Here is a 55,423-nt window from a genome sequence, read left to right as displayed (position 1 = left end):
CAGGGTGAAACCGGTGGACAACCGGCGCGGTTCCCGGGCCATCCGGATGGCGCCCAGCACCGCCACGCCCCAGCCCGCCACCAGCAGAACGACAGAACCCACGTACCGCCTCCTCGCCCGAGTCTCGTGTGCCGGTCCCGGAGTACCCCGCGGTACCCCGGTCATCCCGCCCGCGGCCGGCAACCGGGAAATTCCCGCGCCGGGGGATGTCGAGAACGGCAGGTCCGCTCCGTCCCAGGGGTACGAGCAGCCGAACGGGCGGCGACGACGAAGGAGAGCGCTATGCAACCGAACCGGATCACCACGATCCTGGACCTGCCCAGCAGCCGGGAACTCCTGGCCCGCGACCTGCTGCGGATGGCCTACGTCGCCCCGGACGGCACACCCCGCAACATCCCCATCGGTTTCACCTGGAACGGCTCACAGATCGTCGTCTGCACCTCGACGAACGCGCCGAAGCTTTCCTCCCTGCGCCACCGCACCGAGGTCGCGCTGACCATCGACACCGAGGTCCATCCGCCGAAGATCCTGCTCATCCGGGGCCGGGCGGAGCTGGACCCGGTCGACGGTATCCCGGAGGAGTACCTGCAGATGAACGGCAGCTACGAGATGACCCCCGCGCAGCGGGTCGAGTGGGAAGCCGAGGTCCGCTCGCTCTACGACGGCATGGTCCGGATCGTGATCACCCCGACCTGGGCGAAGCTGATCGACTTCGAGACCACCCTCCCCACCGCGGTCGAGGAACTGATCCGGCAACGGGCCGAACGGCAGCGCGCCTGAATGGTCGGCCCGCCGCCCCGGCCGTGGCGTCCGCGTGCTCAGACCGGACGCCGCGCGTCCACGAGCTCACCGATCCACGGCAGCACCGCGCCGCGCACATCGACCGTGCGTGGGAGCAGGCCGTTGCTGTGCAGGAGGTCGGCGGATCGCTGCTGTTCATCGAGGAATTCGTCGGTGACCGGACCGATCCCGAAGGGCCGCCCCCGGATCGCCGCCTCCCACCGGTCGAGATCGGCGGTACCGCCGCGCCGTTCGGCGTCGGCGGCGAAGAAGCGCGCGGCCTCGCGGGGGTTGGCGACGATCCACTCGTCCGATTCCCGCAGGGCCGTGATGATCGATTCGAGCTCCCGGCGATGGGTCTCGGCGAACTCGCGCCGCACGAACCACAGGGACGGGTGACTGAAGAGACCATCGGTATCGACGAGCGTATGCACCCGCGCGGCGGCCTCGACCTCCGCCAGTGCCGGGTAGGCGCCAACCCACGCATCGATATCGCCCCGCAGCAGCGCGGCACCGCCGTCGTTCACGTCGGTGTCGACGGGCACGATATCGGACCAGGCTTGTCCCTCGCGGTCGAGAGCGAGCAGGGCCAGCGTGGTCTGCCACGAACCGTGGGCGATCCCGACTCGTTTCCCGCGCAGGTCGGCGACGGTGCGGATCCCGGAGCCCTCGAGACTCACCAGTCGCCCGTTCTCGACGCGCGGACCGGAGATCCCGACATACACCAGGTCCCGTCCCTGCCCCAGGCCGGTGATGGGCGGGGTGAATCCGGTGCCGATGAAATCGTATCCGCCGTCGTCGAACAGCCAGTCCGAGTGCAGCGTCGGCAGCCCGGTGCGGGGATCGGCCCGGGGCGGGGCCGGCAGATCACGCAGATCCACCCATTCGACGTCGCCGAGGTGGCGTTCGAGCAGGCCGTTGTGGCGCAGCACGAACAAGGAGTTGTTGTTCGGGAAGTAGCCGATACGAATCGTCATGACAGGTCTCCTTTTCGGCTGTTGCTCAGACCAGGCCGCGGCGGCGGGCCTCGTCGAGCAATCCACTGCGGCCCCACTGCGCCACGAGATTGGTCGGATCGAAGTCGACGGAGCCGCCGACGAGCTCACCGAGCGCCTGGTACTGGGCGCCCTCTTCGAGCAGGACCACGAATTTGGCGAGATCGAGCAGGCCCGACCGGCCGATCACATTGACCCCGCCGTTGGCCTCGAAGATCGCGACGAGGTCCGGATCGTCGACGAGGCGGTCGAGGATGAAATCGCCGGGCGCCCGGCTGCGGTCGATATGCGCGGGGATATCCCGGGACAGGGTCAGGCGCTGTGAGGCCGCGTAGGTGATGCGCAGGGTGCGGTGGGTCTGGGCCCAGCCGCCGAGCCACGGGGTGTGCACGTGCACGATCGAGGTGATCTCGGGGTGCGCGCGGAACACCTTCGCGTACCCGGTGACGAATCCGGCGGGACCGGAACCCGCCAGCACCTCACCGTCGAAGGTCGCGAGGACCGGCTTCACGCTCCGGTCCTCCGCCCATGGACCGGGTTCGTTGAGCGCGACGGCCAGTTCCGCGCCGGGAACCCGTTCGACGAAATTCACGGTGCCGTTGGCGGATACGGTTCCGGTCTCGCGGAACACGCGGAAGGCGGTGTCGGCGGCGCGGCGGGCATCGTCGACGAACGCCTCGACCTCCGGGGTGATGCGCGTTTCGGTGCTGGTCACAATAGTTCTCCTAACGGGTGGACAGGGCTCGAACCGAGGTGGGCGTGGTGCGCCGCAGCAGTGGCAGCACCTCTTCGCCCACGCGGTAGGCCTCTTCGAGGTGGGGATTGCCGGCGAGGATGAAGGCGTCGACGCCGAGGTCGGTCAGTTGGTCGAGGCGTTCGGCGATCTGCTCGTAGCTGCCCACGAGCCCGAATGCCGGCCCGCCGCGGATGAGGGCGAACCCGCACCACATATTGGGCTGGACTTCCAGATCGCGGTAGCCGGTGATGCGCTCCGGCACCCAGCCCGCGATCCGGGCGGCGCCGACGGAGTCACCGCGGGCGGCCCGGTCGGCGGTGGCGCGGTCGACGAACGCCCAGCCCTTCTCGATCTCCGCCCACGCCGCCGCTTCGGTATGCCGGGCCACGATATCGATGCGGACCGCGAATTTCGGTGTACGGCCCGACTTCTCGGAGCGGGCGCGCACACCGTCGAATTTCGCCCGCAGATCCGCGAACGGTTCGAGCCAGGACAGGTAGTAGTCGGAGTGCCGGCCCGCGGCGTCCACGGCGGCGCCCGACGACCCGGAGAAATACACCTCGGGGAACGGCTGCCCCGCCAGCAGCGGTGGCAGCGCGGCGCCCCGGGTGCGGAAGAACCGGCCGGCGTAGTCGAACGGGTCGCCCGCCCAGACGCCACGCAACACATCGAGGAATTCCGAGGTGCGGGCATAGCGGTCGTCGTGGGGCACCTTGTCGCCCCACCAGAGCTGCGGTGCGCCACCGCCGCCGCTGATGATGTTGTAGACCAGACGTCCCCCGGTGGCACGCTGGAGACTCGCCGACATCCGCGCGGCCTGTACCGGATGCAGGAACCCGGGCTGGAACGCCACCATGAAACGGTAGGTATCGCTTTCCCGCGCGAGCGCGGACGCGGTGGCCCACGGGTCCTCGGTGACCGGGAAGGACGGTAACAGCCCACCGACGAATCCGGCGGACTCCGAGGCCTTCACCACCGCCGCCATATGGTCGATATAGCTGTATCCGTCGAGTCTGCCGCCGCGGATCGCGGGTGCGATATTGCCCGGCCCGTGGCCGCCGGCATGCCCGCGGTTGTACCGACGTGGAGTGCGCAACGACGCGTGGTCGCCCTCCATGCCGATGCGCCAGTAGAAGTCCGTGCTCACGCGTGCTCCTGTCCTGCGAGTGTGCGGCCGGCCGGATCGGCGAGGTGCAGCAGATGTTCGCCCGCCCGGTGCAATTCCTCGATATGCGGGTGGCCGGTCAGCTCGAACACCTCGATACCGCGCGCCCGGTAGTCCGAGAGCGCCTGCGCCACCTGCTCATAACTGCCGACCAGGCCGATCGGGCGGCGGTAGCCGATGCGATCGAAGCCCGACCAGCGGACGCCGCCGAGAGCGAGCGCCCGGACCTCGGTCTCGGCCGCCGCGGGATGGACCTCGCGCCACTGCCGCAGCACACGCGCCCACGCCTCGTCCGCGGTCTCCCGCGCGACGACGGGCAGGGCGAGCCCCGCGCGCACGCTGCGCCCTGCCCGGCCGGCCGCATCCCGAAGCGACGCCACCGCGGCATCGAGGCCGTCGGTGGTACGCGTCTCGGTGAACACGTGCACGTCACCGTGTTCGGCCGACAACGCGATCGCCTCGCGCGAATGGCCGGACAGGTGGACCCCGGGAAACGGCAGACCCGACAGGATGCCGCGGAATCCACCGTCGACGACGTCGTAGTACTCACCGGCGAAGTCGAATCCGGTGCCCCCGAACCGCCCCGGCAGCACCTGTTCCTCGTTCCATACGCCACGGGCCACGGTGAGGAATTCGGCGGCCCGGCGGTAACGATCGGCGCCGGCGACGAGGTCACCGCGCGCCGCGGCGTCGGCGGCGTCGGTATCGACGCGTAACCGCCAGTCGAGCCGGCCGTGCGAGAGTCGTTGCAGGGTCGCCGATAGCTTCGCCGCGTACACCGGCGTCCCGAACGCGGGCTGGAATTCGACACCGATCCGCAGATACCGGGTCTGCCGCAGGGCCGAACCGGCGACCACCCACGACTCCTCCCCGTCCGGATCGTAGGGGACCACGACACCGTCGAGCCCGGACAGTTCGGCGGCGAGCACGACCTGATCGAGGACATCGAATCCGCCGCGGCCGCCGGCGGCGGAGCCGACATGGCGCCCGTCCCCGCGAACCGGGAGTTCCCACCGGAAATCGGTCACGACGACGCCTCGCGGTCGGCGGCGAGGCGCGCGCTCGCCGCACGCAGCGGTTCCGGGGCGATCCACGACGCCAGATCGAAATCGGCGGCGAGGAAACCGTGGGTGTAGAGGAACCGCTTCTGCACGTCGAGCAGTTCGATCCGGTCCTCGGACAGTGTCGGATGCAGGCCGCGGTGGAAGGTATCGCCGTATGCGGCCCGGACTCCCGCCCCGCCGGAGAAGGTTTCCCGCGCCAGTACGGCGCGGACCCCGTCGAGATTGCCGGCGGCCCAGTCCGCGGCCCGCAACGTCTGGGTGAGGAACCCGACCACCAGATCGGGGCGTGATTCCAGCAGCTCCGCGTGCACGGTGATCGGACGCGGGGTGCCGTTGTTGACCCGTGCGCGCTTCGAGTCGGTGGCGTCCAGATCGACCGCGGTCCGCAGACCGTGTTCGCGGGCGACCTCCTGGGCGCGGGCGCCCTTGACGTAGATCGCGTCGACGTCACCGGCCAGCAGCGCCTCCACGCCCCAGGTGGTGGTTCCGCGACCCGCGGCGTTCGCACCCCGCACCTGCGGGTCGCGTTCGGCCGCGACCTCGACGGGCCGGATATCGGCGAAGGTGAGCCCACCGAGTGCGAGCGCGCTCGCGAATCCGTGCAGAGCCATCGCCCGGGGGAAGCTGCGGGCCCGGTCCTGTGCCCACGCGGGGATCGCGATTCGCAGCCCGGCCAGATCACCCGGCCCGGCCGCCGCCGAATCCGGCGCCACCAGAATCGCTTGTGCTTCGTCGATCCAGGTCAGGCCGATCAGCCGGGTGGGTGACCCGGCGGCGCGTGCCGCGAGTGCGGGCACATTGCCGCCCTCGCGGATCAGGCCCACCAGCCGGTGGTCGAAATGCCGGGGTGCCAGTTCGGGACCGGCATCCTGCAACACCCCCAGGCCGATGCCCGCCGCGGCGGCGGTCTCGCCCAGCCAGCCCAGACTGTGCGCCACCCCGCTCGCGGTGGGCACCGGGCAGCGTGTGTACCAGAGAGTGTCGAGAGCAGGGTCGGCGGCAGCGGTCATGGCGTACTCCTTCAGGTGGTCGTGGGGGCGGGGGTGCGGCCGACACCCAGCTCGGCCAGAAACGCCGCGCGGTAGCGCAGGGACTCCGGATCGGTCCGGTCCCGGGGGCGGGCGAGGTCGATATCGGTATCGACGGCGAACCGGCCCTCGCTGAGGATCAGCACCCGGTCGGCGAGCCGGACGGCTTCGTCGACATCGTGGGTCACCAGCAACACCGCCGGCCGGTGCCGCGCGACCAGGTCGCCGACGAGATCCTGCATCTGGAGCCGGGTCAGCGCGTCGAGCGCCGCGAACGGCTCGTCGAGCAGCAGGAGTTCCGGTTCGCGTACCAGCGCCCGGGCCAGCGCGACCCGTTGCGCCTCGCCGCCCGACAGCGTCGCGGGCCACTGACGGGCCTTGCCCCCGAGGTTGACCTCGGCCAGCGCGCGGGTGGCGCGCTGCTTGGTCTCGGCGGTGCGGCGCTGCCCGATGGTGACATTGCCGAGAACCCGCTTCGACGGAATCAGCCGTGGTTCCTGATAGACGGTGGTGCGCCGGAACGGTACGAGAATCTCTCCCGCATCCGGTTTCTCGAGACCGGTCAGCAGTCGCAGCAGGGTGGTCTTCCCGGTTCCGGACGGACCGAGCAGGACGACGAACTCACCCCGGCGGATCTCCAGGTCGATCCCGCGGAGCACGGTGTGGTCACCGAATTTCTTGTGCAGCCCGGTGATCGACACCGCCACCGGTTCGCCCGCCCTGCGGGCGGTCGCCGACACGGGGCTCGGGGTACGGGTGGACAACGGCGGCAACGGCGCTTCGGGGCTCATCGCGCGGCCACCTGTCCGCGCCACGGCATCGCGAACCGTTCGATGATCCGGACCACCCCGTCGAAGATCAGGCCCAGCACCGCGTACAGCACGACGCACAGCACCATGTAGTCGGTGCGGTTGTACTCCTGCGCGAGGGTCACCAGGTAACCGATCCCCTCCCGGGTGCCCACCTGCTCGGCCGCGATCAGGCCGGTGATCGCGATGGAAAGGCATATCCGCAGCGCCATCAGCACTCCGGGTAGCGCCGAGGGAAGGATCACCTCGAACACCAGGCGCGGGCCCCTCGATCCGAAGCTCCGTGCCGCCTCGATCATCTTGCGATCGACATTGCGCACGCCGAGATAGGTATAGGCGTACATGGGCCCGACGGTGGCGAACGCGATCAGCAGCACCTTGAACGTCTCGTCGATACCGAACCAGGCGATGAACAGCGGTACCAGCGCAAGGAACGGGACCGCTCGGTTGATCTGCATGGTGGAGTCCACGAGTTCCTCACCGAGACCGGACAACCCGGAGAGGACACCGAGTATCAATCCGGCCACCACCCCGAACAGGACTCCGAGGGCGGCACGATGGAACGAGGCGATCGAATAGTCCACGAGCTGGCCGGTTTCGTACAGCTCCACGAACGCCGTCCACACCTTCGGCGGCCCCGCGAGGATCTCCTCGGGGATGGCACCGGTCGCCGAGCCGGCCCACCACACCGCGACGAGCAGGGCGGGCACGAGAAAACGCAGCGGGATCGAGAGCCACCGGGGCCGGGAACGGCCGCCGCGGAATCGCGGCGTCTCCAGGCCCGGTTCGGCGTGGCCGCTCTGCGCGCGCGGCGTGGTCACGACGGCCATCTCATTTCCCCGCGGCCGGTGCGGGCGGGTTCGCGGCGGCCAGTTTCTCCGCGAGTGGGTAGAAGACGTCCGCCGCGGTGACGGCCCGGGTGATCACACCGTTCTCGTAGAACAGATCCGCGACTCCCTGCAGGTCGGCAGCATCCGCGGCGGTCGGATAGTGCGGTACCGACGCCCGCCGCCCGAGGTCGATCGCACGCTCGAGCCGGTCACCGGACAGCGCACGCGGCCCGGCCTTCTCGAAGACGTTCTCGAAATCCTCGGGGTGGGCCCGCTGGCGCTCGACGAGCTGTTGCAGCGTTTCGAGATACTTCGCGGCGACATCGGGCCGCTTCTCGAGCACCTCGGTGCGGAACGCGACGATCGTATTGTCGGTCGATCCGACAGTGGCCTCGGTGGCGATCTCGACGGCCCCGCGGGCCTTGGCCTCCGCGTACGGATCGTTGAACGATGCCCACGCGTCGACCTGTCCGGTGGAGAAGGCGGAGGCCGCATCCGATATCTGCAGCGGTACCCGCTCCACCCGGTCGGCCGGAATTCCGGCCTGTTCCAGTGCCTTCAGCGTGATGTATTCGCCCTTACCGGCCGGATTCACGGCGATCCGTTTGCCGACGAGATCGCGCACCGCGCGGATACCCGAATCCGGTGCGGCGATGATACCGGCCTGATCCTGATCCACCGGGTCGGCCACGGCGATGATCCGGACGCCGACATCCTTCGACAGTGCGCCGACCACCGGGCTGTAGGCGCCCCCGGAGACGTCGAGCTCGCCGGCGTTGAACAGTTTGAGGTTCGCGCTGAACGAGGGCGGGGCGTTGACCCATTCGATCCGCGCGCCCAGCGGGGCGAGCGCTTCGTCGAGAGTGCCGTCGCGCTTGGCGACCGCCAGCGGTCCGGAGTTGCCTTCGTCGGTGACCTTGAGGACGAAAGTGCCGTCGCCGGCGGCGGTTCCGTCCGTCGCGTCGCCGCCGGAGCCGCACGCGGCGGCGACCAACGCGACGACGGGGAGGATCGCGAGGGCGGCGCGCACTCGAGGTGGTCGGCGGTGGGGACGCATCGGTGTCGGCTCCTGGTCGAGAGAGGGCGGGACGCTTAGGAAACTAGGCGTCGACCCGAGCGATGCCCATCCTTTGTTTTCCATTGACCGGAAAGCTTGACGCCGGAACTGGACGTATGCGTAGTGGGAAACAGCGGAAACCAGCAGCAGAACGGGGCGTAGAAATACGCCTCGCAGAATAGCTACTTTCCACGATACGGAAAGACGATGACCGATCCGGACCCATCCCGTGTTAGCGTCCCCCCGTGGAGCCCTCGCCCTCGGCCGGTGGCCGACTCCAGTCCGTCACACGCGCCCTGTCCGTCCTCTCCTGTTTCCGCGACGGCGACGACCTCGGCGTCTCCGAGATCGCCCGGCGGTTGGAGCTGCCGGTGAGCACTACCCATCGCTTGCTCGCCGCACTGGTCGAGGCAGGTTTTCTCGACCGGGTGGACCCGCCCGGCCGGTACCGGCTGGGGACCGCGCTGGCGGAATACGGCCAGATCGCCTATCGGCAGCACCGCATCCACCTCGCCGAACCGCACCTCGAGGAACTGGCGACGATCACCGGCGCGAAGGCTTCCATCGCGACGCGGCACGGTAACGATGCCGTCCTGCTGGGTACCAGCAGCTGGCGTGAAGCCGAAGGACACGAACTCCAGGGGCTCCGGCTCCCCCTGCATGCGAGCGCGCTCGGCAAAGTGCTCCTGGCCTGGGCACGCACCGGCGAGGACGAATTGACCCGGTTGCCGTACGGCAGCGGCACCGCGCGGTCGGTATCGGGGCCGGTGGAACTCGCACACGAACTCGCCCACACCCGCGAACGCGGTTACGCGTTCAACGACGAGGAACTCGTCCGCGGATTCCGGACCATCGGTGTACCGATCGGTGACGAGCCGGGTCATGTCCGGTTCGCTCTCGGGCTGCGCGGCCCCACCGACCTGATGATCGACGAACGGGTTCCGTTCTTCGTCGACCTCGCGAAAGTCACCGCCCGCAAGATCGCGGACCTGCTCCGCTGACATCCCGGCGTTCGCGACGCCGCGGACCGGAGCATCGATTCATGCGGTTTCCACAGGTAGAGCCCCTACAGCAGGAATGGGAGCAACCGGAGCCACGAACGGCCCGGTCCCGATACCGGCTCTCGTCACACGAAGGAAACAGGTATGCCGTGGGTCATTCGGCCGTCGCGGAGTAACCCCGCGCACAGCCAGGGTGGAGCCACACCGAGGAAACGTTTCGCGAGGCTCTCCATGTATCCACCCCGCCCGGGCAACACCGGCGACACCACCGACACGCTGATGATCCGTAAGTGCGCGCCGTGCGACAGACTGTTCGCGCCGCTGACCGTCGAATGCCCCTCCTGTGCATCCGACCGACTCGACTGGGTGCCGTCGTCCGGCGCCGGTTCGGTCCTGTCGTGGCGGACAGTGGATCGCGCCGTCGCCGGCTTACGCGGCGGCCCGCCGCCGGTCACGATCGCCATCGTCGAACTCGACGAGGGCCCGTGGGTCTACACCTCCCTCGAGGGACAGGTCCCCCTCTCTCCGAGCGGCCCGGTGCGGGTGCGGTTCCAGCCCCGGCCCCACGACGACAGATTCCCGGTGTTCACGGTCGGCTCCGAGCCCGGCACCGCACCGGCACCCGCCGAAACCGGCCGCGATGCCGGTGCGCACTGAAAGGAAACCCATGCCCGTACCCGATCGACAGAACAGCGGGCGCACCGGCGGCGCCTCCTGGGTCCGTACCGCATTGGACGGATGCCGAGCACTGGAAACGATGAGATCGCTGGAACCCAGTGCCGCACCCGTGCTGATCTTCGCGATCCGTTGGGCCCCCTTCGGCGGCGCCACCGCCGAGGAACTGTTCCTGAACTTCGGAGTCACCCGGTCCCGGTTCCTGCGGTTGCTGGCCGACGCGCTGAAGCCGCGGAACTCGGACGACCCGAGAACGCACCGGATGAAGAAGCACCTCATGCTGACCTTGGCCCAGGCCTGGCGAATCGACCCGAGCAGTAGGCTCATCGGGGTGGTCAGCGAACGAGCAGATCTCGGAGGTACTCGGTGATCTCGGTCGGAGCTTCCTCGGCCATGAAATGGCCCGCAGTGGTCGTGTGATGCTGCAGGTCGTCGGTCCAGGCACGCCATCGTGCGGCGGCGTCGTAGCCGAGCGCACTGCCCCAGTCCTGCTGGACGACCGTGACGGGCATGCGCAGGCGGGCGCCGAGGGCACGGTCGGAGGTGTCGTGAGTGAGGTCGGAACCGGCGGAAGCGCGGTAATCGGCGACTATCGAGGGGATGGCCTCGCGGCAGGCAGCCAGGTAGATGTCGCGGATCCGGGCGGGGATCGCGGACGGCCTCTTGATCCACTGGTCCAGGAAGGCACCGAAGAAGGCGTCGGCGTCGGCGGCGATCATCTTTTCGGGGAGACCCGGAGGCTGGGCCATGAGGTAGAGGTGCCATCCGACCGCGGCCGAGACACCGTGCATCACCTCCCACATATCGAGTGTGGGGAGGACGTCGAGGCAGGCCAGGTGGGTGATGCCGGCGGGATGATCGAGGCCGGCGCGGAACGCCACGAGCGCACCGCGGTCGTGACCGGCCAGAGCGAAGCAATCGTGGCCGAGCGCGCCGGCGAGAGTGACGACGTCGGCGGCCATGGTGCGTTTGGAGTAGGTGTCCGGACCTGTCTCGGCGGGCTTGTCGCTGGCGCCGTACCCACGCAGGTCAGGGCAGATGACCGTATGGTCCGCCGCGAGCGCGGCCGCAACATGCCGCCACATGAGATGGGTCTGGGGAAAGCCGTGCAGCAGCACGATCGCCGGGCCGGTCCCGGCGACGGCGGTGTTCAGCGCGACGTCGTCGGCGACGGGGACGCGGTGATAGGTGAAACCGGGAATGCCTTCGGACATGGATTCTCGTCTCCTCTGTTCGATCCGATGAACCAGGCTTACGCACCCGGATGAGCATCCGATCAGCACAGACCCCGGATCGAGGCGCGGAGGTGGGCCCGGCCATCGGAGTTCTGGGACCGGTCGAAGCCTGGGACGCGACCGGGTCGGCGATCTCTCTGAAGGGACCGAGGCATCGGGAGGTCCTGGCACTGCTTGTCGCAGCCGAGGGCCGGGTGGTCCCGGTCGACCGGCTTGTCGCCGACCTCTGGGAGAAACCACCCGAGGGCGCGATCGGCGCGATCCGGACGTTCGTCGGATCCCTGCGCCGGGCCCTGGAGCCCGAGCGGCAGCCCCGTACCCCACCGCGCCTGATCGTCACCACCGGTACGGGATATTCGTTACGGGCGGACCCGGAGGACGTCGACGCCTGGCGTTTCCGACGGGCGGTCGAAACGCAGGCATCACCCGCCGCGCTTGTCCCGTTGCTGGATTCGGCGCTGGCGCTCTGGCGCGGGCCCGCGTATTCCGACTTTCCCGACGCCCGCTGGGCAGAGCCGGAGCGGGCCCGGCTGGCGGAGCTGCGATCTCGTATGGTGGAGCGCCGCGGCCGGGCGCTGCTGGACCTGGGCCGGGCTGCCGAGGCGGTCCCCGGTCTCGACGTCCACGCCCGCGCGCACCCGTGGCGAGAGGAAGGGTGGGAGCTGCTGGCACTCGCGCTGTACCGGGCGGGACGGCAGGCCGACGCGCTCACTGTCCTGCGCGGTGCCCGCTCCGCGCTCGCCGAGCAACTGGGGCTCGATCCCGGGCCCGGGCTGCGGGAGCTGGAGGCCGATATCCTGCGGCGGGCGGACCGGCTGGACCCGCCCACCGAACCCGCCTCCCGGGTCTGGGCGAGCGCCGCAGCTGCCCACGACCGGGCCGCCCCTGGCGCTCGCCTGCGTCTGGAGGCCACAATCGGGTTGATGCGAGGACTCGCCGTCACCGGGGCGGAAGGTCTCCTCGCCGCCCGAGAGCACCGTGCCGCCGCCGTGGAGGCGGCCGAAGAGCTCGGCGATACGGAATTCACCGCCCGGGTGATCGGCGCCTACGACGTCCCCGCGAACTGGCCCCGCTCCGACGACCCCGTACAAGCGGCCCGGGTCGTCGCCGCCGCCGAACGCACTCTGGCCCGGCTCTCCGCGGATACCGCCCCCGCCGTGCGAGCGCGACTGCTGGCGACCGTCGCCGTGGAATCGCGCGGCACGGCATCTCCACGAGCCCGAGCGGCGGCACTCGAGGCCGAGCGACTCGCCCGTGGCATCACTGATCCCGCGCTGCTGGCCTTCGCCCTCAACGGGCGGTATATGCAGGCATTCCAGACCACGGGCCTCTCACATCTGCGCGACACCCTCGCAGCCGATATCGTCGCCGTGTCTGTCCGGCACGACCTTCCGACATTCGAGGTACTGGGGTACCTCATCAGGCTCCAATCCGCTGCGGCAAGGGCGGATTGGAGGGCCGGTGACCAGTACGCCACCCACCTGGACCGGCTCGCCGGGCGGCACGGCCGGCCGCTGGTGTCGATCTTCACAACCTGGTATCGCGCGCTCCGCCTCTCCGAGAATCCGGATATCCCCTTCCGGACGAAGGAGGCCGCCTACCGCGCCGCGGCCGCCCCACTGGACTCGGCCGGGATGGCGGGCGTGAGCAAGGGCCTCGCTCCGCTTTCGCTGCTGGCTCTCCGGATACGCCACGGCCGGCCGGTGGCGCCGCAGGATCCGAACGAGTTCGGACCGTACGGCCCCTGGGTCCTCCCGCTGCTGCAGTTGTCGGCCGGACGGCGGGATGAGGCGGCCGCGGCAATCCGCCGGGTTCCGGATCCGCCCGCTGACCTTCTCGCCGAAGCATTGTGGACCCTTCTCGTCCGTGCCGCGCTCCAGCTGAACGACTCGGTGGTGTTGCGGCGGGCACATGCCGCTCTGCTCCCGGCCACGAGCGAACTCGCGGGGGCGGCGAGCGGTCTGATCAGCCTCGGCCCGGTCGCCGCGATCCTCACCGAGATCACGGCCGTGCTGTCGGCGGAGCCCGCACCGGATCCCTAATCCGCGCCGTAGCGGGCCCGCATCATCAGAACGGCCTCGTCGACCACGTGCGTCGTGGATACACTGTCCGGCGCCCATTGCGGCAGCAGCATCCGCGGCCAGAACACGTAATTGGAGATCATCCCGAGGAACTGGGTGGCAGCCAGGTCGGGGTCGTCCACCACGAGCGTGCCCGCCGCACACTCCGCCTCCAGATACCTTCGGACAGAGGTGAAGTAGGGCATCTTGCCACGGTTGAACTGCGCCTCGGCCAGTTCGGGGAAGCGCGGCATCTCGGCGATGACGATACGGAACAGGTCGGCCATGTCCGGGCTCGTGAGCAAAGCGACGTAGCGATGTCCGATCACAGTGAGCCCGGCGACGGGGTCGCCGGTGGGCGGCTGCGTGCCGGCGTCCTCGCCTGTTCGCCATGAGGTGGTGACGATCGCGTCGAACAACGCCGCCTTGGTCGGGAACTGCTTGAACAATGTCGCTTTCGACACTCCCGCGGACTCCGCGACTTTGGCCAGCGACGTCCCCGCGTACCCGCAATCGAGGAACAACCTGGTCGCAGCACCCAGGATCGCTTCGCGCTTTTCCTCGGCGACGCGCTGGTGATAGGTCGAAGGTTCCGTCGGCATATCACCATCCTATGCGAGGTAAGTCACTCGACTCGCCACATGTCCGCACAACCGCTACAGTGAGGCGAGTCGCTCGACTCACCATCAACCAAGGGGAAATCATGAACCGCTTCGCCGATCGCACCGTGCTCGTCACCGGAGGCACCGGAGGGCAGGGAGCGTGCCATATTCGCGCCTACCACGCCGAGGGCGCCAACGTCGTGCTCGCCGATATCGCCGAGGACCGCGGCCGTGCCCTCGCGGCCGAACTCGGGGACCGCGCCCTGTTCGTACCGCTCGATGTCACCGACGAGCAGGCCTGGAAATCTGCGATCGCGGCGACCGAGAGACATTTCGGACCCCTGTCCGTCCTGGTCAACAACGCCGGGGTGCAGAACCCGGCGGCGCCCATCGAGGGGACCGATCTCCAAGTCTGGCAGCGAATCCTCGACATCAACCTGACCGGAGCCTTCCTGGGAACCAAGGCGGCCGCCCCATCTCTGCGCCGCGCGGGCGGCGGGGTGATCGTCAACATCGCCTCCACCTCCGGCATCGGCGGGACCGCTCTCTACGCCCCGTACGTAGCCGGCAAGTGGGGCGTACGCGGCCTGACCAAGACCGCCGCCCTCGAACTCGGTCGCGACGGCATCCGCGTGAACACCATCCATCCCGGGGTCATCGCCACCCCGTTCATCACCGAACCCGCGGCCGGCAGCGACTCCCCCATCTCCGACTTCTTCTCACCCGAACCCTTCGCGATCCCGCGTATGGGCGAGCCCGCCGACGTCACCCGCCTGTTGCTGTTCCTCACCTCCGACGACGCGGCATTCGTCACCGGATCCGAGTACGTGGTCGACGGCGGCCTCCTGCTCGGCCCGGCCCTTCGGCACGATGCCGCCTGACCCTCTCCGAGACAGGATCACCCAAGCCGATCTCGGCGGTACCCCCCGGGCGGCTCGGAGGAAACCTAGTAGCCCTTCGTGGGGCGGTTGGTGGCCGCTCGGCGCTCGGCCTCCTTGGCCTGGGCCCGTTCGTCCTCGGCGCGTACGGCGGCATAGCTTTCCCGTTCGCGGATCAGCCACTCCGGCGGATCCGCGAGCAAGGCGGCGATCTCGTCGGCGGTGAGCGAGTCGGACGCTCCGGCCCGGGTGAGGCCGCTGTTGGAGACGCCCAGCCGGCGGGCCACGATGTCACGCGGGAACGGCCCGGTGCGGCGCAGTTCGCTGAGCCACTCGGGCGGATTCGTCCGGAGCTCATCGAGTTCGGCCCGGGAGATCGGGTGGTTCCGGAACTCTTCGGGAGCCGCCGGAAGATAGATGCCGAGCTTGTTCGCCGCGGTCAGCGGCTTCATCATCTGCGGTTTCCTGTCCGGGCTCACCGGGACAGCGTATCGGGCCGCAGGGCCGGGCCGGACTCCGCGGTGCCATAGGCTTGCCGGTATGAGCCGGTTCTCCGCCATCGATGTGCAGCGCCTGCGCTGGTTCGCCGCGGTCGCGGAGGAACTGCACTTCGCACGCGCCGCGAAGTCGTTGCATATCTCCCGCCAGAAGCTCAGCCATACGATCATCGATCTGGAAGCCGAACTCGGCACGAAGCTGTTCGTGCCCGGAGCACAGCCGACCCGGCTGACCGAAGCGGGCGAGGAGTTGCTGCGGGAGGCGCCCGACCTCATCGCGCGCGCCGCGCACGAGGCGGGCACCCCGGCGGTCGCCGCCGCGGCCACGCTGCGGGTCGGGTTCGTACCCGGTGTCACCGTCACCAAATGGGAGCGGATCTGGGCGCGGCGGTTCCCCGAGAACCCGCTGGAGCTGGTCGCCCTCGCTCAGGCCGATCAGGAGCCGGCGCTGCGTGAGGGCCGGGTCGATATGTGCTTCGTCCGGTTGCCGATCGACCGCGAGGGTATGCACGCGATCCCGCTCTACCGAGAACTACCCGTCGTGGTGGTGCCCAAAGACCACGAGATCGCCCTGCTCGACGAGGTCACCCTGGCCGATCTCGCGGACGAACGGCTACAGGACACCGCCGATCCGGCCACCGCGAGAGCCGCCCTCGAACTCGTCGCCGCCGGGGTCGGCGTCGCGATCGTGCCCCATTCGATCGCCCGCCTGCACCACCGGCGCGACCTGGTCTACCGCACGGTGACCGATACCGAGGACACCGAGATCGTCCTGGCCTGGCTGCCGGATCGGACCACCGAACTGGTCGAGGAGTTCATCGGCGTGGTGCGCGGCCGCTCGGAACGCAGCTCCCGCTCCCCCGCGGGAAAGCGCGCCGAACCGGAACAGCGGAAGCCGAGCCCGTCCGGGAAACGGCCGAACACCACGAGGAAACCGGCACCGGCCCGGAAGAAACCGGCTCGGGGCCGCAAACGCTGACCCGCGCACCGCCGCGGGTACGGCGGGACCATCCATAGACGAATTAAGCAATTTCGCTTAATGTGTCGGTGTCCGGACGAGACCCGGCGCCGTCGCCAACCGCTCGACAGGTCGAGCACCCGTTTCGCCGACCTGCCACCGGGGTTCGTAGCGCCGGGCACGCGGAGTAAGGAGAGCGATGCCATGACGCGCGACGCGGAGTTCCGCCGGATCGACACCGGCCGGGAGCCGACTCGGTACGCCCGAGGATGGCACTGTCTGGGCCTGGCCGGCGCGTTTCGCGACGGCCGGCCCCATGCCGTCGAGGCCTTCGGAACCAAACTGGTCGTCTGGCAGGACAGCGGCGGCGCGCTGCGCGTGCTCGACGCCTACTGCCGCCATATGGGCGCGGACCTGTCCCAGGGCACCGTCAAGGGCGATACCGTCGCGTGCCCGTTCCACGATTGGCGGTGGGGCGGCGACGGACGCTGCGCGGCGGTGCCCTATGCCAGGCGGGTACCGAAACTGGCCCGGACCCGCACCTGGATCACGGCCGAGGAGAATCTTCAGCTCTTCGTCTGGAACGACCCCGAGGGCAACCCGCCACCGCCGGAACTCGCGATCCCGCGGATCGAGGGTATCGGCACCGATCTGTGGAGCGAGTGGACGTGGGACTCGGTGTCCATCACCGGGTCCCACTGCCGGGAGATCATCGACAACAACGTCGATATGGCGCATTTCTTCTATATCCACGGCGCGTACCCGGTGTACTTCAAGAACGTCTTCGAGGGTCATGTGGCCACCCAGCTCATGCACTCCAGGCCCCGCCCGGATATCCAGAAGGTCGAGGACGCGCTACTGCGATCCGAGGCTTCGTACTACGGTCCCGCCTACATGATCAATTACCTGCACAACGACTTCGCCGGGTCTACGGTCGAGGTCGTCCTGATCAACAGCCATTACCCGGTCACCCACGATTCGTTCGTCCTGCAGTGGGGAGTGAGTGTGCAGCGGATCCCCGGCATGAACGCGGACAGCGCCCGCAGACTCGCCGCCGCCTTCTCCAAGAGTTTCGCCGAGGGTTTCCTGCAGGATGTCGAGATCTGGAAGCACAAGACCCGCATCGACAACCCCCTGCTCACCGCCGAGGACGGTCCCGTCTACCAGCAGCGACGCTGGTACGAACAGTTCTACGTCGATGCCGCCGAGGTCACGAGCGAGATGACGGCGCGCTTCGAATGCGAGGTCGATACCCGGCACGCGCAGGACGAATGGCAGAAAGAAGTCGCCGCCAACCTGGAGAGGGCCGCCGCCCGATGAGATTCACCTACGCCGAGACCATGACCGACCCCGCGTACTACGTACCGCTGGCACAGGCCGCCGAAGCCGCGGGCTACACCTCGATGGCGCTCGCCGACAGTGTCGCCTACCCCCGCGACTCCGAGGCCACCTACCCCTACACCCCGGACGGCAACCGGGAGTTCCTGGAGGACAAACCGTTCATCGAAACCTTCGTCCTCGCCGCCGCGCTGGCCGCGGCCACCACCACGCTGCGGTTCACCCCGTTCGTGCTGAAACTGCCGATCCGGCCGCCGGTCCTGGTGGCGAAACAGGCGGCCTCGGTGGCCGCGCTGAGCGGTAACCGGCTCGGGCTGGGCGTCGGAATCAGTCCGTGGCCGGATGATTTCGAGATGTTCGACGTCCCGTTCGACAGGAGGGGGAAGCGGATGGACGAATGCCTCGATATCGTGCGGGGCCTCACCGCGGGCGGATACTTCGAATTCCACGGCGAATTCTATGAACTCGCGCCCATCAAGATCTCTCCGGTGCCCACGGAACCGATCCCGCTGCTCATCGGCGGGCACAGCCGGCCCGCGCTACGACGCGCGGCCGAGCGCGGGGACGGCTGGATGCACGCGGGCGGCGACCCCGGGGAACTGGACCGTCTGCTCGACGAACTGAACGGTTTGCGCGCGGAGTACGGAACACGCGCGGATTTCCAGGTGCACGTCATCTCGCCGGACGGGTTCACCGTCGACGGCGTGAAACGGCTCGAGGACAAAGGAGTCACCGACGTCATCGTCGGATTCCGGAATCCCTACACCCGGGAACACGATACGGAAAGCCTGGACACCAAGATCGCGAACCTGTCCCGTTTCGCCGAGCGCGTTGTCGCCCGCACCGGTGACGGCGCGACCGACGGCCGGCGCGCCGGTGAAGGGAAGGACGCGCGATGAGCGGTCTGGCAGACAAGGTGGCCCTGATCACCGGTGCCTCGTCGGGGCTCGGCGCGAGCACCGCACGGTTGTTCGCGCAGCGCGGCGCCACGGTATTCGGTGTCGCACGTGATGAGAAACGGTTGTCCGAGGTGTTCGCGGATGTGCCGCGAGGGCGGTTCACGACAGCGGATCTGTCCACGCCGGCCGCCTGCGCCGCGGCCGTACAGGAATGCGCCGGCGAGTTCGGCCGCATCGATATCCTGGTGAACGTCGCCGGAGCCCATACGATGCGGCATACCGCATCGATGACAGCGGACGACTGGCGCCGCGATCTGGCGGTGAACCTCGACGCGCCGTTCTTCCTGTGCCACGCGGCGCTGCCGTATCTGCTCGAATCGGCCGGGAATATCGTCAATGTCGCGTCGATCGCCGGCCTGGAGGGGCAGGCCTATTCGGCCGGCTACTGCGCGGCCAAGCACGGCCTGATCGGCCTGACCCGCGCTCTCGCTCTCGAATTCACCGCTTCGCGACTGCGGGTGAACGCCGTCTGCCCCGGCGGAATGCTCACACCACAGGTCACCGAATTCTCCCTGCCCGAAGGCGCCGACCCGAATCTCGTCATCCGCATCGCGGCGCCGAGAGGAATGAGCGAGCCCGCGGACGTCGCCTCCGTGATCGCGTTCCTCGCCGGCGAGGAAGCCGGCGCGATGCACGGTGCGGTGATCGCCGCCGACAACGGGAAAACAGCGGGTTGAGCCGGAGTCCGGGCCGCGCCCCGGCCGGGGAGCGTGATCGTGCCGGGATTCCGCGCTCCTGGGCACCGGGAAGGACACGATGAACACCGGATACGGCCCGATCACGCAGATCGCCTGGGTCACCGAGGATATCGCCGCGACCGAGGAATTGTTGAGCGGGCAATTCGGCGCGGGATCGTGGACGCGGCTCCCGGATATCCCGTTCGGCCCCGACACCTGCCGCTACCGCGGCCAACCGGCCGACTTCAGCGCGCATATCTCCCTGACGTACCTCTCGGATACGCAGCTGGAACTCATCCAGCCGGTGCGCGGGCCCAGTATCTACACCGAGTTCCTCGACCGCGGTGGGCCCGGCCTGCACCATCTGTGCTTCGAACCCGACGATTTCGACTCCGCGGTCGCCGGAGCACTCGCGGCGGGATTACCGATCGTCCAGGAGGGCGATATGGGCGGGCAGATGCGTTTCGCCTATATCGACGGCGCCGCCGCGGGCGCCCCCTTCGTGGAGATCGCCGAAATCGGTCCGGGTATGCGGGTGTTCTATGAACACATCAAGGCGAACTGTTGAGCGCCCCGCCCCTCGTCTTCTCGCGATCCGTTATCGGCGCCCTCAGCATGGCACCCAGCATCACCACGATCTCCTCGGGGAAATCCGCGGAGATCGTGCCCTCGCAGGTCTCCCGTTCCCATTCGGCCAGCAGGGCGAACATCGCGGTGGCCACGGCGCCGATCCGGCGCCGCCGCGCGCCGCGGTCCGATGTCGGTACCGCACGCGCCAATTCGTTCAACACCTGCGGCCACGCCGCCCCCTGGGTTCCGTCGATCTCCCGGGGCAGATACAGCATGGCCGCCTGCAGGAATCGCGCATAGTAGTCACTGTCGACCGAGGTCAACGGCAGGACCAGAATCCGCAGCAGCGCGTCGACGTCCGTGCGATCCGCACCGCCGAGGGCGGTCAGCATCTCGGTGCGCCGGCGTTCCATCGGCTCCAGCCGACGCCGGACCACCGCGTCGACCAACTCCTGACGGTTGCGGAAATGGTAGTTCACCGCGGAATTGTTGCGTTGCCCGGCGGCCACCGCGATCTCCCGGAGCGGAACCTGCACCCCCCGCTCGGCGATCAACCGCTCGGCGGCGTCGAGAATATCGGCTTTTGCCTGCTCACCACGGCTCACAGCGTCAGAGCATAGTAGCCCGTTGCGATCACGGTGAACGGAAGCGGTGCCGGTTGCACCCCCGCCTGATTGACTGCGCCGAGGTGTGATCTGTCAAGGCGCGCAAGCGCCTCCAGCGAGGGAACGACGATGAAGAAGACTGTGGTGCGGGGGCTGACAGCGGTGGCCGGTGCGGCGCTCATGCTCGGCGCTGTCGCGTGTGGCGGTTCGGCGGAGATCCCGGGGCCGCCCGGCGATATCTCCGATCCGAAGAATCCGGTCTACTTCAAGTACGCCGACAACCCGAGCTTCGATCTGGTCTACCTCGCCGACAAGCTCGGATATTTCGACGAGGCGGGTATCAAGCCGAAGTATGTGGGCGCCGTGGACGCCAATCAGCTCATTCCCCTCACCGATACCGGTGATCTCGACTTCGCCACCCGGATGGCCTCGCTCACCATCTCGGCGATCGACGGCGGCGCCGACCTGAAGATCATCGCGGCATCCAATCAGACCCTGCCGGACGCACCGCATATGAACTACTTCGTACGCAAGGACTCCGGGATCACCGCGACCTCGCTGGACCGGCTCGAGGGCAAAACGATCGCGATGAACGGATTCGGTGCCTGCGCCGAGTACGTCACCAAACAGTACCTGGCCGGCAAGGGCGTCGACGTGGACGCGATCAACTGGGTACCGACCCCCGACTCCCAGTCGGAACAGGCGGTGGAAACCGGCGCCGCGGATCTCTCCATCATCCATGCCCCGTTCTCGGGCCATGCCCTCAACAATCCCGATCTCGTCAGCCTCTTCAGCGACTTCGACCTCGACGGCGGCGCGAGCGGTAGCCAGCCCTACACCGGCAACGGCGAGTTCATCCGCCGATTCCCCGCCCAGACCGAAGAACTGGTGGGAATCCTCGGCAAGACCCAGAGCTGGGTGAACCGCAATCCGGACCAGGCCCGGCAGTACATCGCCGACCGGATCGGGCAGGACGTGCGCGATATCACCCGCTACGCCTACGTCAACAACGCGATCATCGACCGCGAGCAGATCCAGTACTGGATCGACACCCTCGAGAAATTCGGTCAGCTCCCCGAGGATTCGCTGACCGCCGACGACGTCGCCACGAACCGGTACAACCCCTATGCCGAGACCGACGCGTTGCTGGACAGTCAGGCGCAGAACCAGGTCGACCTCACCGTGGGCGAGAAATGACGGTAACCGAGACCGGAACCAGCGACACCCGCCCCGATCGGCGGCACCCCGACAAGATCGTGGCCCGCGGAGTGGGCAAGATCTTCCCGGCTCGCAAGACCGGCCGGGTCCGGACCGGCGAAGTCACCGTCCTGCGCGATTTCGAGCTGGCCGTCCCGGAGGGAGAGTTCCTCGCCCTCCTCGGGCCGAGCGGATGCGGGAAATCGACCTTTCTCAACATTCTCGCGGGGCTGGAGACGCTCTCGCAGGGCGAGGTCCTCGTCGGCGGTGAACAGCTCACCGGGGTGAACCGGGATATCGGCGTCGTGTTCCAGGGCTACGCGCTCTATCCCTGGCGTTCGGTGCTGCGCAATGTCGAGGCCGGCCTGGAGATCCGGGGCGTATCGAAGGCCGAGCGGCGGAGTATCGCCACGGCACTGCTGGAGAAGGTCGGGCTGGGTGAGTTCCTGCACAGCTACCCGCACCAGCTCTCCGGCGGTATGCGGCAGCGGGTCGCGATCGTGCGCGCCCTGGCCTACGACCCGAGTGTGCTGGTGATGGACGAACCGTTCGCCGCGCTCGACGCCAACACCCGCGAACTGCTGCAGCTGGAACTGTTGCGTATCTGGGGCCTGAGCCACGATGCGGGCGCCCGGCGCAAAACGGTCCTGTTCGTCACCCATTCGATCGACGAGGCGGTATTCCTCGCCGACCGGGTGGCGATCATGACCGCGCGACCGGGCCGGGTGAAGGCGCTCGTCGATATCGACCTGCCCCGTCCCCGCACCGAGGAGATCCGCAACTCGCCGGAATTCGTCGGTATCCGCCGGACCGTGGCCGAGATCCTGCGCGACGAGGTGCGCGATGTCGCCTGATACCCGCGCGAACGTCCCGGCCGGGCCTACCGATGTGAAATCCCGGCACGGCGGAGCCGCCTCCCCCATTCCCCGCGAGCGGGCCCGGTTTCGCTGGAATCCGGGACTCGTGCTCAATTCCGCCCTCGGGTGGGCGGGGTTCATCCTGATCTGGTACATCCTGATCTGGGCCGGCGTCGTCCGGGAGCATTATCTGCCGCCGCCGCACGAGGTGGTGCGGGCCCTGGTGGAGGGACTGCTGCCCGACGGCGCCATCCAGAAGCACGTCTGGCCCAGTGTTCGCCGTTCCCTGACCGGTTTCGGCCTCGGTATCGTCATCGGGGTGCCGCTCGGTGTGGCGATCGGCTGGTTCAAACCGTTCGAGCGCGTGATCGATTCGGTGCTGCAATTCTTCCGGCAGCTGTCGGCACTGGCCCTGTTTCCGGTATTCCTGCTGTTCTTCGGCCTGGGCGAGCCCTCGAAGTATGCGATCGTGACCTGGGCGGTGGTCTGGCCCATCCTGCTGACCACCATCTCCGCGGTCAAGGATGTGGAGAAGCTGCAGATCGACGCGGCGAAGAGTATGGGCGCCGACCGATGGTTCATCTTCACGAAAGTCGTACTGCCGGCGTCTATCCCCCGCATCTTCCCCGGGATCCGGCTGGGCGGCGCCTACGCGATCACGGTGCTGGTCGCGGCGGAGATGGTGGGCGCCCCCGCCGGACTCGGCATCTTCACTCTCACCATGCAGCAGACGTTCCGGATCCCGCAGATGTACGCGGGCATCGTACTGCTCGGAATCCTGGGACTCATCATGAACTATCTGCTGGTGCTGGTGGAACGGCGCCTCACGGGCTGGCAGGAGGGCATCACCAATGGCTGACATCCGCACCCGTGCGCTGCGGTCGGCCGGGGCCGTGGCGCTGCTGACCCTCGCGCTGCTGGTACCGGCACAGCACGCCTCCGCTCATGTCCGGGCGGACTCCGGCAGCACGCCCACCCGGGGCGGCTGGGGCACGGCCACGTTCCAGGTCCCGACCGAATCCCGGAATGCCGCCACCACCCGGCTGGAGTTCACGTTCACCGGCGCGACGGAATTCACCTCACTGCGCACGCTGCCCGTACCGGGCTGGACGGCCCAGATCGAACGTGGGGACGGCGGCACGGTGCAGCGGGTCGTCTGGAAGGCCGATGGTCCGGCGGACGCGCTGGCACCGGACGAATTCGGCGTGTTCACGGTTTCCGCCGGACCGTGGCCGGAGGCGGAATCGGTAGCCGTCCCCGTGGCCCAGCACTATTCCGACGGTGCGATCGTCGAGTGGAACGAACGTGCCCTGGACCCGCACGCCGATCTCGCCCACCCCGCCCCCGTGATCCGGCTCGCCGCGGCCGGCGGCACCGACGAACACGGCGTCCCGGGAACCGAGCACGCGGCGCACGCCGGCAGTACCGGCGGCTCGGGAGTGGCGACAGGAATATCGGTGCTGTCTCTGCTGGTCGCCGTCGCGGCGCTGGGGTACGCCGGGGTGGTGCACCGGCGCCTGCGTTCGCGCTGACCCGGCCGCAACGGTGACGATTCCGATCCGCCCCGGCCCGGTAACCGGTATCGGCCGACGGCGTGTCCCGGCGATCCCGGTCCCGGCCGGAACGGCCGGCGTTCTCCTCACGGGTCTCCTGGTGGCCGCGGTCCTGCAACTGCTGGGCGCGGCACCGGCCGCCGCCCACGCCAACCTGGTGGCCACGGTACCGGCGCAGGCGGCGGTACTCGGCGCCGCGCCGGATGCCGTCGCCTTCACACTCGACCAACCGGTGCGCTTCGTGGCGGGGAGTGTCCGGCTGATCGACGCGGCGAATCACCGGATACCTCTCGGCGATCCGGAGGTGACCGCGGACAGCACCGGTATCCGGGTTCCGGTGCGGGGCGCCCTGCCGGACGGGACCTATCTGGCGAGCGTCCGCGCGGTGTCGGCCGACACCCATGTGGTGGCGTATTCCATCCGGTTCGTGGTCGGCGCGGCCGACCCCGGCGGTCTCACCGTCGGCACGGCCGAATACGGGCAGGCGGGCGGCGGTTGGACGACGGTGATCCGGGTGGCGCGGCTACTCGGCCACCTGGGCGCCGCGCTGTCGTTCGGCCTGCTCATCGCGGTGGCGTACGCCGGTCGCGCGAGTATCGACGACGGTCGCGGGGTCGCCCGGCGGTTCACCGTGACGACCGCGCTCGGGGCCGCGCTCATCGTCATGGGCGCCGCACTGAATCTGGCGGCTCAGGGCCCGTATTCGCAAGGTTCCGGCGACTGGACCGCGTTGCCGCGCCTCGACGGGATCGGCGACACCCTGTCCACTCCCCTGGGCCCGCGCCTGCTGCTGCGGCTGGTGGCTGCTGTGCTCCTGGGTGTCTGGGTGCTGTGGCGTTCCGTACCGTGGCGGCCCGCGGCCGTGCCGGTCCTCGCCGGCGGTGTCATCGCCTACACCTTCGCCGCCGGTGGGCATGCCGCGGCGGGGTCCGATGCGGCCGTCGCGATCGTCTCCACCACCGCGCACGTCCTGGCGATGGCGATCTGGGTGGGTGGAATCGCCGCCCTGCTGCTGGGCGGCCCCCGGCCGGTCCTGCGCGAACGCTGGGCCGCGGTGGCCACCGGCTGTCTCGGGGTCGTGCTCGTCACGGGCGTATACCAGGCGGTACGCCGGGTATACCCGCTGGAATCGCTGTGGCGCACCGAGTACGGGCTCGTTCTCCTCGCCAAGGTCGCCGGTGTCGCCGTCCTCGTGGCGGCGGCATTCCGGGCCGGCCGGTGGTTACGCGGCCGGTCCGACGGGCGGTGGGCCGTGCGTATCGAATTACCGGCCGGCGTGGTGGTGCTGGCGCTGACCACCGTCCTGGCCTCGTCGGTACCGGCCCGCGACGACTACGGCCCCGCACTGGCGGTGACCGCGCGGCTCGACCGGGGCGGACTGGAGGTTCGCCTGGACACCACCCGCAGAGGGCCGGTGACCATCGGTCTGGAGCCCGATGACGCTGCCCGCGAACACCTCACCGGACTCAGCGCCACACTGTCGTCCGAGGCCGCCGGGATCGCCCGCCTCCCGGTCTCCCTCTCGGAACACGCGGGGGTCTGGACCAGCGCGAACGTGATCATCCCGGTCCCGGCCGAATGGACCCTGTCGATCGTCGTCGACCACGGGACGAGTCCCGTCGTGACGGCAGTGAGGTACGTGGTGTGGTGAGGCGAGCGTTCCTGTTCCTGGCCGTCCTCGCGCTGCTGGGCGCACCGGCCTGCGCCCCCGAGGCCCGGGTGGATACCTCCCGGCCCGTGGGCGACGGTGCACTCACCGTCCTCGTGGGGGACGGTCCGCACCGCCGGATCCTGGAGTACGCGGCCCGGCGGATCGGCGGACCGGCCGTCCATATCGAGAACGCGGCGGCCGACGCGAACCGGCGGGTGGCGGACGGCTCGGCCGATGCCGCCTATTTCCAGCATATTCCGGCGTTCGAAGGCCGGACGGCGCAGGACGGGATCACCGGACTCGCCGTTCTGGCGCATGTGCACGTGGTGCCCTACGGGCTGTACTCGCGAACCCACCCGTCGCTGGACCGGATTCCGCATTTCGGTTCCGTTCTCGTCCCCGCGGGGCAGGCACCACTGGCGCGCAGCCTCTATCTGCTCCAGCAGGGCGGGCTGCTCACCCTGAACAAGGAATTCGGCGGTACCTCGCTCGAAGACCTCACGGTCACGGAAGCGAACGTGGTCGAGGCGCAACGGCATCTCACCGTCACCCAGGCCGACCCGGCACAGTTCCCGGAAGTGATCGGCGCGGTGGATGCCGTCATCATGAACCCCGACACCGCGCGGGAGAACGGATTCGTCCCGGCCACGGCGCTGCTGCGCGAACCCGGGCCCCGGAACCCCTACACCAACGTGCTGGTCGCCATGACCGGCGACGCCGACGATCCGCGATTGGTGGCGCTCGCCCGGCAGCTCGAGAGTCCGGAGGTCGCCCGCTATATCGATGCCGAATTCGGTGGCTCGGTCATCGCGGCCGGCCCACCCCGGAGCGATCCCGCCGTGCCCCCTTCCCCCGGCGAACCGACGTCGCCCGGGTCCCGCTGATCCCGCCCATGTGGCCGACCCCCGCGGGGCCCTGCCGGCTCAGCGGCCGACGCATTCCGGACGCTGCGGGCGGTCGAACGGGTAGCGCCTCCGGAACTCGGCGGCCGCCTCGGCCATGGTGACGAATTCGACTCCGCCGGCGGCGGCCCAGCGGTCCAGCAGACGTTCGAGCATGAGGAGGACCTGCGGCCGCCCGGATACATCGGGGTGCAGGGTGACCGGGACGACCGCGTAGTCGAGTTCGCGGTGCACCCAGTCGAACTGATCGTTCCAGAGCTGCTCGATATCGCGCGGGTTGACGAATCCGTGGGAGTTGGGGTGCGCCTTGACGAACATCATGGGTGGCAGATCGTCGACGTACCAGTTGCCACAGAACTCCACCAGGTCGATCTCGTGGCCGTGTTCCAGCGGCCGCATCCAGTCGGCGGCGGGCCCGGAGGTGTCGATGGGAGTCCACCGGTCACCGACCCGGGCGTAGAAGGGCACGAAATCGTTGTAGTTCTGGGAGTGGTCGTAGGAGAATCCGTAGTCGGCCAGGATAGCGGCGGTGTGCTCGCTGAGCTCCCACCACGGCGCCACATAACCGGCCGGAGGCCGCCCGCAGAGATCCTCGATGAGTTCCACGCACCGGGCCATCACATCGCGTTCCTGCCGGAGGGTCAGCGAGCGCGGATTCTCGTGACTGTATCCGTGCGCGCCGATCTCGTGCCCCGCCTCGACGCACATCCGGGCCTGCGCGGGAAATGTCTCGAGGGAATGCCCGGGCCAGAACCAGGTGGCGGTGATCCCGCGACGCTCCAGCAGTCGTAACAGCCGCGGAACACCGACTTCGCCCGCGAAGACGCCGCGCTGCATATCGTTGGGTGAATCCTGGCCGCCGTAGGAGCCGAGCCATCCGGCGCAGGAGTCGACATCGATACCGAGGGCGACCTGGATCTTCTTGACCGTCATGCGCAACTCCCTCTTCGGGTCGGGGGTCGGGCAACCGTCCGTTCCGGCGTCGACCATCGAGGGATCGGGTTGCGCCCCGGTCCCGCCGAATCGCGGCCTCGAGAGCCCACCCTAGACCGCACCCACCGCGATACCGCTCGACGCGACACGCCCGCCACACCCGGCGCCGCCCGAACCCGGCGGCCGGGCGGGTTCCCAAACCTGGGGCCGGCCCACCCTCCGGTCCGATATGCTCACCGCCAGAACGGCTTCCGCCGTGCGCCGGTGCTGCCGCAGGGGGTTCCCGGACGGATACACCGCGGAGGAGGGCGCCTCCGTGTCAGGGGAAGGACTACGCATGAGAATGCGCCGACTATCGGCCGGAGTCATGGCGACGATCGGAATCGGTGTGCTGGGCGGCGTGGCGGCCGTCCCGGCACAGGCCGATCCACTACCCCAGTGGGCCCCGCTGGGCACCACCCTCTACACCTTCGGCGATGCCAACTTCTGCACCGGTACCATCGCCGTCGATCTGGAGGCGGCGCCCCGGCGTCCCGGTTTCGTCCGTGCCCATGTGACACCCCAGGGCTATCAGCGCGGCCCCTGCGGTAACCATGTCATGTTCGGCTGGGTCGGCTCCGCGGGCGCCCGCCACCAGGAGGTCTACGTCCACACCGGCGCAACCCGCGGAGCCACGGTCACCGTCGACCTGTGGGTGGGCATGGGCCCCGCCAAGATCATGGCCGACACCTGGCCCATCCAGGGCCCGTTCGCCGAGTGGTACCTCTACGTTCCGTAGGCGGCCCGGTTCGACCCTCCTCGACACGAAGCTGTCCGGAATCGGTCGAGGGCCGTCGTGGCTACTGCGACGGGCGGCCGCGGGGACCCGAGCGACCTGCGATGAACCCGGAGGACATCTGGTTCAGGCCGCCAGGGCGAACAGGGTGCAGGCGGCGAGCAGAACCAGGGTGATCACCCAGACGGCGCGGGTGGTGTAGGTGTGTCGCATCGTGGTTCCTCCGGTCAGACGAAGGTGAAACGTTCGGTGTGGACGCGGCCGGCCGGTACCTCCAGCGCGGCGAGGGCGTCTTCGACCGCGGTGACCATGGGCGCGGGTCCGCAGACGAAATACTGCCGGTACCGGTACCGGCCGGGCAGGTGGCGGCGCAGCAGCGCCCTGTCGGCGAACCCGCTCTCGCCGTCCCATCCCGGTGGCGGGTGCTGGGGAACGGGGACGACGGTGAGGTCCAGTCGTTCGGTCAGGGCGGCGATCTCGTCGTCGAAGGTTTGTTCGGGCATGGTCCGGACCGCGTAGATCAGCAGGAAGGGGCGCCGATCACCGCGGTCGGCCATGGTGCGCAGGATCGCGACCATGGGGGTGATGCCGACGCCCCCGGCGATCAGGACGAATCCGGGACCCTCGTGACGGTCGGGGGTGAACACACCGTGCGGGCCGTCGAGGAACGCGCGGGTACCCGGGGCGATATCGCCGACGGCCGAGGTGAAATCGCCGAGCGCCTTGATCGTGATCCGGACGCGGCCGCCGTCCTCGGCGCTGGAGGAGAACGAGAACGGATGCGCGGTGATCGCGAAGGGCGACCGGTCGACGGTCAGCCACCCGAACTGCCCCGGCTCGAAACGCAATCCGTCGTGGCCGTCGGGGATGAGGGTCAGGCTGCGGGCCGCACCGCGTTCGGCGGTGTTCGCGGCGATACGCCACGGCCGGCGCAGCCGCCGAAGCGGTGCGACGACCCGCACCCACACCAGCAGGCCGACCAGCGCCACCGTCATCGCCAGCCACAGCCCGACTTTCCACCGGGCATCCAGGTAGTAGCCGACCAGCAGCATATGCGCCAGCGCCAGGCCGACGACGGCCACCGACAGTGCGCCGTGCAGTACCTGCCACACCTCGTACCGGATCCGGAGCCGTCGCCGCCATACCGAGGTGGCCACCACGACCAGTAGCAGCACCGTGGAGGCGACCGCGCACCGCGCCCGCCACGGCGCCTGGGCGAGGTTCAGCAACGCGACGATGTCGATACCGCCGATCTGCAGCAGAACCGGGTGGGCGAGGATGAAGGCCAGTGCCACATAGGACACCTGCCGGTGGAACTGCACCAGCGCGTCCTCGCCGAACGGTGCCGCGACGGCACGGAACCGGGCGACCAGCGCGAACTGCGCGCCGAGCATCGACATACCCACGAATCCCAGTGCCACGGAGAATTCCACCAGGAATCCCCGGCCGCCTTCGACGGGCCCGATCACGGCGAATATCAGCGGCACCACCGCCACCGCCACGTACAGCACGATCCACCCGATACCGCGAACCACCAGGGACACCACCGACCTCCGATCCGAGGAGCGTTGGGCTACGCCCGCCGGGCGCATCCCACGCTAACCGCACCCCGGGCCACCTCCCGGACCCGCGGCACGCGTGTCGCCCGGGAGCGAGTCCGCCGAACGGACGCGACCCGTCCGGCCCGCGGTGGACCCGGAGTCAGGGTGACGTGAATCGGAGAAATCGGGTCATGCGCCGTAGAAGGGCCGACCCGAGACCGGTTCCGATTCGCGTCCGTCGACACCCTTGGGCACGTCACCTTCGAGAGTGACCCGGTAGAGCACCCGGTCGTGCCCGAGATGCCCGGCGTCGCCGATGGCCAGATGCGCGGTGGCGCGGTTGTCCCAGAACGCGATACTGCCCGGCGCCCAGCGGAAGCGGACGGTGTACTCGGTCTTGGTGGCCTCGGCCCACAGCAGCTTCAGCAGCCGCTCGCTCTGGTCCGGGGTGAAGCCGCGGATCTCCCGCGCGCCGCGGGTGAATCCGGGGCTGACGAACAACGCGCGCTCCCCCGTGCGCGGGTGCACCCGGACGGCCGGATGGTAGGTGACGAGGTTGGCCTCCTTGATCTTGCGGTCACGCCGGCTGCCCTCGGCAGCGCGGGCCTGGAACTGGTGTTTGATATCCAGCGTGTCGACGAAATCACGCAGTTCCCGGGGCAGGTTCCGATAGGCGGCGACCAGATTGGTCCATGCGGTGTCGCCGCCGTAGGGCGGCAGGATATCGGCCCGCAGTATCGAAGCGGCCGGCGGATTGACCAGGGCCGTGACATCGGTGTGCCAGCTGTGGTCGTAGGAGGTCCGCTTGCGGCCGAGGTTCTGCTCGTACCGGCGGCTGTCGATCGGCAGGATCTCCGGGAATCCCTCCGGCGGGTTCTCCTCGTGCGGATGGGCCGGGGTGACCTTGCCGAACTTCCGGGCGAACGCGACCTGCTCCGCGTGCCCGATCCGCTGGTCGCGGAAGAATACGACCTTGTATTCGTCGAGTGCCCGGTGGATCTCGGCGACGGTGGTGTCGTCGAGGTCCTCGCGCAGATCGACGCCGGTGATCTCCGCGCCGATGTATCCGGCGACCGGGACGATATCCAACCCCAGGGCGGATTCGGGTACAGCCGTCATGACTTCGTCTCCTTCTGACGGTACCGAGCGCGGCCCTGATGGCCGCGCGCTGTTCTCCCGCTGCGAGTGATCAGCGGAACGCTCTCCGCGCCGACGGCATCGGAATCGACGCCACCGCGCGGGACCGCGAGTTCGTATGACGTGGGAAAACTTCCGGCTCGGCGAGAAAGGCTCTCGGCGCAGGGAATACACCGAGAAGCGGAGTGGAGAAGAGGATGAAAACAGCCCGAACCGGAGGAGAATCGGCGGAATCAGGCGCGGCGACACCAGCGCGGGCGGCGACAGTCGTTTCGCACCGCGCGGGCGGTCGTCGGGCGGTTCGGGGTCACGTACACCAGCGTGCCCCGCCCGGCCACGACAACCAACACAGTTCGGCTACAGATTCCTTGAACAGAAACTTACCTATCGCGCGGAACAATTCCGCCGGGCCTTCTCACCGGCGCGGAGAATTCGCGCCCGGAAACGGACACGCGCCACCCTGCGGCTGGCGCGCCGACCCGCAGGTGGTCCAGCGCGGCACCGCAGTCCAGCAACAGCTGCCGGCCGCCGGAGGCGGCATGTATGGAGTCTTGGTCCCCAACCGAGGGGCCACCCGGAAGGCCGGTGGCGGAGTCTCAGTCCTCGGCGACCACGATCACGCTGTCCAGCGGGGACAGGGTGATCGCGGCGTCCTTGGGCGGATTCAGGGTGACACCGTAGGCGGGTGGCCGGCCGGCATCGTGGTGGAGCCGGTACCCGATCGCCGCCTCGCCGCGCATGCGCGCCGCGTGGACCAGGGTGGCGAAGTTGATCTCCCGGCCGGCGGTGACGTAGTCCGGAGCGGGTTTAAGGTAGATCTCCGAGCCGCTGGGATCGAACAGATCGGTGAATACCGCGTGCAGATGCCGGTTCTCGGCGAGCTGCGTCAGGAGCAGGCTGATCAGTTTACTGCTCACGATGAAGTCGTCGGCCTCGGTGACCTGCGCGATCTCCCGGTTGGCGTCGTCGTTCATCTCGGTGACGATCGAATACGGATCGCCGATCCGGTCTTCGATATCCCGCAGGTGCAACAGCGTCACCAGGGTGCGGTTGTCGGCGCGGTCTTCGTCGAGCCTGTCGTCACTGAGCACGACCACATGCTGATAACTGCCCGGGTTCAGGGTTTCCAGCGAGCGCCGGCTCGTCGGTTCGCAGGCCCGGTACCCGACGATCAGGTTCGCCCGCGAACAGTCGAGAACATCGTCGGGCGGACACTGCGGGGCGGCGATATCGAGCACCGATCCGGGTGCGACGTACTCGTCGAGCAGGCCGAGAATCCGAGGTCCACGCGAGTTCCAGCCGACCAGCAGGGTGCGGTCCGGGACGGGTGCGCCCGCCTGGTCGGGGACGGCCACCAGCGCTTCGGTGACCACGGGCACCGGTTCGGCCGCCAATTCCACGAGGAGGTCGTCCTCGGCGATCAGGATGATCTGGTCGCCCGCGGCGATCACGGCGTCCATCGGGGGGTTCACCTCCACGGTCCCGTCACCGCGGCGCAACCCCACGGGACAGCTGGTGTTGTAGGCGCTCAGCGCATCCCCGTAGGTCCGCCCCGCCAGCGTGGGCTCCCTTCTCAGATAGAGCCCGTTGCCGGCGAAGTCGAGCAGATCCGTGCACACCGTCGACAGGCCCGACTGCCGATGCGACTGCACCACGATCCGCACGGTGATGTCCTCGGCGTCGATGACCAGGGTGTCCGCGTCGGTGGCCAGCCGGGCCGCGGCCACATCCTCCGACTGCCGTACCGCCGCGAGGACATGCGGCCGCCGGGCCGGCCAGGATCGGTTGTTCAGCAGAGTTCGCTGGTTCGCCGCGGCCAGTTCGGACACCACGGTGAACACCTGATCCGACCAGCCCAGGACGACCGTGTGCCCGGACTCGATCAGCGGAGCCCGTCCTTTGCGCAGTTGCGCGATCCGCTGTTCCATACCCGTGACGAGCACCACGCCGACCCAGCCGCCCTTGACGGATTCGACATCGGCGGGTGCCAGCAACACCGCCAGCACCGTGACCACCCCGATCAGCACCGCCGACGCCAGGCACAGCCAGCCGATCAACGCCGGAGTGCCCCGATCCATCGTCCGGTCGAACCAGAATCGCAGCCGGTCACGCACCCTGATCCTGGCCACCCTCACCCCACTCACAACCCACACGCACAGCCACACATCGCCCACGAACGTAACCGGCCGCGATGAATCACGCACCACCGAAACGACATCCACGACCCTCCCCTCGGGGCGCCTGACCGGCCGATGCGGCGGTGCTGCGTAGGGTGCGGGAATGAGTATCGAGTGCTCGGCTGTGGTGGCGGTCCCTCGATCCGATGTCTTCGCGTGGTTCGGGCGCCCGGGCGCGTTCGCCCGCCTGGCTCCCCCGTGGCAACCCGTATCGCTGATCGAGGAAGCCGGATCTCTCGAAGACGGCCGGGCGGTGCTCGGGCTGCCCGCGGGACTTCGCTGGATAGCGCAGCACGAACCGGACGCCTACGATCCGCCGTTCCGCTTCGCCGACCGGATCACGCGGGACGGGCCCGCGTCGCTGCCGGCGGCTTCCGCCCTGTCCTGGCGGCACGTCCACGAATTCACCGAAACCGACCCCACCCACACCCGCGTCACCGACCGGGTGCGGACCTGGGTGCCGGCGGCCGCGCTGCGGCCGATGTTCGAGTACCGGTACCGGCAGCTGGCCAACGATCTCGCCGCGCACCAGCGGGCGGCGCGATACGGTTTCGGCACCGCGACAGTGGCGGTGACGGGCTCCTCCGGGCTGATCGGATCCGCGCTGACAGCCTTTCTCACCGCCGGCGGGCACACTGTGATCCGCCTGGTACGCCACCGCCCCGGCTCGCCCGGCGAGCGACAGTGGGATCCCGGCCGTCCCGCCGGGAACCTGCTCGAAGGAGTGGATGCGGTCGTCCACCTGGCCGGCGCCTCGATCGCGGGACGATTCACCGAGGAGCACAAGCACGCCATCCGGGACAGCAGAATCGGCCCGACCCGCGCACTGGCCGAACTCGCGGCCCGCAGCGGTGTACCCGCCTTCATCTGCGCCTCCGCGATCGGGTGCTACGGATACGACCGCGGCGACGAAACCCTCACCGAACAGGCTTCCCCCGGCACCGGTTTCCTCGCCGATGTCGTCACCGACTGGGAAGCCGCGGCCGCGACCGCGGCGACCGCGACCACCCGGGTGGTGTCCGTGCGCACCGGTATCGTCCAGTCGCCGCGCGGCGGTACCCTCCGGCTGCTGCGGCCGCTGTTCTCCGCCGGACTCGGCGGGCGGATCCGAGGCGGGCGGCAGTGGATGTCGTGGATCGGCATCGACGATCTCGTCGATATCTATCACCGCGCGCTCTGGGACTCCGAGCTGCGCGGGCCGGTCAACGCCGTCTCGCCCGCGCCGGTACGCAATGCCGAGTACACGCGGGCGCTGGGACGAACGCTGCGCCGTCCGACGCCGGTTCCGGTCCCGTCGTTCGGACCGGGACTGTTACTCGGTCGCGAGGGCGCCCGCGAACTGGCCACCGCGAGCCAGCGGGTCGTACCGCGACGCCTGCTCGACGCCGGGCACCACTTCCGCGACCCCGATCTAGACTCCGCGCTCCGTCACGTACTCGGGCGGACGCCGCCGTCACTTTCCGAGGACACCTAGGCATGTGATCCAGATCACCAAAATAGGTGTCACGTTCGCCGGGCCTGCCTTGTCCCATAGGCAACTCCCACACCCGAGCCTCAGGAGCGAACGATGCACACCACCCCGACCCGCGAGATCGTTGTCCTCGGCGCCGGCTACGCCGGCCTGATCGCCACCGCCCGGCTGGCCCGCTACACCCGCCGGCTGAACACGCACATCACCCTGGTCAACCCCGCATCCCGCTTCACCGAGCGACTGCGTATGCACCAGGTCGCCGCGGGCCGGGAACTCACCGACTTCCGGATCCCGGACCTGCTCGCGGGCACCGGCGTGGAATTCCATCGGGGCTCGGCCGTCGCCATCGACGCCGCCGCCCACACCGTCGCACTCGACGACGGCGCGACTCTGCGCTACGACAAGCTGGTCTACGCCCTCGGCAGCACCACCGATACGAGCCTCGTACCCGGCGCGGCGGACCACGCCTGGACTCTCGACGACCCCCGGCGCGCACGCCTCTTCTCCCGGCGCCTGCCCGGAACGGCCGCCGCGGGAGGCACCGTCACCGTCTGCGGCGGCGGCCTCACCGGGATCGAAGCGGCCGCCGAGATCGCGGAGGCCTACCCCGGGCTCACCGTCCGGCTGATCAGCGCGACCGAACCCGGCACGATGATGGGCGAGAAGGCCCGCGCCCATCTCGGTCGCGCTCTGGACCGCCTGGGCGTGGTGCGGACGACCGGCGCGAGGGTCACCAAGGTACTGCCCGACGCCGTCCGCCTGGACTCCGGTGAACTGGTCGCCTCGGACCTGACCCTGTGGACCACGGGGGTGCGCGTCCCGCCGCTGGCCGCCGCGGCCGGGATCGCCACCGACGCGCGCGGACTCATCATCACCGACCCCACCCTGCGTTCGGTCTCGCACCCGGATATCCACGCCGTCGGGGACGCCGCCCGCGTACAGCAGGCGTGGGGCCGGCTCCACGGCACCTGTCAGAGCGGTGTGGTCACCGCCGACTACACCGCCACCGTCATCGCCCGCCTGCTGCGCGGGAAATCGGTGCGGCCCCTGCGCTTCGGCTACTTCCACCAGCCGGTGAGCCTGGGCCGCAAGGACGCGGTCATCCAGTTCACCGCGGCCGACGACACGCCGAACCGGTGGTATCTCCGGGGCAGGGCCGCGGTCTTCTACAAGGAACAGGTGAGTAGCACCCCGCCGGTGGCGGCCAGGATGAGCCGCTACGCGAAACTCCCGGTGCAGCTGTCGAAAGGTGGCCGCGCCACCCGCGAAACGGCATGATCATCGGATTCCGGGCGGGTCTGCTGTGACACCGCCGAACCCCGGCCGCGATCCGGCCTCCGACCGACAGGGGCAGTACGGTGCAGGATCCCACCACCCATCGGCCGTCCCCCGAACCGGACGAGGCGACGATCGACCCGTTCACCGAACACCGCCGCCTGCTGTTCGGCACCGCGTATCACCTGCTGGGCAGCGTCACCGACGCGGAGGACATCCTGCAGGACGCGTGGCTCCGATGGCAGGCGGCGGACCGGGCTTCGGTGGGACATCCCAAGGCCTACCTGGTACGCACGGTGACCAACCTCGCCCTCAACCAGCTCACCTCGGCCCGGGCCGTCCGCGAGACCTATATCGGCCCCTGGCTCCCCGAACCACTGCTCACCGAGCCGACCGCCGCCGAGGAGACAGAAATGGCCGATACGGTGTCGACGGCGATGCTGGTGGTCCTCGAAACCCTCAACCCTACAGAGCGGGCCGTATTCGTCCTGCGTGAGGTGTTCGGCTATTCCTGCGCCGAGATCGGCGGCTTCCTCGATCGTCCCGAGGCGACCGTCCGGCAGATCTCGCACCGCGCCCGCGCGCATGTGCAGTCCCGCCGGCCCCGCTTCGATGCCGACGAAGGCGCGCGCCGGCGGATCACCGAGAAGTTCGTGGCCGCTTGCCACGGCGGCGATCTCAACGCGCTCATGGAACTACTCGCACCGGAGGTGACGCTGTGGAACGACGGCGGCGGTATCGTCACCGCCGCACGCCGCCCGCTGCACGGTCCGGACCATGTGGCGCGCTGGCTGCTGGGGGTCATGGCGAAACCGGATTCCGCAGGGGTCCGGCTCGAACCCGCGGTCGTCAACGGTGAACTGAGCGTCGTCGGGATACTCGGCGACTACCGCCTCGGCGCGCTGACCTACGACATCCGGGACGGCCGGATCGACGCCGTCCGTTTCCAGGTCAATCCGGAGAAGCTGCGCGGTATCCGAGCCGCGGGCGAGGCCTCCTCCTGATCGAAACAGAAGTCCGGTGACCCGAACCGCGTGTGGCGTCACCACCATTCGGTTCGGCACCGCTTAAGGTCTGTCTCGATCCGCCCAACAGGGGTAGCCGAGTGGAGGGTTCGAAGAATGACGTTCGAGAAAATCACTGCCGCTGCCTTTCTGGCGATCTCGGCGGTGGCCATCACCGCGGGGACCGCCCACGCGGATCCCGCGGCAGCGGAGAATCCGGCCACGGTCACCGCGCCGGACACGGTGACCGGTGTGGATCACGGAATCGGCTACCGGGTCACCGTTCCGGCCGCCGGTGTCGTTGTGGCCACGGTCGAGAACGGCGTGTTCCGGATCGCGCGCGACGGTGCGGTGATGCTGACCTCCAGGGACGGCGCGACGGTCACCGAGGTGCCGGGGCGGTTCGTCCTCGGTGAGCGCTCCATCGCGATCGCACAGCACATCGGCGCCGACGGACGCACCCTGACGCTGACCCCCGCCCCGACCGCCGAAGATATCGCGCACCTGCAGAACATCAGTTCCTACGATCGGCTCAGGCAGCAGATCGACAAGAATCTGCCGGGCGTGGTCGGTGGTGCCATCGTGGGCGGACTCCTCGGCGCGTGCCTGCCCCTGATCTGGGGGATCAGCATCCCGGCGGGTGTGCTGATCGGCGGGACCGTCGGCGGGTACGTCATGGGCGGCCCGGAGTTCCTCGGCGCGGTACAGGCGTTCGCCGGCGGGCAGCCGTGACCGCGAGCGAGTGAGCGGCGGCGCCGGTCGCCGACACCGCGGCGGGCAGCTCACGACCGCCGGATCGCCGGGTGCCCGCCGAGGTCAGGCGGAACGAAGCGTTATCACCGTGATTTCGCTGGGCGCGAAGATCCGGAACGGAGGACCCCAGAAGCCGGAACCCCGGCTGGTGTACAGCTGCGTCCGTGTGCCGTGCCGGCTCAACCCGTGCACGGTGGGTTGATCGAGGCGGACCAGGAAGTTGAACGGCCAGATCTGCCCGCCGTGGGTGTGGCCGGCGATCTGGAGGTCCACACCGGCCGCGGCGGATTCGGCGACCTGCTTGGGTTGATGGGCGAGCATGAGCACCGGAAGCCCGGAATCGACCCCGGCCAGAGCGGCTTCGAAGTTCGCACCGTGACCGCCGAGCTTCGACGACTTCGCCGTGGCGTCGTCGACGCCCGCCACGACGAGCCGGTCGCCGCCGCGCTCGACGACGATGTGGTCGTTGTGCAGAGTCCGCCAGCCGATCGAATCCATATAGTCGAGCCAGCCCTGCGCCTCTCCCAGGTACTCGTGGTTACCGGTGACATAGACCCGCGCGAGCCCGGCCTCCATGGTGGCGAGCGGCGCCGCCTGCACCCGCCGCTGGGCCACGGTCCCGTCGGCGATATCGCCCACATGGGCGACGATATCGGGACGTAGTTCGTTCACCGCCGCGGCGACTCCGGCCGACCACGCCGTCCGGTCGATCGGGCCGAAATGGGTATCGGTGACGGCGACAACCCGGATGCCGTCCAGTCCCCGGCCGAGTCGCGGCACGGTAACGTCCACGTATTCGACCCGGGGAATTCGCATGGCCTCCCGATAGCCCCAGATCAGGAGAACCACGCTCACCAGCAGGACCACGGCGGCCACTGCGCGGGAGCGAACCGGATCGTCCACGCCCACGAGTCCGAGTACGAGCCGCGCGACGATACCGATCACCGACCACGCGAAGAGGACCCAGATGATTCCCAGCAGGGTGTCGCCGATCCGGCCCGCGCGGTCGAGATGGCGGCCGTGACCCGATACCAGTGTCGCGGGCAGCACCACCAACGAGATCGCGAAGGCCGCTGTTCCCACCGCCACCACCGGTGCCGGCCACCGGGCTCCGGATATCACCAGCGTCCACCATGGGACCACGAAGAGGATCAGCAGAACGGCGACGATGGTCATCGTGATCGCGAGTGCCCGCAGGGGTCCGCGTATCGTGCGTGATTCCGAGGGGATCGTGGTATCCGGCGGCGAAGTGCTCACCGTCTCGATCCTAATTCGATTTCCGCGCCCGGGTGCCGCGGCGGCTAGATCGTCAGCGGCGCCGATTCGGGAAATTCCACCGGCAGGCCGGTCAGCGCACGCTGGAACGCCCCGGGGCGCCAGGTGAGTTCCTCCGCCGGGACCGCGAGACGCAGTTCGGGTAGGGCGTCGAGCAGCTGGTCGATCGCCTCCTGGGCCACCAGATAGGCCACTTCCTTCGCCGGGCAGGTGTGTGCTCCGATGCTCCACGCGAGGTGGGCGCGGTTGTCGGTGTACTCCCCGGTCTCGATGGCCGGGTCGTTGTTGCACGCGGCGATGCTGATCATCACCGGCTGATGGGCGGGCAGCCAGACGCCGTCGATCAGGACCGGCTGGCGAGGGAAGGAAACCGCGTAGTTCGCCACCGGCGGGTCGGTGAACAGCACCTCGTCCACCGCGTCCCGGGTCGACAGGCTCCCGCCGATGATGCCGCCGGCGAACCGCTCGTCGGTGAGAATCAGCCGGAGCGAATTGACGATCAGGTTCTGCAGCGGTTCGATCCCCGCTCCGTAGAAGCTGAGGACGTTGTGCATCATCTCCTCGTCGTCGAGGTTCGCCGGGTCACGCACCATCCGGGTGACGATGTCCGGGCCGGGCTCGGCGCGCTTGAGACCCACCAGGTCGGCCATCGCCTGCTCCAGCATGGCACCGCCCGAACCCGCGTCCGCACCCGATCCCTCCACCATGGCGGCCATCCCCGCCGCCGCACGCTGGCCGATCTCGGCCGGACAGCCCAGAATGTCGTTGATCAGCGCGAAGGTCAGCGGGAACGCGTACTGCGCGATGAGTTCCGCCGACCCGGTGGTGCAGAAAGCGTTGATGAGCGGTGCGGCGATCTTCTCCACCCGGCTGTGGATGGAGAACAGCTCGACTCCACTCATCCCGGCCACGGTCGCCTGCCGGTACCGCGTGTGCACCGGACCGGAGTTCCGGACCGCCGACGGGCGCCATTCCAGGAGCGGGAGGACGGGGCAGTCGCGCGGGATATCCTGCTGCCAGATACGGGAATCCGCCGGGAAGTGCTCGGGGTCGTTGAGGATGCGCACCGCCGTGTGATAGCCGACGACGAGGGTCGCCGGAACGCCGGGTGCCAGCTCGACCGGCACCAACGCGCCGTATCGCTCCCGCATCTCCCGATAGAAACGGTGCGGGGCCTGGGCGATCTCCTCGGCGTAGAACGGAACCCGTGGCCCGTCGGTGCTCTGTGGTGATCCGTGAACGATCGGAAACGTGGTGGACCGAGTATCGGGCGCAGGCGAAAACAACTGTGTCACTCCAGGTGTTCGGGCGGATACGGCGCCGGAAGCGGCTCTGCCGACGCCACCGGAACGCCGGGGCGAGACTACTCGAGGACCGCGCGTAATCCGGACCAACCGCCCGGCATGAATCACTTCGTGTTCGAACTGCAATACGCGGTCCGCTATTTCGCCCGGACGGCGTCGCGCGCTTTCTGTGCCGAAGCCCGTCGGGCATCCGGCCGGTATCGTGTGCAGACAGGTGGAACACCGCCCTGGGGGTGGAGCGGCGCCGGTTCGTCACAATCGCCGGACACGGTGCGCTGCGAGCCGTCCGAGAACCAGCGTGGCAACGCATCCGGGGAGGGCACGATGACCGACAGCGGGCGCGATGGCACATCCGGCTTCTTCGGCGCCGTCGAGAACTTCCGGCGACAGCTGGGCTTCCTGGCCGCCGTCGGCCGAGCCGAATTCGGCCCACTCGGCGCCCTTCGGCACCGAGTGAACCGCGCGAAAACCGTTGCCGAGCTGGATAACGCGATCCGGATCGGCCGGAAGCTCGCCGCCGAAACCCCGGCAGACCACCCCGACTATCCCGGAACCCGATACCACCTGGCCAGGGCTCTGATTTTCCGGTTCGACCGGACCGGAGCGGCGGCCGATCTGGACGAGGCGATCCTGCTCGGACACCGGACGCTGGAGGTCCTCCCGGCCGGGATCGCCTTCCGTACCGTCGTGCTGACAGCCGTCGCGACCAGTGTGAGCATCCGATACGACAACACCGGAGACCCGGCCGATCTGGACGACGCGGTCCTGCTCCTGCGGGAAGCGGTCGCACGCACGGCCGACGGCGATCCGGACCTCGCCGGCCGGACCGAGAAACTCGGCACCGTCCTGCAGAGCCGATTCGAGCGCACCGGGCAGCTCACCGATCTCGACGAGGCGATCGCGCTCGGACACCGGTCGGTGGCCGCCACAGCGGCGGACGATCCACTGCTCAGCGTGCGCCTGATACAGCTCGCCGCGGCACACGCGGACAGGTACGCGCGAACGGAGGCGGCGGCCGATCTGGACGAGACCATCCGGCTCGGCGAACAGACCCTGTCCGCCATGCCCGCGACCCTGCCCGACAGTCTGCGAACCGAACTTCACCATCTACTCGGGCAGAGCGTACGGTCCCGCTTCGAGCGGACCGGCGACCGGGCCGACGCCGATACCGCCGTCCGGCTCGTACGCCAGGCGACAACCGGTACTCCCACCGGCGATCCGGGCCGCGCCGATTCCATGAACACCCTCCGCGAAGCGCTGCTGAGCCGGTTCCAGCGGACCGGTGAGACAGCCGATCTGGCCGAGGCGGTCGACGCGGGACGGCAGGCGGTGGCGGCGGCCCCGGCAGGCCATCCCGCGCGTGCGCGGTACCTGTTCGGCCTGGGATTCACCTTGCGGACCCATTTCGAGCGAACCGGGAACCCCGCGGATCTGGACGAGGCGATCCGGATCGGCCGGGAGGCGGTCGCGGAGACGCTCCCGGCGGATCCCGAATACCCCGACCGGGCGAGCAGCCTCGGCCGGGCGCTGGTCGACCGGTTCGACCTCGCCGGTTCCATGACGGATCTGGACGAGGCAGTCCGCATGGCCCGGCAGGCCGCCACCGCCCCCTCGGGAGACGGCGACACCCGGGCGGGCCGGTCGGCGACCCTGGGCGCGGCACTGCGGAAAAAGTTCCAGCGCACGGGAGCACGATCGGACCTGGATGAGGCCGTCACCAGCCTGCGCGCCGCGGTCGACTCCGCTCCGACCGGCTACCACACCATGAACGTCCTGCTGATGAATCTCGGAAACGCCCTGTCGGACCGATACGAGCAGACGACCGACTCGGCCGATCTGGAAGCGGCGATCGATCTGTACCGGCAGGCCGTCGTCGCGACACCCACCGGCCAGCCCGACCTGCCGGGCATGCTGAGCAACCTCGGGCGTGCCGTCCGGACCCGCTACGAACAGACGAGAACTCCGGCGGATCTCGACGAGGCCGTCGACGGGCTGCGGCAGGCCGCGAGCATCACACCCACCGACCACCCGGCACTCGCCCACCGGCTGATCGGGCTCGGGGGCGCCCTGATGATGCGGTTCTGGCGCACCGGCTCCCCGAGCGACCGGGACGAGGCCACCACTGTCTTCCTGGACGCGCAGCGATCTCCCGTGTCACCCCCGGCGGACCGGATTCTGGCCGCCCGCGCCGCCGCCGACCTGCTCGCGGACACCCGGCCGGACCGTGCGGCCGAGTTGATCGAGCACGCGATCCGGTTACTACCCGAGATCGCGCCACGACAGCTGGAACGATCCGATCAGCAGTACGCCGTCGGCCGATCGGGCGGATTCGCCGCCGACGCCGCCGGGTTGACCTTGCGGAATCCGCGGGTACCCGAGCACGACCGGGCAGATCTGGCGCTCCGTCTGCTCGAATCCGGCCGGGCCGTCCTGCTGAACCGCACGGTCCAGGTCCGCGCGGATACCAGCGAGCTCATGGACCGGCATCCGGACCTCGGCGCGGATTTCGAGCGCCTCCGCGAAGAGCTCAACCGATCCGGGACCACTCACTTTCCGGCCGGTTCCGACGGCCGGGCCCCGGATCGGCACCGACTGGCACACGAATTCGACCGGATCCTCACCCGTATCCGGACGCGACCCGGATTCGAAACCTTCGCACTGCCACCGTCGACCGCGGAACTGGTCGCGCAGGCCGGCCACGGGCCCGTGGTGGCGTTCGCCATCGGCCGGTACGGGAGCGACGCGCTCCTGCTCACCGCCGACGGGGTCGCCCACCTGCCCCTGCCCGCTCTGTCCGCGGCCGCCGTGGCCGATCGGGTCCGCGGTTTCCGCGAGGCGCTGGACACCGCCGCGCACGGCACCACCGGGTCCGCGCGGAAAGCCGCGCAACAACACGTGAGCACCACACTGGAATGGTTGTGGGACAACGCGACCGGTCCCGTCCTCGACGCGCTGGGCTTCCATCGGCCGATCGCGTCCGACCGACCCGCACCGCGGGTGTGGTGGGCGCCGGGCGGACTGCTGGGCCAACTCCCGATCCACGCGGCCGGCTATCACGCCGACCCGGCCGGGTCGGAGGCAGCGACGGTGATGGACCGCGTCGTGTCGTCCTATACGCCCACCGTCGCCGCGCTCGGATACGCGCGCCGCCGGCGCTCGTCCGCCGCAGACCCGCCGACGTCCGGTCCGGCCCTCGTCGTGGCCATGCCCACCACTCCGGGGATCGACGGGCGGTTGCACCACGTGCTCGACGAGGCCCGGCTGGTCGCCACGCATCTGCCGGGAGCCACCGTCCTCACCGAGCCAGACGAGGTGAGCGATCCCGGTGCCCCGGTGGGTCCGCGGGCCGGGCATACCCTCCCGACGACGGCCACCGTGCTGGACCTGCTGCCGGAACGCGCCGTCGTGCACTTCGCCTGTCACGGAGCCACCGATCCCGACGACCCCTCGCGCAGCCGGCTGCTGCTCCACGATCACGCCACGACACCGCTCACCGTCGCCGCACTCGCCCCGATCGAACTCGACCGGGCCCGGCTGGCGTATCTGTCGGCCTGCGATACCGCCATCGGCACCGACACCGACCTCGCGGACGAGTCGATCCATCTGACATCCGCTTTCCAGCTCGCCGGATACTCCCATGTCATCGGCACACTGTGGACAATCGACGACGATATCGCGGTCCGCATCGCCGACGACTTCTATACGGCCCTGCGTCCCACTCCCGATGCGACGACGGTCGATATCGGCCGCGCGCCCTACGCGCTGCACCGGGCCGTCCGCACGGCCCGCGACACCTTTCCGTCCACTCCCTCGCTGTGGGCCGCGCACCTCCACGCCGGAGCGTGAAACGGCTCGAGTGCCGCCGTCGTCGCCGTGGTCGCACATCACCACGGTCACGACCTCCAGAACTCCGGGCGCGGCCACAACGGCTTCACCACACCGGGTCCGCGTCGAAGTCGTCGAAATCGAAGCCCGGCACGACAACACAGCTGACCAGGACCTCGTCCGCGGCCCCCGGCAAGGGCTCGGCGGACTGCCACGACCCCGCGGGGACGAGCAATTGCGGCCGCTCCCCTGCCGATACGTCACCACCGAGTACAACACGCTCGCCGGCGCCGGGCCCGGGACCGTCGCCCCCGAGAGTCAGGCCCAGCGCAAGACCGGCATGCCACAACCAGAGTTCGTCGGATCGCACCCGATGCCACGCCGACCGCTCGCCGGGACCCAGCACGTAGTAGATCGCCGTCCCCGCGGCCCGTTGTCCCGAATAGCCGGTCGGTGTGAACGAGTGGGCGCTGCGCCAGGTTTCGCGGAACCAGCCGCCTTCGGGATGCGGAAGCAGGTCGAGGGATTCGACCAGCGGCGAGCGGCGCTCGAGGCCGATATAGGCGCCGGTGACATCCCGGCGCGCGTACCGCACTTCGACGATCGCGGCGCGGTCGAGGGGCCCGTAGATCTTCGGGATCGGAGGACGCCCGGGCTCAGAGCTCACGCTGTCGAACCGGATCGGGGCGCCGATTCTCGCCGGGTCGAGTATCAGCGCGACCATGGGCTCGGTTTCCTCCAGGTAGGAGGTGTTCGCCGCCTGCAGCATCGCCGCCTCGTCCGGCGCGCACGGGAGGAAGCCGTCGGTTTCCAGCGACGAACCCGAAATCACCGGGCCGGCGGCCCGCAGGTCCGACAAACGCAACAAATGGACGATCGGATCGGTAGGCACCGCCCCAACCTACCCACGTGTCCCGGTGATCGACCGCGATGTGTCGTGGACCCGGCGAGGAGACCGGCGGCCGTCACCCGGAACCGCGTATCGGCGCGGAGCCAATCGGCCCCCTGGTATTCCAGCAGTGTGCGGCGACGGCGCCGGGAGCACGAGCACGAGACCGAACACCGCGGCACCGTAGGGGATACGGGTAGCGTTCAGCCGTCCGCGCTGCCCGCGGTGGCCTCCTCGGCCTCCCGCTGGATACGTGGGTACTGCTCGGCCATGCGGGTGGCGAGCGCCTGAGCGGCCGAGAGCGGTCGCACCATCACGGTGAACTCATCGATGCGCCCCTCCGTGTCCGAGTGCAGGAAATCGCAGCCCGTCAGCTGCAATCCGTCGACCCTCGCCTCGAACATCAACGCGTGATCACGACTGTCGGCGCCGCCGATCTCACGGATGTACCGGAAGTCCTCGAACACCCGCAGCACCGCGCGCAGAATCGCCGCGGTCACCGCCTTACCCGGATACGGCGCGAACGCCACCGGGCTGGTGAACACGACGTCCTCGGCGAGCAGTTCCTCCACCGTGTCGAGGTTCCCGGACTCCACCGCCCTTCGGAACGGATGCATCGATGCCTCCTAGTCAATTTTTTTACTATTCGGCGCGAGGCTATCCCGATTCATGCAGCCCTGTCCAGCAGCAATCGATCATCTAATTGAATATTAGATCCTGGTAGTGTGACCGAATGGCGTTACGACATGCGGTGCTGGCCGCACTGATCGAAGGCGAAGCCTCCGGTTACGACCTGGCCAAGGTGTTCGACGCGTCGGTGGCGAACTACTGGATGGCGACTCCGCAGCAGCTCTACAAAGAACTCGAGCGGATGATCGCGGACGGCCTGATCGAATCCCGGGTGATCGAACAGGAGAAACGCCCGAACAAGCGAGTGCACTCGATCACCGATGCCGGGCGCGAGATGTTGCACATGTTCATCGCCGAACCGACCAAGCCGACCGTCATCCGTGACGACATGCTGGTGAAAATCCAGGGCATGAGCCCGCACGACAGCGACGCCGTCGAGGCCGTGCTGATCGAACGCAGGGGCTGGGCCCAGGCCAAACTCGCACGCTACGAACGCCGCCGGGCCCGGCTGCTCGACGGACGCAGCGAACACGCGTATCTGAGCGAGTCCGAGCATATCGGCCCGTACCTGACGCTGCTGCGCGGCATCGCCTTCGAACAGGAGAACATCCGGTGGGCCGAATTCGGCCTGGCAGTCGTGCAGCGCCGCCGCGCGGTCACCACCGATACGACGCCGGGCCCACCCCAGAATTCGAAATCCGAGACCTGAACGGTCACCGGGTTCGCGGCCGGAAGCCCTCGTTCGCGATCCCGGTAGTGACGACATTGCCGATCGGTCCCTGCTTGTCGAACATCGCGACGGTGCCCGAGGCGATTCCGGCATCGCTGTAGTGCGTCACACCCGCCATCCCGATCGACGGCCCGTCCGGCAACCGCGACAGGGCCACGGTGTAGTCGGCATTGATGAAATGCAGGCCCGTGGTCCCGTAATGCGCCACCGCACTGGCCGAATCGGCGACCATGACCGCATGCGTCAGCGGGGTGATCTCCGTATCGCCGATCAGCGGCGTGGTGTAGGTCATCCAGATGTATTTCTGGGCGTCCGTTTCCCAGGTCCGCAGACTGTCACCGGGTGTCGTGCGGTCATCGGCGCTGTAGATTCTGCCGCTCGCCATGGAATCGCCGGTGCCGGATTCCTCGGGTGCGCACAATTCGGGCATCTCTATCGGGCTGGACCAGACGTCGTTGTGCGACTGTTCGCTGCGCCGCAGGTAGAGAGCGCGGGCGTGGGCGACCACGGTGTCGCGCCCCTGGGTCATCTCGGCATCGACGAGCAGGATCCGCGACCCCCGCCGGCGCACCCGGGTCTCGATGGTGACCGGCGCGAGTTTCGCGCGACCCGACAGATCGATCGTCACCCGCGCGGGATGCATATCGGTATCGTCCACGCACCCTTCGACGGCCACGCTCAGCAGTCCACCCACGTACTGTCCGCTGAGGAAATCCCCCCAGGGACCGCGCGCACGAGAGGTGGGGACGTAGGCACCACCGTCGATATCGAACACACCGGCGCGAGAGCTATCCATATCGTCTTCCTCCGAGAACTGCCGAGTCGTTGCGCGGCGGCGAAAACTCCGAGCATCAGTCTGGACACATGTCCACCAGCGAGTGTAGCGGTTCCGGAAGAGCGCGGACTATCTACATTCGTCTATTCGCGGCCGGCGGACGCCGGGAGAGTGTCCTCGCCGCCGACGGAATCGGCCCGCTCCGAGAAGTGCCGGAGTAGTTGCTCGTCGAGTTCGGCACGCATTCCGGTATCGCCGGACGGTCCGGATGTGCCGTGGACCTCGGTGTGCAATTCCTCCATCCGCCGGTCGAGCTCGTCGGCGACCCGTGCCGCCTCGGCGAGATCGTCGGTGAGGCGGGCGGGGACGTCGCCGTCGAATTTGTAGAAGATCTTGTGTTCCAACGATGCCCAGAAATCCATGGCCACCGTGCGGATCTGCAGCTCCACCTTGATATCGACCGGGCCCGTCGACAGGAACACCGGTATTTCGACGATCGCGTGCAGACTCTTGTAGCCGTTCGGTTTCGGACGGGCTATGTAGTCCTTGATCTCGAGTACTTTCACATCGCTCTGCGCGGTGAGCGTCTCGAGTACACGGTATGTATCGGCGATGAAGCTGCAGCTGATACGGACACCGGCGATATCGGTGATCTGCTCACGGATGGTCTCGAGATCGGAGGAGATCCCCTTCCGGAGAGCTTTCTGCAGCGTGCTCGCCGGGGTCTTCACCCGCGAGGTGACGTGTTCGATCGGGTTGTAGCGCTGCAGGTGCATGAACTCGCGGCGCAGGATCGTCACCTTGGTGAGCAATTCGTCGACGGCGAACTGGTACTCCATGAAGAAGCGCTCGAATTCCTCGCGCCGACGAGCCATGGAGGCGACGATCGCGGGATCCACCAGTTCTCCGTCGTTGCCGGAGAGTTCACCGCCGGTCACCACCGCATCCTTTCGCCCGGAATCCGCACTTCGATGTCGCCCCCGCGCCGGACGGTCCGGCCGCGCGACGCACGCGGCCGGGCCGCGAGCGCGGAGCATCGGACATCACGGGTGACGACGCGGACGACTCCGGCCATCACTGCCGGCACCCACAGTACGAGGACGCTCGCCCCGGCGGCCGCGCCGAGCACCGGGCGGCCACCAAGGAGACGACCGGCAGGCCCGCCACCAGGATACCGGCCCTGCCGGCGCCGCTTCCGTGACCGATATCATGCGTGAGCCATACCGGAGCCGACGCGGCATTCCGCCGCTACCACTTACCGGGGCGGCGCGCGACACCTCTCGGCGAGTGGCGGGTCGCGTCACCCAAACCCCAGCAGCAGCGCTGCCGACAGCACTCGCCGCGCCACGACGTCCTCGGTCGACCGGCCGTTGAGCAGGGCGGACACATTCGCGACCCAGACATCGAACAGCAGGTTGCCGATCCCCCGCTCCCGGGCCGTCGCGGTCCGGTGGCTCACACACTGCGTGAAAACCTTCGCGATCCGCCTCGCCGGGGGGCGCCGGCGCCGGCAGGGAGCGGCAACTCACGTCATCGGTTGCGCACCCGAACCAGAGTGCGCGGCGCGGCGGCGGCCAAGTGGCCGGCCGACACCATCGACAGCAGTACCGCGAACCCGGCGGCGATAGTCGCGTACATCATCATGGGAACCTCCTCGAGTCATATCGAGGTCCACTCTGCCCGTCGATCCTGGCAACAGCCTGTGCGGCGCCCGGCACGAGACCCGGCGGTCACGACCCGGGAGGAGAGCGAAAAGAGTTCGCCTCCCCCGATGACCGGGTGGCAGCATGCCCGGATGCGCACCGGCCGGTCGACGACAGTGAACGATATACAGCTCCGCTACACCGACTTCGGTGGCACCGCACCGCCGTTACTGGCCCTGCACGGAAGTTTCGGTCGCGGCGCGATCTTCGCCCCACTCGCCGACGCTCTGCACGACACCGTCCGGATCATCGCGCCCGACCAGCGCGGCCACGGCTACAGCGACCGCGCCGGCACCTACACCTGCGCGGATTTCGTCGCCGATGCCGCCGGCCTCCTCGACGAGCTCGATCTCGGACCGGTCGCCGTACTCGGGCACTCCCGCGGCGGTATCACCGCCTACCAGCTCGCCGCTCGCCACCCACACCTGGTGTCGGCACTGATCATCGAGGATATCGGGCCTGTCGTGCGGCAACCGGAAGTTCCGCATCCCGTCCTGCCGGTCCGGGGCTGGCCCGTCTCCGCACCCACCGACGCCGATCTGGCACACGCGCTGCGGGAACGCGGCATCCCCGACGCCTCTTACTTCCTGCAGAGCACCGTCGACGATCCAGCGGGCGGACGCCGGTTCCTGTTCGACTGGGACGACATGATGGACGTGCAGACCAGCGGAATCGGCGACTGGTGGGCGGACTGGCTCGGTTCGACCTGCCCGGCACTGGTGCTGCGCGGCGAGAACAGTCCGATGCTGCCCGCCCCGCTGGCCGCGCGGATGGCAGCCCGGAGGCCCGGCACCCGGCTGGTCGAGATCGCCGACGCCGGCCACTGGATCCACGATGACGCACCCCGCGCGATGGCCACCGCAGTCGCCCGATTCCTCGAGGTTCTGTAGTGCCCACGCAAGTACTACAGAACAGGTCGCAGCTGTTTTCGCAGGTTCGCCGCCGGGGCGGATCAGTCGGATGTGCCGGCGAGTTCGGCGGCGGAGGTCGCGGCGAAGTCGATCTGGCGGCGGGTGTTGGACAGCGTGGTCACCACACAGGTGCCGACCGGGCCCCGGCGGTCGTAGAGGGTGGCGGTGCCGATCGAGATACCGGCCGAGGCGACGGTGTTCTCGGCGCGCAGACCCTGTTCGTGCCCGATCGGCAGCCGCGAGAGAGTAAGGGTGACATCGGCGTTGATATAGCCCGCGCCCGCCGAACCCCAGTGGCAGATGTGGTTGGTGGAATCACCCAGGATCGCGGCCCGCTGGAACGCGGTGATCGTTTCACCGGCCACCAGCGGCGGCAGGCTGTACCAGGCGCTCTTACGCGCGGCGTTCTGGTGCGCGGCGAACTCGGTACTCCAGTCGGTGTTTCCGCTCTTGAACAGCGGCGGTGAGCCCTCGGGGGACATGCACCCGGACGGCGGCATCGGCAGGTCGGTGTCCGGGGTCCAGACCTCTCCTGCCGGTTCGTCGCCGGTGGTGAGGAAGACCGCCGAGGCCCGCACCCGCGATCGGCCCTGCTGTCGCAGTTCGGCGTCGGCGAGGGTGATCCGAGACCCCCGCCGGATCACCGTGCTGCGCATCTCGAACTCGGCGTTGTCCACCGGCTGATACAGGTCCACTGTCAGCCGCGCCGGAACGAACCCCGCCGGGCAGTGCCCTTCCAGCTCACGAGCCAGCAGACCGCAGATCCCGGTCCCGCTCAGCTTGCTCGGCGTCCACGGACTGACCGCCAGCGATCGCGGTGCGAGATAGCCGTCCTGCCATGCGAAAAAGCTCAACACCTGCCCGGTCCCCCTCGAAGACAACCCGCTCTGCTCGGAGTGGAACACGTTACAGCGCTGGGGAGATCCCTGCCGGCGATCGGAGACCGCTACGACCGTGACTTCGCGCTACCGGTCCTCGACGACCCGGGTTCCGTCGGCGAAACGATCGTGCCAGCCCTGTTTGGTGGGGCTGGAGCCGATCGTCACCGCTATCCCCAGGGCGGCGAAGAACCAGAGCACGCCGCCGATACACGGGACGAGATTGAGCAGCATATAGGAGTTGCGGAAGGCGGATTCCCTGAGTCCGGGCCTGGCCGCCCCACCGGCGCCTTCGACATGCAGCCCGAGCAGTTTCTTGCCGGGGGTGGCGCCGGTGGTGATCTCGAAGCCGAGAAAGTACAGGAACCCGAATCCCGCGCCGGGCAGGATGGAGACCCATTCGGGGGTGTGAGCGGATTTGTTCAGCAACCAGAACAGGATCGCTCCGACAACGCCGGCGATGATCCAGTCGATGAAGCGGGCGCCCGCGCGCTTACCCAGGCCGCCCGGGGCGGCCCCCGCCGGGGCTCCGAGCCGGGGGTCGTATCCGTCTGTGCTCATTGCGCATCTTCCTTGTGATAGAGGCCGTGCGAACCGCGCGGCATGCCGACCGGGCCGGTGGCCTCACTTGCGGCCCGCGGCCCAGCGCATACCCCACTGGTAGGCACGGTCGAGATCGGCCTGGCTGCCGTTCACGTATTCGACCTCACGCCCCACGGTCAGGCCGCGTCCCGTATTCGTCAGGAGCGCGACCGCGCAGATACGCGCCCCGTCGACCGCGGAATCCAGGCGGACCTCGATCTGCGGCCCGGCGGTCGGGTACATGGTGACGACACCGTCGACCGCCGCCCAGTTCGCGGCTCCCTCGTAGATCATGGCGAAGACCAGGATCCGGCGGAACGCGGCGGGGTCGGCGAGGTTGATGTGGAGGTTTTCCCCGCCGGCCACGGCGCCGGTGCGGTCGTCACGATCCAGCGCGATGAACGGCGGCCTGTTCAGTTCGCCATAGCTGTTGCCCAGCGCCTGGACGACTCCCTTGGTGCCGTCGGCGAGTTCGTAGAGGCAGCCGAGGTCCAGGTCGATACTGCCGCTCGCGCCGAGCAGTTTCGCGAAGAAGCCCGGTTTGCCGACCGGCTCCGGACTCGTCCAGTTGAGATTCACCCGCATCACGCCCTGACGCTCACCGCTCTTGGTGAGGTCGACGCTGCGTTCCTGTTTGGTGAGTGTCAGTTTGCGCGGGCCGGCGCCCGGAGTCCCGTCGCCCGCCGCGGACGGCGCCCGGCGCTTGGTGTAGTCGATGCCCATCGGCTGTGCTCCCGATCGCGGACGGAGGTCAGATGTTCACGCCGTAGTCGCGGGCGATTCCGGCCAGTCCGGAGGCATACCCCTGGCCGATGGCGCGGAACTTCCACTCGGCGCCGTGGCGGTAGAGCTCTCCGAAGACCATGGCGGTTTCGGTCGAGGCGTCCTCGGTCAGGTCGTAGCGGGCCAGTTCCGAACCCGTCGTCCGGTCCACGACCCGGATGAACGCATTGCGGACCTGCCCGAACGACTGCTGCCGCGCGTTCGCGTCATGGATCGAGACAGGAAAGAAGATGCTGGTGATCGTGGGCGGAGTGGCCGCCAGGTCGACATTGATCACCTCGTCGTCACCGTCGCCCGCACCGGTGAGGTTGTCGCCGGTGTGCTCGATGCTGCCCTCGGGGGAACGCAGATTGTTGTAGAACACGAAATGCCGATCCGAGAGCACCTTCTGATCCGGCCCGGTCGCCATGGCGCTGGCATCCAGGTCGAACTCGGCGCCCGTGGTCGACCGCACATCCCAGCCCAGGCCCACCGCCACCGCGGTCAGATCCGGTGCCTGCTTCGACAGCGATACATTGCCACCCTTCGCGAGGGTCACACCCATCCCGTTGTACTCCTTCTCATGGTGAACGGCCGCGGCCATGGTGCCCGGTGCATGCTTAAGCCAGCATTAACGACGGTTCGGCGCGGCCGCGCGGCGTCGATTCATACTGGGTGCCGTGCGCATACTGGTGGTCGACGACGAAAGCCGCTTCGCCGACGGGTTGAGGCGAGGGCTTCGGGCCGAGGGCTTCGCCGTCGATCTGGCCTACACCGCGACCGACGGCCTGTGGCGGGCGCGCGAGGTGCGCTACGACGCGCTCATCCTGGACGTGATGATGCCGGGCATGAGCGGATACGCGGTGTGCCGGACCTTGCGGGACGAGGGAAACTGGACACCGATCCTCATGCTCACCGCCAAGGACGGTGAATGGGACCAGGTCGAGGGTCTCGATACCGGCGCCGACGACTACGTGATCAAACCCGCCGATTTCCCGGTGCTCGTGGCCCGGTTGCGCGCGTTGATCCGCCGTGGCCGGCCGGAGCGCCCGACCGCGCTGCGGGTGGGCAGCCTCCGCCTCGATCCGGCCACCCGGGAGGTCCGCCGCGGTGACACTCCGGTGCGGTTGACCGCTCGCGAATTCGCGGTGCTGGCGTTCTTCGCCCGCGAGCCGGGTGTGATCCGGTCCAAGAGCGATATTCTGGCCGGAGTCTGGCACGGCGAATTCGACGGTGATTCCAATATCGTCGAGGTCTATATCGCGCACCTGCGCGCCAAGATCGACAAACCGTTCGGCGTCGATACCATCCGCACCATCCGCGGCGCGGGATATCGGCTGATGCCGGATGTCTAGCCCGCGCCTGCCGTCGCTGCGGGTACGGATCACGGTCACGACCACGGCCGTCGTGCTGGCGGTCCTGGCCGGCGGTGCGATGAGTTTCCTGGCGTTGTTCCGCCACACCCTGGTCACGGCGCAAGCGGATGCGGCCGATATCCAGGCCGCCCAGATCGCCGCGGACGCACAGCACCGGCTGGAGAACGCCGCCGGTCCGATCTTGCTACCGACCTCGGAAGTCGACGATGTGATCATCCAGCTCCAGCAGGACGGTCGCGTGATCGCCACCTCCGAAGGGGATTCCGCCGGGGGGCCGACCCTGCCTGTACCGTTCGCGGACCGCTTCTCCCTCGGCGGGGACGGTTATGTCGTGCAATCGGCGCCGATCACGGTGCGGTCGGGAGCGGTGCAGTCCGTGGTCGTCGCGCGCTCCCTCGAGGACGCCGATACCGCGGTGCGATCCGCGGCCCTGCTGCTGGTCGCCGCGGTGCCCACGGTCAGCGCGTTCGTCGCGGCGCTGATGTGGGCGGTGGTCGGCCGCTCACTGCGACCGGTCGAACGCATCCGGCTCGATGCCGAATCCATCGGCGCGGACCTTTCCCGGCGGGTGGATCCACCGGCCGGGAAAGACGAGGTCGCGCGGCTGGCGACGACTATGAACCGGATGCTCGACCGGCTCGAGTCCTCGCATCGGGCGCAGCAGCGGTTCGTCTCCGACGCCTCCCATGAACTGCGCTCGCCGGTGGCCGCCATCCGCCAGCACGCGCAGGTCGCACTGCACCATCCCGAGGCGACCGATCTGCCGTCGCTAGCCGGGGTCGTCGACAGCGAGGCCGCGCGATTACACGGTCTGGTGGATGATCTGTTGCTGCTGGCACGCCTCGGGGAGGGTCCGGGCCATAACCGCGGCGAAGTAGACCTCGACGATATCGTCCTCGCCGAAGCGGCCCGGCTGCGCCAACTCGGTGTCACCGTCGATATCGCGGCCGTGGGACCGGCCCGGGTTTTCGCCGACGAAGGCCTCCTGGCCCGGGCGGTGCGCAATGCCACCGACAACGCCCGCCGCCATGCGCGCGGTCGCGTCGACTTCACGCTGCGCTGCGAGAACGACCACGTTGTCCTCTGGGTCGACGACGACGGCGACGGGGTCCCGGAGGCCGACCGTGACCGGCTGTTCCGCCGCTTCGAGCGCAGCGACGACAACCGCAGCCGCACCCACGGCGGCGCCGGGCTGGGCCTGGCCATCATCGCCGAAGCCGCCCGTCACACCGGTGGTAGCGCGCGACTGTCGAGCTCGCCCCGCGGCGGAGCCCGCCTCGAGATCGACCTGCCCGAACACACCGACGACTGACCGGACCCCTTCCCCGCGATCGGAATCCGGGGGTCGTGTCGGAACGCACAGTGAACAGGCGGGATCGGCTGGATATCGGCCCAGCGTTCGCGCGACAGCGCGATACCGGTTTCCCGGTATCCCTACGATCCGGTTCATGCGCAGTACATTCGTTCGCGGCATCATCGTTCTCGCCTGCCTGACGATCGTCGCCGCGCCGGCACAGGCGCAGCCCGCCACGGAAACCCCGCCGGCCCGGGTGACCACTGCCTGCGGTGAACCACTGGACGCCGCCGAGGTGGCGGAGATCGTCGACCTGTCCGATCTCGGCACCCTGCCGAGCGGCCCGTCCCTGCCACGGCTGGAAGCCGTCGCCGCCCGCCTGAACAAGATCACTGGAATACTGGCCCGGAAGAAGGACCGGCGCGCGACGTTCGCGATCGGCCTCGACGCCCTGGAACAGGTCGCCGTGCTGCCACTTCAGCGCCGGGAGTCGGAGTTCGACGACCCCGACTATGCCCACCGGCTCAGCATCGAGGTGATGACCCGGTTCCTCGGAAACCTGCACGGGGAGTTCGGCGGCGGTGTCGTCGAATCGCGATGGGCGCGCCATTTCGCGCTCGCCCACGATTGCGACCTGTCGCTCGGACAGGTCACGATGGCCGGGTACAACGCTCATTTCACCGTGGACATGCCCCACGTGGTCGCCGCCATCGGCTCCCAGCCGGCGAACCGGCATGACTACTT

The 55,423-nt window shown here is 68.9% G+C and carries 56 protein-coding genes and 1 pseudogene (2 of these 57 only partly in view); 28 read left to right on the top strand and 29 right to left on the bottom strand.

What is annotated here, in order from left to right; all coding sequences use genetic code 11:
- Positions 1-102, bottom strand: the start of a protein-coding gene (locus ACZ6SF_RS29105; protein WP_466066354.1) for a YdcF family protein. 945 nt of this gene lie to the left of the window's left edge; only the first 102 of its 1,047 coding nucleotides appear in the window; the start codon lies at positions 100-102; its stop codon lies beyond the left edge, outside the window.
- Between the two features lie 180 nt (positions 103-282).
- Here ACZ6SF_RS29105 and ACZ6SF_RS29100 point away from each other — a divergent pair, with 180 nt between their 5' ends.
- Positions 283-780, top strand: coding sequence for a pyridoxamine 5'-phosphate oxidase family protein (locus tag ACZ6SF_RS29100; RefSeq protein WP_466066353.1), 498 nt, complete (start codon positions 283-285; stop codon positions 778-780).
- A gap of 38 nt (positions 781-818) precedes the next feature.
- Here ACZ6SF_RS29100 and ACZ6SF_RS29095 read toward each other — a convergent pair whose 3' ends face one another.
- Genes ACZ6SF_RS29095 through ACZ6SF_RS29060 form a run of 8 tightly spaced genes read right to left on the bottom strand, consistent with a single transcriptional unit; the run spans position 819 to position 8,464 of the window.
- Positions 819-1,757 carry an ABC transporter substrate-binding protein gene (locus tag ACZ6SF_RS29095; RefSeq protein WP_466066351.1) on the bottom strand — a complete coding sequence of 313 codons (939 nt, stop codon included), beginning with the start codon at positions 1,755-1,757 and terminating at the stop codon, positions 819-821.
- A 25-nt stretch (positions 1,758-1,782) separates the two neighbouring features.
- Positions 1,783-2,490: a class II aldolase/adducin family protein gene (locus ACZ6SF_RS29090; RefSeq protein WP_466066350.1), complete on the bottom strand. Its 708-nt coding sequence runs from the start codon at positions 2,488-2,490 to the stop codon at positions 1,783-1,785.
- 10 nt (positions 2,491-2,500) lie between these two features.
- Positions 2,501-3,658 (bottom strand): LLM class flavin-dependent oxidoreductase, encoded by a 1,158-nt coding sequence (locus ACZ6SF_RS29085; RefSeq protein WP_466066349.1) that lies wholly within the window; start codon positions 3,656-3,658, stop codon positions 2,501-2,503.
- Positions 3,655-4,704, bottom strand: a complete 1,050-nt coding sequence (locus ACZ6SF_RS29080) for an LLM class flavin-dependent oxidoreductase (RefSeq protein WP_466066348.1) — start codon at positions 4,702-4,704, stop codon at positions 3,655-3,657. The genes ACZ6SF_RS29085 and ACZ6SF_RS29080 overlap by 4 nt, the downstream gene beginning before the upstream one ends.
- Entirely contained in the window at positions 4,701-5,750 is a 1,050-nt protein-coding gene (locus tag ACZ6SF_RS29075; RefSeq protein WP_466066346.1) for an ABC transporter substrate-binding protein, read from the bottom strand. The genes ACZ6SF_RS29080 and ACZ6SF_RS29075 overlap by 4 nt, the downstream gene beginning before the upstream one ends.
- A gap of 11 nt (positions 5,751-5,761) precedes the next feature.
- Positions 5,762-6,559: an ABC transporter ATP-binding protein gene (locus ACZ6SF_RS29070; RefSeq protein ID WP_466066344.1), complete on the bottom strand. Its 798-nt coding sequence runs from the start codon at positions 6,557-6,559 to the stop codon at positions 5,762-5,764.
- Entirely contained in the window at positions 6,556-7,407 is an 852-nt protein-coding gene (locus ACZ6SF_RS29065) for an ABC transporter permease (RefSeq protein ID WP_466066343.1), read from the bottom strand. The genes ACZ6SF_RS29070 and ACZ6SF_RS29065 overlap by 4 nt, the downstream gene beginning before the upstream one ends.
- Before the next feature lies 1 nt (position 7,408).
- Complete coding sequence (locus ACZ6SF_RS29060) at positions 7,409-8,464, bottom strand: NrtA/SsuA/CpmA family ABC transporter substrate-binding protein (RefSeq protein WP_466066342.1); 1,056 nt, start codon at positions 8,462-8,464, stop codon at positions 7,409-7,411.
- Between the two features lie 245 nt (positions 8,465-8,709).
- On the opposite strand from ACZ6SF_RS29060, the gene ACZ6SF_RS29055 reads away from it, so the two are divergent.
- The 3 genes from ACZ6SF_RS29055 to ACZ6SF_RS29045 all read left to right on the top strand — a co-directional run bounded on the left by ACZ6SF_RS29055 (position 8,710) and on the right by ACZ6SF_RS29045 (position 10,510).
- A complete protein-coding gene (locus ACZ6SF_RS29055; RefSeq protein ID WP_466066341.1) occupies positions 8,710-9,465 on the top strand; it encodes an IclR family transcriptional regulator in 756 nt (251 codons plus the stop codon).
- Positions 9,466-9,696: 231 nt separating this feature from the next.
- Positions 9,697-10,122, top strand: coding sequence for a Zn-ribbon domain-containing OB-fold protein (locus ACZ6SF_RS29050; RefSeq protein WP_466066339.1), 426 nt, complete (start codon positions 9,697-9,699; stop codon positions 10,120-10,122).
- A 10-nt stretch (positions 10,123-10,132) separates the two neighbouring features.
- Complete coding sequence (locus ACZ6SF_RS29045) at positions 10,133-10,510, top strand: hypothetical protein (protein ID WP_466066337.1); 378 nt, start codon at positions 10,133-10,135, stop codon at positions 10,508-10,510.
- Here the strand turns inward: ACZ6SF_RS29045 and ACZ6SF_RS29040 are convergent.
- On the bottom strand, positions 10,476-11,354 hold the full coding sequence (locus ACZ6SF_RS29040) for an alpha/beta fold hydrolase (RefSeq protein ID WP_466066336.1): 879 nt from the start codon (positions 11,352-11,354) through the stop codon (positions 10,476-10,478). The two genes, ACZ6SF_RS29045 and ACZ6SF_RS29040, sit on opposite strands and share 35 nt — an antisense overlap.
- A 50-nt stretch (positions 11,355-11,404) precedes the next feature.
- On the opposite strand from ACZ6SF_RS29040, the gene ACZ6SF_RS29035 reads away from it, so the two are divergent.
- Positions 11,405-13,417, top strand: coding sequence for an AfsR/SARP family transcriptional regulator (locus ACZ6SF_RS29035; RefSeq protein WP_466066334.1), 2,013 nt, complete (start codon positions 11,405-11,407; stop codon positions 13,415-13,417).
- Here ACZ6SF_RS29035 and ACZ6SF_RS29030 read toward each other — a convergent pair.
- Positions 13,414-14,037 (bottom strand): TetR/AcrR family transcriptional regulator, encoded by a 624-nt coding sequence (locus ACZ6SF_RS29030; RefSeq protein WP_466066333.1) that lies wholly within the window; start codon positions 14,035-14,037, stop codon positions 13,414-13,416. The genes ACZ6SF_RS29035 and ACZ6SF_RS29030 overlap by 4 nt on opposite strands.
- A gap of 101 nt (positions 14,038-14,138) precedes the next feature.
- On the opposite strand from ACZ6SF_RS29030, the gene ACZ6SF_RS29025 reads away from it, so the two are divergent.
- The gene (locus ACZ6SF_RS29025; protein ID WP_466066331.1) at positions 14,139-14,918 is read left to right on the top strand and encodes an SDR family NAD(P)-dependent oxidoreductase; all 780 of its coding nucleotides are present in this window, start codon (positions 14,139-14,141) and stop codon (positions 14,916-14,918) included.
- A 65-nt stretch (positions 14,919-14,983) separates the two neighbouring features.
- On the opposite strand, the gene ACZ6SF_RS29020 is transcribed toward ACZ6SF_RS29025, so the two are convergent.
- Positions 14,984-15,394: a DUF5997 family protein gene (locus tag ACZ6SF_RS29020; RefSeq protein WP_466066330.1), complete on the bottom strand. Its 411-nt coding sequence runs from the start codon at positions 15,392-15,394 to the stop codon at positions 14,984-14,986.
- A gap of 61 nt (positions 15,395-15,455) precedes the next feature.
- On the opposite strand from ACZ6SF_RS29020, the gene ACZ6SF_RS29015 reads away from it, so the two are divergent.
- From ACZ6SF_RS29015 to ACZ6SF_RS28995, 5 genes are all read left to right on the top strand, one after another.
- A complete protein-coding gene (locus ACZ6SF_RS29015; RefSeq protein ID WP_466066328.1) occupies positions 15,456-16,391 on the top strand; it encodes a LysR family transcriptional regulator in 936 nt (311 codons plus the stop codon).
- 183 nt (positions 16,392-16,574) lie between these two features.
- Positions 16,575-17,690, top strand: coding sequence for a Rieske 2Fe-2S domain-containing protein (locus tag ACZ6SF_RS29010; protein ID WP_466066327.1), 1,116 nt, complete (start codon positions 16,575-16,577; stop codon positions 17,688-17,690).
- Positions 17,687-18,607 carry a TIGR03619 family F420-dependent LLM class oxidoreductase gene (locus ACZ6SF_RS29005; protein ID WP_466066326.1) on the top strand — a complete coding sequence of 307 codons (921 nt, stop codon included), beginning with the start codon at positions 17,687-17,689 and terminating at the stop codon, positions 18,605-18,607. Before ACZ6SF_RS29010 ends, ACZ6SF_RS29005 begins: the two co-directional genes overlap by 4 nt.
- Entirely contained in the window at positions 18,604-19,344 is a 741-nt protein-coding gene (locus ACZ6SF_RS29000) for an SDR family NAD(P)-dependent oxidoreductase (RefSeq protein ID WP_466066325.1), read from the top strand. Before ACZ6SF_RS29005 ends, ACZ6SF_RS29000 begins: the two co-directional genes overlap by 4 nt.
- A 79-nt stretch (positions 19,345-19,423) precedes the next feature.
- On the top strand, positions 19,424-19,912 hold the full coding sequence (locus ACZ6SF_RS28995; RefSeq protein WP_466066324.1) for a VOC family protein: 489 nt from the start codon (positions 19,424-19,426) through the stop codon (positions 19,910-19,912).
- On the opposite strand, the gene ACZ6SF_RS28990 is transcribed toward ACZ6SF_RS28995, so the two are convergent.
- Positions 19,896-20,519, bottom strand: coding sequence for a TetR/AcrR family transcriptional regulator (locus ACZ6SF_RS28990; protein ID WP_466066322.1), 624 nt, complete (start codon positions 20,517-20,519; stop codon positions 19,896-19,898). The two genes, ACZ6SF_RS28995 and ACZ6SF_RS28990, sit on opposite strands and share 17 nt — an antisense overlap.
- Before the next feature lie 129 nt (positions 20,520-20,648).
- On the opposite strand from ACZ6SF_RS28990, the gene ACZ6SF_RS28985 reads away from it, so the two are divergent.
- The 6 genes from ACZ6SF_RS28985 to ACZ6SF_RS28960 all read left to right on the top strand — a co-directional run bounded on the left by ACZ6SF_RS28985 (position 20,649) and on the right by ACZ6SF_RS28960 (position 26,661).
- Positions 20,649-21,716 (top strand): ABC transporter substrate-binding protein, encoded by a 1,068-nt coding sequence (locus tag ACZ6SF_RS28985; protein ID WP_466066321.1) that lies wholly within the window; start codon positions 20,649-20,651, stop codon positions 21,714-21,716.
- The gene (locus ACZ6SF_RS28980; RefSeq protein ID WP_466066319.1) at positions 21,713-22,570 is read left to right on the top strand and encodes an ABC transporter ATP-binding protein; all 858 of its coding nucleotides are present in this window, start codon (positions 21,713-21,715) and stop codon (positions 22,568-22,570) included. Before ACZ6SF_RS28985 ends, ACZ6SF_RS28980 begins: the two co-directional genes overlap by 4 nt.
- Positions 22,560-23,432, top strand: a complete 873-nt coding sequence (locus tag ACZ6SF_RS28975; protein ID WP_466066317.1) for an ABC transporter permease — start codon at positions 22,560-22,562, stop codon at positions 23,430-23,432. The genes ACZ6SF_RS28980 and ACZ6SF_RS28975 overlap by 11 nt, the downstream gene beginning before the upstream one ends.
- Positions 23,425-24,105, top strand: coding sequence for a YcnI family copper-binding membrane protein (locus ACZ6SF_RS28970; RefSeq protein ID WP_466066316.1), 681 nt, complete (start codon positions 23,425-23,427; stop codon positions 24,103-24,105). Before ACZ6SF_RS28975 ends, ACZ6SF_RS28970 begins: the two co-directional genes overlap by 8 nt.
- Before the next feature lie 121 nt (positions 24,106-24,226).
- Positions 24,227-25,777, top strand: a complete 1,551-nt coding sequence (locus tag ACZ6SF_RS28965; protein ID WP_466066314.1) for a copper resistance CopC/CopD family protein — start codon at positions 24,227-24,229, stop codon at positions 25,775-25,777.
- Entirely contained in the window at positions 25,771-26,661 is an 891-nt protein-coding gene (locus ACZ6SF_RS28960) for a MetQ/NlpA family ABC transporter substrate-binding protein (protein WP_466066312.1), read from the top strand. Before ACZ6SF_RS28965 ends, ACZ6SF_RS28960 begins: the two co-directional genes overlap by 7 nt.
- Positions 26,662-26,700: 39 nt before the next feature.
- Here ACZ6SF_RS28960 and ACZ6SF_RS28955 read toward each other — a convergent pair whose 3' ends face one another.
- A complete protein-coding gene (locus ACZ6SF_RS28955) occupies positions 26,701-27,612 on the bottom strand; it encodes a polysaccharide deacetylase family protein (RefSeq protein ID WP_466066310.1) in 912 nt (303 codons plus the stop codon).
- A gap of 337 nt (positions 27,613-27,949) precedes the next feature.
- Between ACZ6SF_RS28955 and ACZ6SF_RS28950 the strand changes: the two genes are divergently transcribed.
- Positions 27,950-28,390, top strand: coding sequence for a hypothetical protein (locus tag ACZ6SF_RS28950; RefSeq protein WP_466066308.1), 441 nt, complete (start codon positions 27,950-27,952; stop codon positions 28,388-28,390).
- A 224-nt stretch (positions 28,391-28,614) separates the two neighbouring features.
- On the opposite strand, the gene ACZ6SF_RS28945 is transcribed toward ACZ6SF_RS28950, so the two are convergent.
- From ACZ6SF_RS28945 to ACZ6SF_RS28935, 3 genes are all read right to left on the bottom strand, one after another.
- Complete coding sequence (locus ACZ6SF_RS28945; protein ID WP_466066307.1) at positions 28,615-29,931, bottom strand: ferredoxin reductase family protein; 1,317 nt, start codon at positions 29,929-29,931, stop codon at positions 28,615-28,617.
- A 186-nt stretch (positions 29,932-30,117) separates the two neighbouring features.
- Entirely contained in the window at positions 30,118-31,047 is a 930-nt protein-coding gene (locus ACZ6SF_RS28940) for a TauD/TfdA dioxygenase family protein (protein WP_466066305.1), read from the bottom strand.
- Between the two features lie 614 nt (positions 31,048-31,661).
- Positions 31,662-33,194, bottom strand: coding sequence for a CASTOR/POLLUX-related putative ion channel (locus ACZ6SF_RS28935; RefSeq protein WP_466066303.1), 1,533 nt, complete (start codon positions 33,192-33,194; stop codon positions 31,662-31,664).
- 151 nt (positions 33,195-33,345) lie between these two features.
- Here ACZ6SF_RS28935 and ACZ6SF_RS28930 point away from each other — a divergent pair, with 151 nt between their 5' ends.
- The 4 genes from ACZ6SF_RS28930 (at position 33,346) to ACZ6SF_RS28915 (ending at position 37,724) form a co-directional block, all read left to right on the top strand.
- Positions 33,346-34,716 (top strand): TIGR01777 family oxidoreductase, encoded by a 1,371-nt coding sequence (locus ACZ6SF_RS28930; protein ID WP_466066302.1) that lies wholly within the window; start codon positions 33,346-33,348, stop codon positions 34,714-34,716.
- Positions 34,717-34,809: 93 nt separating this feature from the next.
- On the top strand, positions 34,810-35,991 hold the full coding sequence (locus tag ACZ6SF_RS28925) for an NAD(P)/FAD-dependent oxidoreductase (protein ID WP_466066300.1): 1,182 nt from the start codon (positions 34,810-34,812) through the stop codon (positions 35,989-35,991).
- A gap of 80 nt (positions 35,992-36,071) precedes the next feature.
- On the top strand, positions 36,072-36,992 hold the full coding sequence (locus ACZ6SF_RS28920; protein WP_466066298.1) for an RNA polymerase sigma-70 factor: 921 nt from the start codon (positions 36,072-36,074) through the stop codon (positions 36,990-36,992).
- 117 nt (positions 36,993-37,109) lie between these two features.
- A complete protein-coding gene (locus ACZ6SF_RS28915) occupies positions 37,110-37,724 on the top strand; it encodes a DUF8020 domain-containing protein (protein ID WP_466066296.1) in 615 nt (204 codons plus the stop codon).
- A gap of 84 nt (positions 37,725-37,808) precedes the next feature.
- On the opposite strand, the gene ACZ6SF_RS28910 is transcribed toward ACZ6SF_RS28915, so the two are convergent.
- Positions 37,809-39,002 (bottom strand): metallophosphoesterase, encoded by a 1,194-nt coding sequence (locus ACZ6SF_RS28910; RefSeq protein ID WP_466066294.1) that lies wholly within the window; start codon positions 39,000-39,002, stop codon positions 37,809-37,811.
- Positions 39,003-39,046: 44 nt separating this feature from the next.
- Positions 39,047-40,171 (bottom strand): cytochrome P450 family protein, encoded by a 1,125-nt coding sequence (locus ACZ6SF_RS28905; protein ID WP_466066292.1) that lies wholly within the window; start codon positions 40,169-40,171, stop codon positions 39,047-39,049.
- Positions 40,172-40,648: 477 nt separating this feature from the next.
- On the opposite strand from ACZ6SF_RS28905, the gene ACZ6SF_RS28900 reads away from it, so the two are divergent.
- Positions 40,649-44,170: a CHAT domain-containing protein gene (locus ACZ6SF_RS28900; protein ID WP_466066291.1), complete on the top strand. Its 3,522-nt coding sequence runs from the start codon at positions 40,649-40,651 to the stop codon at positions 44,168-44,170.
- An 85-nt stretch (positions 44,171-44,255) separates the two neighbouring features.
- Here ACZ6SF_RS28900 and ACZ6SF_RS28895 read toward each other — a convergent pair whose 3' ends face one another.
- From ACZ6SF_RS28895 to ACZ6SF_RS28885, 3 genes and pseudogenes are all read right to left on the bottom strand, one after another.
- Complete coding sequence (locus ACZ6SF_RS28895) at positions 44,256-44,708, bottom strand: cupin domain-containing protein (RefSeq protein ID WP_466066549.1); 453 nt, start codon at positions 44,706-44,708, stop codon at positions 44,256-44,258.
- A gap of 93 nt (positions 44,709-44,801) precedes the next feature.
- A pseudogene (locus ACZ6SF_RS28890) lies at positions 44,802-44,981 on the bottom strand (hypothetical protein); the annotation flags it as partial.
- A 260-nt stretch (positions 44,982-45,241) separates the two neighbouring features.
- Positions 45,242-45,655: a nuclear transport factor 2 family protein gene (locus ACZ6SF_RS28885; protein WP_466066289.1), complete on the bottom strand. Its 414-nt coding sequence runs from the start codon at positions 45,653-45,655 to the stop codon at positions 45,242-45,244.
- 116 nt (positions 45,656-45,771) lie between these two features.
- Between ACZ6SF_RS28885 and ACZ6SF_RS28880 the strand changes: the two genes are divergently transcribed.
- Positions 45,772-46,377: a PadR family transcriptional regulator gene (locus ACZ6SF_RS28880; protein ID WP_466066287.1), complete on the top strand. Its 606-nt coding sequence runs from the start codon at positions 45,772-45,774 to the stop codon at positions 46,375-46,377.
- Between the two features lie 4 nt (positions 46,378-46,381).
- Here the strand turns inward: ACZ6SF_RS28880 and ACZ6SF_RS28875 are convergent, their stop codons facing one another.
- The 3 genes from ACZ6SF_RS28875 to ACZ6SF_RS28865 all read right to left on the bottom strand — a co-directional run bounded on the left by ACZ6SF_RS28875 (position 46,382) and on the right by ACZ6SF_RS28865 (position 48,632).
- Positions 46,382-47,194, bottom strand: coding sequence for an acyl-CoA thioesterase domain-containing protein (locus ACZ6SF_RS28875; protein ID WP_466066285.1), 813 nt, complete (start codon positions 47,192-47,194; stop codon positions 46,382-46,384).
- A gap of 122 nt (positions 47,195-47,316) precedes the next feature.
- Entirely contained in the window at positions 47,317-48,048 is a 732-nt protein-coding gene (locus tag ACZ6SF_RS28870; RefSeq protein ID WP_466066547.1) for a GTP pyrophosphokinase, read from the bottom strand.
- 425 nt (positions 48,049-48,473) lie between these two features.
- On the bottom strand, positions 48,474-48,632 hold the full coding sequence (locus ACZ6SF_RS28865) for a hypothetical protein (RefSeq protein ID WP_466066284.1): 159 nt from the start codon (positions 48,630-48,632) through the stop codon (positions 48,474-48,476).
- A gap of 312 nt (positions 48,633-48,944) precedes the next feature.
- Between ACZ6SF_RS28865 and ACZ6SF_RS28860 the strand changes: the two genes are divergently transcribed.
- A complete protein-coding gene (locus ACZ6SF_RS28860; RefSeq protein ID WP_466066282.1) occupies positions 48,945-49,766 on the top strand; it encodes an alpha/beta fold hydrolase in 822 nt (273 codons plus the stop codon).
- 62 nt (positions 49,767-49,828) lie between these two features.
- Here the strand turns inward: ACZ6SF_RS28860 and ACZ6SF_RS28855 are convergent, their stop codons facing one another.
- From ACZ6SF_RS28855 to ACZ6SF_RS28840, 4 genes are all read right to left on the bottom strand, one after another.
- The gene (locus ACZ6SF_RS28855; RefSeq protein WP_466066280.1) at positions 49,829-50,644 is read right to left on the bottom strand and encodes an acyl-CoA thioesterase domain-containing protein; all 816 of its coding nucleotides are present in this window, start codon (positions 50,642-50,644) and stop codon (positions 49,829-49,831) included.
- A 108-nt stretch (positions 50,645-50,752) separates the two neighbouring features.
- Positions 50,753-51,226, bottom strand: a complete 474-nt coding sequence (locus ACZ6SF_RS28850; RefSeq protein WP_466066278.1) for an RDD family protein — start codon at positions 51,224-51,226, stop codon at positions 50,753-50,755.
- Positions 51,227-51,289: 63 nt separating this feature from the next.
- Positions 51,290-51,970 (bottom strand): TerD family protein, encoded by a 681-nt coding sequence (locus tag ACZ6SF_RS28845; RefSeq protein WP_466066277.1) that lies wholly within the window; start codon positions 51,968-51,970, stop codon positions 51,290-51,292.
- 28 nt (positions 51,971-51,998) lie between these two features.
- A complete protein-coding gene (locus ACZ6SF_RS28840) occupies positions 51,999-52,574 on the bottom strand; it encodes a TerD family protein (RefSeq protein ID WP_466066275.1) in 576 nt (191 codons plus the stop codon).
- Positions 52,575-52,689: 115 nt separating this feature from the next.
- Here ACZ6SF_RS28840 and ACZ6SF_RS28835 point away from each other — a divergent pair, with 115 nt between their 5' ends.
- The 3 genes from ACZ6SF_RS28835 to ACZ6SF_RS28825 all read left to right on the top strand — a co-directional run.
- The gene (locus ACZ6SF_RS28835; protein ID WP_466066274.1) at positions 52,690-53,364 is read left to right on the top strand and encodes a response regulator transcription factor; all 675 of its coding nucleotides are present in this window, start codon (positions 52,690-52,692) and stop codon (positions 53,362-53,364) included.
- Entirely contained in the window at positions 53,357-54,697 is a 1,341-nt protein-coding gene (locus ACZ6SF_RS28830) for a sensor histidine kinase (RefSeq protein WP_466066272.1), read from the top strand. Before ACZ6SF_RS28835 ends, ACZ6SF_RS28830 begins: the two co-directional genes overlap by 8 nt.
- Before the next feature lie 136 nt (positions 54,698-54,833).
- Positions 54,834-55,423 carry the 5' portion of a DUF5995 family protein gene (locus ACZ6SF_RS28825; RefSeq protein ID WP_466066270.1) on the top strand. It continues 253 nt past the right edge of the window, so only the first 590 of its 843 coding nucleotides appear in the window; it begins with the start codon at positions 54,834-54,836; the stop codon falls past the right edge of the window.

Source organism: Nocardia sp. NPDC049935 (assembly GCF_055586645.1).
The sequence above is the reverse complement of the archived record's forward strand: the minus strand, read 5'-3'. Positions and strand labels throughout refer to the sequence as shown.

What these genes read in the sequence shown, in the direction of transcription:
- ACZ6SF_RS28905 (WP_466066292.1), bottom strand. Translation starts at nt 40,171, where the DNA reads ATGCGGGAGCGATACGGCGCGTTGGTGCCGGTCGAGCTGGCACCCGGC.
- ACZ6SF_RS28975 (WP_466066317.1), top strand. Translation starts at nt 22,560, where the DNA reads ATGTCGCCTGATACCCGCGCGAACGTCCCGGCCGGGCCTACCGATGTG.
- ACZ6SF_RS28830 (WP_466066272.1), top strand. Translation starts at nt 53,357, where the DNA reads ATGTCTAGCCCGCGCCTGCCGTCGCTGCGGGTACGGATCACGGTCACG.
- ACZ6SF_RS29015 (WP_466066328.1), top strand. Translation starts at nt 15,456, where the DNA reads ATGAGCCGGTTCTCCGCCATCGATGTGCAGCGCCTGCGCTGGTTCGCC.
- ACZ6SF_RS28955 (WP_466066310.1), bottom strand. Translation starts at nt 27,612, where the DNA reads ATGACGGTCAAGAAGATCCAGGTCGCCCTCGGTATCGATGTCGACTCC.
- ACZ6SF_RS28930 (WP_466066302.1), top strand. Translation starts at nt 33,346, where the DNA reads ATGAGTATCGAGTGCTCGGCTGTGGTGGCGGTCCCTCGATCCGATGTC.
- ACZ6SF_RS28840 (WP_466066275.1), bottom strand. Translation starts at nt 52,574, where the DNA reads ATGGGTGTGACCCTCGCGAAGGGTGGCAATGTATCGCTGTCGAAGCAG.
- ACZ6SF_RS29060 (WP_466066342.1), bottom strand. Translation starts at nt 8,464, where the DNA reads ATGCGTCCCCACCGCCGACCACCTCGAGTGCGCGCCGCCCTCGCGATC.
- ACZ6SF_RS29070 (WP_466066344.1), bottom strand. Translation starts at nt 6,559, where the DNA reads ATGAGCCCCGAAGCGCCGTTGCCGCCGTTGTCCACCCGTACCCCGAGC.
- ACZ6SF_RS29100 (WP_466066353.1), top strand. Translation starts at nt 283, where the DNA reads ATGCAACCGAACCGGATCACCACGATCCTGGACCTGCCCAGCAGCCGG.
- ACZ6SF_RS28925 (WP_466066300.1), top strand. Translation starts at nt 34,810, where the DNA reads ATGCACACCACCCCGACCCGCGAGATCGTTGTCCTCGGCGCCGGCTAC.
- ACZ6SF_RS28900 (WP_466066291.1), top strand. Translation starts at nt 40,649, where the DNA reads ATGACCGACAGCGGGCGCGATGGCACATCCGGCTTCTTCGGCGCCGTC.
- ACZ6SF_RS29025 (WP_466066331.1), top strand. Translation starts at nt 14,139, where the DNA reads ATGAACCGCTTCGCCGATCGCACCGTGCTCGTCACCGGAGGCACCGGA.
- ACZ6SF_RS29035 (WP_466066334.1), top strand. Translation starts at nt 11,405, where the DNA reads ATGAGCATCCGATCAGCACAGACCCCGGATCGAGGCGCGGAGGTGGGC.
- ACZ6SF_RS28870 (WP_466066547.1), bottom strand. Translation starts at nt 48,048, where the DNA reads ATGGCTCGTCGGCGCGAGGAATTCGAGCGCTTCTTCATGGAGTACCAG.
- ACZ6SF_RS28885 (WP_466066289.1), bottom strand. Translation starts at nt 45,655, where the DNA reads ATGCATCCGTTCCGAAGGGCGGTGGAGTCCGGGAACCTCGACACGGTG.
- ACZ6SF_RS28985 (WP_466066321.1), top strand. Translation starts at nt 20,649, where the DNA reads ATGAAGAAGACTGTGGTGCGGGGGCTGACAGCGGTGGCCGGTGCGGCG.
- ACZ6SF_RS29095 (WP_466066351.1), bottom strand. Translation starts at nt 1,757, where the DNA reads ATGACGATTCGTATCGGCTACTTCCCGAACAACAACTCCTTGTTCGTG.
- ACZ6SF_RS28940 (WP_466066305.1), bottom strand. Translation starts at nt 31,047, where the DNA reads ATGACGGCTGTACCCGAATCCGCCCTGGGGTTGGATATCGTCCCGGTC.
- ACZ6SF_RS28970 (WP_466066316.1), top strand. Translation starts at nt 23,425, where the DNA reads ATGGCTGACATCCGCACCCGTGCGCTGCGGTCGGCCGGGGCCGTGGCG.
- ACZ6SF_RS28860 (WP_466066282.1), top strand. Translation starts at nt 48,945, where the DNA reads ATGACCGGGTGGCAGCATGCCCGGATGCGCACCGGCCGGTCGACGACA.
- ACZ6SF_RS28875 (WP_466066285.1), bottom strand. Translation starts at nt 47,194, where the DNA reads ATGGATAGCTCTCGCGCCGGTGTGTTCGATATCGACGGTGGTGCCTAC.
- ACZ6SF_RS28845 (WP_466066277.1), bottom strand. Translation starts at nt 51,970, where the DNA reads ATGGGCATCGACTACACCAAGCGCCGGGCGCCGTCCGCGGCGGGCGAC.
- ACZ6SF_RS29010 (WP_466066327.1), top strand. Translation starts at nt 16,575, where the DNA reads ATGACGCGCGACGCGGAGTTCCGCCGGATCGACACCGGCCGGGAGCCG.
- ACZ6SF_RS28880 (WP_466066287.1), top strand. Translation starts at nt 45,772, where the DNA reads ATGGCGTTACGACATGCGGTGCTGGCCGCACTGATCGAAGGCGAAGCC.
- ACZ6SF_RS29030 (WP_466066333.1), bottom strand. Translation starts at nt 14,037, where the DNA reads ATGCCGACGGAACCTTCGACCTATCACCAGCGCGTCGCCGAGGAAAAG.
- ACZ6SF_RS29040 (WP_466066336.1), bottom strand. Translation starts at nt 11,354, where the DNA reads ATGTCCGAAGGCATTCCCGGTTTCACCTATCACCGCGTCCCCGTCGCC.
- ACZ6SF_RS28850 (WP_466066278.1), bottom strand. Translation starts at nt 51,226, where the DNA reads ATGAGCACAGACGGATACGACCCCCGGCTCGGAGCCCCGGCGGGGGCC.
- ACZ6SF_RS29050 (WP_466066339.1), top strand. Translation starts at nt 9,697, where the DNA reads ATGTATCCACCCCGCCCGGGCAACACCGGCGACACCACCGACACGCTG.
- ACZ6SF_RS29065 (WP_466066343.1), bottom strand. Translation starts at nt 7,407, where the DNA reads ATGGCCGTCGTGACCACGCCGCGCGCGCAGAGCGGCCACGCCGAACCG.
- ACZ6SF_RS29045 (WP_466066337.1), top strand. Translation starts at nt 10,133, where the DNA reads ATGCCCGTACCCGATCGACAGAACAGCGGGCGCACCGGCGGCGCCTCC.
- ACZ6SF_RS29005 (WP_466066326.1), top strand. Translation starts at nt 17,687, where the DNA reads ATGAGATTCACCTACGCCGAGACCATGACCGACCCCGCGTACTACGTA.
- ACZ6SF_RS28950 (WP_466066308.1), top strand. Translation starts at nt 27,950, where the DNA reads ATGAGAATGCGCCGACTATCGGCCGGAGTCATGGCGACGATCGGAATC.
- ACZ6SF_RS29000 (WP_466066325.1), top strand. Translation starts at nt 18,604, where the DNA reads ATGAGCGGTCTGGCAGACAAGGTGGCCCTGATCACCGGTGCCTCGTCG.
- ACZ6SF_RS28995 (WP_466066324.1), top strand. Translation starts at nt 19,424, where the DNA reads ATGAACACCGGATACGGCCCGATCACGCAGATCGCCTGGGTCACCGAG.
- ACZ6SF_RS29075 (WP_466066346.1), bottom strand. Translation starts at nt 5,750, where the DNA reads ATGACCGCTGCCGCCGACCCTGCTCTCGACACTCTCTGGTACACACGC.
- ACZ6SF_RS28980 (WP_466066319.1), top strand. Translation starts at nt 21,713, where the DNA reads ATGACGGTAACCGAGACCGGAACCAGCGACACCCGCCCCGATCGGCGG.
- ACZ6SF_RS28915 (WP_466066296.1), top strand. Translation starts at nt 37,110, where the DNA reads ATGACGTTCGAGAAAATCACTGCCGCTGCCTTTCTGGCGATCTCGGCG.